This window comes from Peribacillus sp. YIM B13482 (assembly GCF_042787975.1).
GTDB lineage: Bacteria > Bacillota > Bacilli > Bacillales > DSM-1321 > Peribacillus > Peribacillus simplex_A.
In genome coordinates, this window is record NZ_JBHZPF010000004.1 from 1 (window position 1) to 57,671 (window position 57,671).

At 39.8% G+C, this 57,671-nt stretch carries 57 protein-coding genes and 4 pseudogenes (1 of these 61 running past the window's edge); 40 read left to right on the forward strand and 21 right to left on the reverse strand.

Going from position 1 to position 57,671, the window contains the following annotated elements; genetic code table 11:
* From ACFX4L_RS03800 to ACFX4L_RS03825, 6 genes and pseudogenes are all read left to right on the forward strand, one after another.
* Nucleotides 1–332 (forward strand): AMP-binding enzyme (locus ACFX4L_RS03800; RefSeq protein WP_483878229.1); only part of this gene is annotated, 332 nt, incomplete at its 5' end.
* 99 nt (nucleotides 333–431) lie between these two features.
* Nucleotides 432–1,223, forward strand: coding sequence for an enoyl-CoA hydratase (locus tag ACFX4L_RS03805; protein ID WP_375166309.1), 792 nt, complete (start codon nucleotides 432–434; stop codon nucleotides 1,221–1,223).
* A gap of 659 nt (nucleotides 1,224–1,882) precedes the next feature.
* Nucleotides 1,883–2,298, forward strand: a pseudogene (locus tag ACFX4L_RS03810) (transposase); the annotation flags it as partial.
* 172 nt (nucleotides 2,299–2,470) lie between these two features.
* Nucleotides 2,471–2,605 (forward strand): annotated as a pseudogene (locus ACFX4L_RS03815) (transposase); the annotation flags it as partial.
* Nucleotides 2,606–2,781: 176 nt separating this feature from the next.
* A complete protein-coding gene (locus ACFX4L_RS03820; protein ID WP_081108718.1) occupies nucleotides 2,782–2,940 on the forward strand; it encodes a YjcZ family sporulation protein in 159 nt (52 codons plus the stop codon).
* Between the two features lie 92 nt (nucleotides 2,941–3,032).
* Nucleotides 3,033–3,404, forward strand: a pseudogene (locus ACFX4L_RS03825) (transposase); the annotation flags it as partial.
* 153 nt (nucleotides 3,405–3,557) lie between these two features.
* Here ACFX4L_RS03825 and ACFX4L_RS03830 read toward each other — a convergent pair.
* Nucleotides 3,558–3,746 carry a YhzD family protein gene (locus ACFX4L_RS03830; RefSeq protein WP_089364654.1) on the reverse strand — a complete coding sequence of 63 codons (189 nt, stop codon included), beginning with the start codon at nucleotides 3,744–3,746 and terminating at the stop codon, nucleotides 3,558–3,560.
* A 332-nt stretch (nucleotides 3,747–4,078) separates the two neighbouring features.
* On the opposite strand from ACFX4L_RS03830, the gene cysK reads away from it, so the two are divergent.
* The 8 genes from cysK (at nucleotide 4,079) to ACFX4L_RS03870 (ending at nucleotide 13,109) form a co-directional block, all read left to right on the forward strand.
* Nucleotides 4,079–5,002, forward strand: a complete 924-nt coding sequence (gene cysK, locus ACFX4L_RS03835) for a cysteine synthase A (protein ID WP_089364653.1) — start codon at nucleotides 4,079–4,081, stop codon at nucleotides 5,000–5,002.
* A 189-nt stretch (nucleotides 5,003–5,191) separates the two neighbouring features.
* Nucleotides 5,192–6,394, forward strand: coding sequence for a metallophosphoesterase family protein (locus tag ACFX4L_RS03840; protein ID WP_284472110.1), 1,203 nt, complete (start codon nucleotides 5,192–5,194; stop codon nucleotides 6,392–6,394).
* A gap of 21 nt (nucleotides 6,395–6,415) precedes the next feature.
* A complete protein-coding gene (locus ACFX4L_RS03845; protein WP_377403960.1) occupies nucleotides 6,416–9,436 on the forward strand; it encodes an ATP-binding protein in 3,021 nt (1,006 codons plus the stop codon).
* Between the two features lie 40 nt (nucleotides 9,437–9,476).
* Nucleotides 9,477–9,884, forward strand: coding sequence for a hypothetical protein (locus ACFX4L_RS03850; protein ID WP_250211764.1), 408 nt, complete (start codon nucleotides 9,477–9,479; stop codon nucleotides 9,882–9,884).
* A gap of 314 nt (nucleotides 9,885–10,198) precedes the next feature.
* Nucleotides 10,199–11,023, forward strand: a complete 825-nt coding sequence (locus ACFX4L_RS03855) for an ABC transporter ATP-binding protein (RefSeq protein WP_284471506.1) — start codon at nucleotides 10,199–10,201, stop codon at nucleotides 11,021–11,023.
* A complete protein-coding gene (locus tag ACFX4L_RS03860) occupies nucleotides 11,016–11,714 on the forward strand; it encodes a (2Fe-2S)-binding protein (RefSeq protein WP_377385211.1) in 699 nt (232 codons plus the stop codon). The genes ACFX4L_RS03855 and ACFX4L_RS03860 overlap by 8 nt, the downstream gene beginning before the upstream one ends.
* A 175-nt stretch (nucleotides 11,715–11,889) precedes the next feature.
* Nucleotides 11,890–12,828, forward strand: coding sequence for a 3'-5' exoribonuclease YhaM (yhaM, locus tag ACFX4L_RS03865; protein ID WP_061462013.1), 939 nt, complete (start codon nucleotides 11,890–11,892; stop codon nucleotides 12,826–12,828).
* Nucleotides 12,829–12,926: 98 nt separating this feature from the next.
* The gene (locus ACFX4L_RS03870; RefSeq protein ID WP_053344914.1) at nucleotides 12,927–13,109 is read left to right on the forward strand and encodes a sporulation YhaL family protein; all 183 of its coding nucleotides are present in this window, start codon (nucleotides 12,927–12,929) and stop codon (nucleotides 13,107–13,109) included.
* Between the two features lie 57 nt (nucleotides 13,110–13,166).
* On the opposite strand, the gene ACFX4L_RS03875 is transcribed toward ACFX4L_RS03870, so the two are convergent.
* A complete protein-coding gene (locus ACFX4L_RS03875; RefSeq protein WP_284471504.1) occupies nucleotides 13,167–14,033 on the reverse strand; it encodes a peptidylprolyl isomerase in 867 nt (288 codons plus the stop codon).
* 199 nt (nucleotides 14,034–14,232) lie between these two features.
* Between ACFX4L_RS03875 and ACFX4L_RS03880 the strand changes: the two genes are divergently transcribed.
* Entirely contained in the window at nucleotides 14,233–14,316 is an 84-nt protein-coding gene (locus ACFX4L_RS03880) for a YjcZ family sporulation protein (RefSeq protein WP_061462015.1), read from the forward strand.
* Nucleotides 14,317–14,499: 183 nt separating this feature from the next.
* Nucleotides 14,500–14,583, forward strand: a complete 84-nt coding sequence (locus ACFX4L_RS03885) for a YjcZ family sporulation protein (RefSeq protein WP_061462016.1) — start codon at nucleotides 14,500–14,502, stop codon at nucleotides 14,581–14,583.
* A gap of 112 nt (nucleotides 14,584–14,695) precedes the next feature.
* On the opposite strand, the gene ACFX4L_RS03890 is transcribed toward ACFX4L_RS03885, so the two are convergent.
* Together ACFX4L_RS03890 and ACFX4L_RS03895 are read right to left on the reverse strand one after the other, a co-directional pair.
* On the reverse strand, nucleotides 14,696–14,878 hold the full coding sequence (locus ACFX4L_RS03890) for a hypothetical protein (RefSeq protein ID WP_061462017.1): 183 nt from the start codon (nucleotides 14,876–14,878) through the stop codon (nucleotides 14,696–14,698).
* Between the two features lie 108 nt (nucleotides 14,879–14,986).
* Nucleotides 14,987–15,526 carry a DUF3267 domain-containing protein gene (locus ACFX4L_RS03895; protein WP_061462018.1) on the reverse strand — a complete coding sequence of 180 codons (540 nt, stop codon included), beginning with the start codon at nucleotides 15,524–15,526 and terminating at the stop codon, nucleotides 14,987–14,989.
* 243 nt (nucleotides 15,527–15,769) lie between these two features.
* Between ACFX4L_RS03895 and ACFX4L_RS03900 the strand changes: the two genes are divergently transcribed.
* Entirely contained in the window at nucleotides 15,770–16,096 is a 327-nt protein-coding gene (locus ACFX4L_RS03900; RefSeq protein WP_284471503.1) for a DUF1878 family protein, read from the forward strand.
* Nucleotides 16,097–16,098: 2 nt separating this feature from the next.
* Here ACFX4L_RS03900 and ACFX4L_RS03905 read toward each other — a convergent pair whose 3' ends face one another.
* Together ACFX4L_RS03905 and ACFX4L_RS03910 are read right to left on the reverse strand one after the other, a co-directional pair.
* Entirely contained in the window at nucleotides 16,099–16,677 is a 579-nt protein-coding gene (locus ACFX4L_RS03905; RefSeq protein WP_061462020.1) for an HTH-type transcriptional regulator Hpr, read from the reverse strand.
* 179 nt (nucleotides 16,678–16,856) lie between these two features.
* Nucleotides 16,857–17,219: a YtxH domain-containing protein gene (locus ACFX4L_RS03910; RefSeq protein WP_377403964.1), complete on the reverse strand. Its 363-nt coding sequence runs from the start codon at nucleotides 17,217–17,219 to the stop codon at nucleotides 16,857–16,859.
* A 318-nt stretch (nucleotides 17,220–17,537) separates the two neighbouring features.
* Between ACFX4L_RS03910 and yhzF the strand changes: the two genes are divergently transcribed.
* Nucleotides 17,538–17,717 carry a membrane protein YhzF gene (gene yhzF / locus ACFX4L_RS25395; RefSeq protein ID WP_061462022.1) on the forward strand — a complete coding sequence of 60 codons (180 nt, stop codon included), beginning with the start codon at nucleotides 17,538–17,540 and terminating at the stop codon, nucleotides 17,715–17,717.
* A gap of 98 nt (nucleotides 17,718–17,815) precedes the next feature.
* Here yhzF and ACFX4L_RS03915 read toward each other — a convergent pair whose 3' ends face one another.
* The 3 genes from ACFX4L_RS03915 to ACFX4L_RS03925 form a co-directional block, all read right to left on the reverse strand.
* Entirely contained in the window at nucleotides 17,816–18,334 is a 519-nt protein-coding gene (locus ACFX4L_RS03915) for a tryptophan transporter (protein ID WP_061462023.1), read from the reverse strand.
* 126 nt (nucleotides 18,335–18,460) lie between these two features.
* A complete protein-coding gene (gene serC / locus ACFX4L_RS03920; protein WP_089364648.1) occupies nucleotides 18,461–19,564 on the reverse strand; it encodes a 3-phosphoserine/phosphohydroxythreonine transaminase in 1,104 nt (367 codons plus the stop codon).
* 289 nt (nucleotides 19,565–19,853) lie between these two features.
* Nucleotides 19,854–20,276, reverse strand: a complete 423-nt coding sequence (locus ACFX4L_RS03925) for an HIT family protein (RefSeq protein WP_089364647.1) — start codon at nucleotides 20,274–20,276, stop codon at nucleotides 19,854–19,856.
* 662 nt (nucleotides 20,277–20,938) lie between these two features.
* Between ACFX4L_RS03925 and ACFX4L_RS03930 the strand changes: the two genes are divergently transcribed.
* The 3 genes from ACFX4L_RS03930 to ACFX4L_RS03940 all read left to right on the forward strand — a co-directional run bounded on the left by ACFX4L_RS03930 (nucleotide 20,939) and on the right by ACFX4L_RS03940 (nucleotide 23,692).
* On the forward strand, nucleotides 20,939–21,682 hold the full coding sequence (locus tag ACFX4L_RS03930) for an ABC transporter ATP-binding protein (RefSeq protein WP_061462026.1): 744 nt from the start codon (nucleotides 20,939–20,941) through the stop codon (nucleotides 21,680–21,682).
* A complete protein-coding gene (locus ACFX4L_RS03935; RefSeq protein ID WP_377385207.1) occupies nucleotides 21,675–22,883 on the forward strand; it encodes an ABC transporter permease in 1,209 nt (402 codons plus the stop codon). Before ACFX4L_RS03930 ends, ACFX4L_RS03935 begins: the two co-directional genes overlap by 8 nt.
* Nucleotides 22,884–22,987: 104 nt before the next feature.
* On the forward strand, nucleotides 22,988–23,692 hold the full coding sequence (locus ACFX4L_RS03940) for an EcsC family protein (RefSeq protein WP_377385205.1): 705 nt from the start codon (nucleotides 22,988–22,990) through the stop codon (nucleotides 23,690–23,692).
* 26 nt (nucleotides 23,693–23,718) lie between these two features.
* Here the strand turns inward: ACFX4L_RS03940 and ACFX4L_RS03945 are convergent, their stop codons facing one another.
* Nucleotides 23,719–24,930 carry a M20 family metallopeptidase gene (locus ACFX4L_RS03945; protein ID WP_284471499.1) on the reverse strand — a complete coding sequence of 404 codons (1,212 nt, stop codon included), beginning with the start codon at nucleotides 24,928–24,930 and terminating at the stop codon, nucleotides 23,719–23,721.
* 93 nt (nucleotides 24,931–25,023) lie between these two features.
* On the opposite strand from ACFX4L_RS03945, the gene ACFX4L_RS03950 reads away from it, so the two are divergent.
* Nucleotides 25,024–25,698, forward strand: coding sequence for a phosphatase PAP2 family protein (locus ACFX4L_RS03950; protein ID WP_377403967.1), 675 nt, complete (start codon nucleotides 25,024–25,026; stop codon nucleotides 25,696–25,698).
* Between the two features lie 128 nt (nucleotides 25,699–25,826).
* On the opposite strand, the gene ACFX4L_RS03955 is transcribed toward ACFX4L_RS03950, so the two are convergent.
* Nucleotides 25,827–26,342 (reverse strand): antibiotic biosynthesis monooxygenase family protein, encoded by a 516-nt coding sequence (locus ACFX4L_RS03955; RefSeq protein WP_284471497.1) that lies wholly within the window; start codon nucleotides 26,340–26,342, stop codon nucleotides 25,827–25,829.
* A 271-nt stretch (nucleotides 26,343–26,613) separates the two neighbouring features.
* Between ACFX4L_RS03955 and hemE the strand changes: the two genes are divergently transcribed.
* From hemE to ACFX4L_RS03970, 3 genes are all read left to right on the forward strand, one after another.
* Nucleotides 26,614–27,657, forward strand: a complete 1,044-nt coding sequence (gene hemE, locus ACFX4L_RS03960; RefSeq protein ID WP_061462032.1) for a uroporphyrinogen decarboxylase — start codon at nucleotides 26,614–26,616, stop codon at nucleotides 27,655–27,657.
* Nucleotides 27,658–27,735: 78 nt separating this feature from the next.
* The gene (hemH, locus tag ACFX4L_RS03965; protein WP_284471496.1) at nucleotides 27,736–28,671 is read left to right on the forward strand and encodes a ferrochelatase; all 936 of its coding nucleotides are present in this window, start codon (nucleotides 27,736–27,738) and stop codon (nucleotides 28,669–28,671) included.
* Nucleotides 28,672–28,939: 268 nt separating this feature from the next.
* A complete protein-coding gene (locus tag ACFX4L_RS03970; RefSeq protein WP_317778478.1) occupies nucleotides 28,940–29,515 on the forward strand; it encodes a TetR/AcrR family transcriptional regulator in 576 nt (191 codons plus the stop codon).
* Between the two features lie 158 nt (nucleotides 29,516–29,673).
* Here the strand turns inward: ACFX4L_RS03970 and yhfH are convergent, their stop codons facing one another.
* Nucleotides 29,674–29,802, reverse strand: coding sequence for a protein YhfH (gene yhfH / locus ACFX4L_RS03975; RefSeq protein WP_081108720.1), 129 nt, complete (start codon nucleotides 29,800–29,802; stop codon nucleotides 29,674–29,676).
* A 169-nt stretch (nucleotides 29,803–29,971) separates the two neighbouring features.
* Between yhfH and ACFX4L_RS03980 the strand changes: the two genes are divergently transcribed.
* The 6 genes from ACFX4L_RS03980 to ACFX4L_RS04005 all read left to right on the forward strand — a co-directional run bounded on the left by ACFX4L_RS03980 (nucleotide 29,972) and on the right by ACFX4L_RS04005 (nucleotide 37,125).
* Nucleotides 29,972–30,706 carry an MBL fold metallo-hydrolase gene (locus tag ACFX4L_RS03980; protein WP_377385200.1) on the forward strand — a complete coding sequence of 245 codons (735 nt, stop codon included), beginning with the start codon at nucleotides 29,972–29,974 and terminating at the stop codon, nucleotides 30,704–30,706.
* A gap of 41 nt (nucleotides 30,707–30,747) precedes the next feature.
* A complete protein-coding gene (lplA, locus tag ACFX4L_RS03985) occupies nucleotides 30,748–31,737 on the forward strand; it encodes a lipoate--protein ligase (protein ID WP_284471493.1) in 990 nt (329 codons plus the stop codon).
* A 159-nt stretch (nucleotides 31,738–31,896) separates the two neighbouring features.
* Nucleotides 31,897–33,441, forward strand: a complete 1,545-nt coding sequence (locus ACFX4L_RS03990) for a fatty acid--CoA ligase family protein (protein WP_377404020.1) — start codon at nucleotides 31,897–31,899, stop codon at nucleotides 33,439–33,441.
* A gap of 174 nt (nucleotides 33,442–33,615) precedes the next feature.
* Complete coding sequence (locus ACFX4L_RS03995; RefSeq protein ID WP_061462037.1) at nucleotides 33,616–34,143, forward strand: HD domain-containing protein; 528 nt, start codon at nucleotides 33,616–33,618, stop codon at nucleotides 34,141–34,143.
* 754 nt (nucleotides 34,144–34,897) lie between these two features.
* Nucleotides 34,898–36,163, forward strand: a complete 1,266-nt coding sequence (locus ACFX4L_RS04000) for a M48 family metallopeptidase (RefSeq protein ID WP_377385197.1) — start codon at nucleotides 34,898–34,900, stop codon at nucleotides 36,161–36,163.
* 152 nt (nucleotides 36,164–36,315) lie between these two features.
* Nucleotides 36,316–37,125 (forward strand): YitT family protein, encoded by an 810-nt coding sequence (locus tag ACFX4L_RS04005; protein WP_061462040.1) that lies wholly within the window; start codon nucleotides 36,316–36,318, stop codon nucleotides 37,123–37,125.
* 71 nt (nucleotides 37,126–37,196) lie between these two features.
* Here ACFX4L_RS04005 and ACFX4L_RS04010 read toward each other — a convergent pair whose 3' ends face one another.
* Nucleotides 37,197–37,433, reverse strand: a complete 237-nt coding sequence (locus tag ACFX4L_RS04010) for an IDEAL domain-containing protein (RefSeq protein ID WP_061462041.1) — start codon at nucleotides 37,431–37,433, stop codon at nucleotides 37,197–37,199.
* A gap of 334 nt (nucleotides 37,434–37,767) precedes the next feature.
* Between ACFX4L_RS04010 and ACFX4L_RS04015 the strand changes: the two genes are divergently transcribed.
* Nucleotides 37,768–38,334: a competence protein ComK gene (locus tag ACFX4L_RS04015; RefSeq protein ID WP_061462042.1), complete on the forward strand. Its 567-nt coding sequence runs from the start codon at nucleotides 37,768–37,770 to the stop codon at nucleotides 38,332–38,334.
* A gap of 899 nt (nucleotides 38,335–39,233) precedes the next feature.
* Here ACFX4L_RS04015 and ACFX4L_RS04020 read toward each other — a convergent pair.
* The gene (locus ACFX4L_RS04020; protein ID WP_061462043.1) at nucleotides 39,234–39,608 is read right to left on the reverse strand and encodes a YhjD family protein; all 375 of its coding nucleotides are present in this window, start codon (nucleotides 39,606–39,608) and stop codon (nucleotides 39,234–39,236) included.
* Nucleotides 39,609–39,900: 292 nt separating this feature from the next.
* Between ACFX4L_RS04020 and ACFX4L_RS04025 the strand changes: the two genes are divergently transcribed.
* The 4 genes from ACFX4L_RS04025 to addA all read left to right on the forward strand — a co-directional run bounded on the left by ACFX4L_RS04025 (nucleotide 39,901) and on the right by addA (nucleotide 48,527).
* Complete coding sequence (locus ACFX4L_RS04025) at nucleotides 39,901–40,515, forward strand: TVP38/TMEM64 family protein (RefSeq protein WP_289320835.1); 615 nt, start codon at nucleotides 39,901–39,903, stop codon at nucleotides 40,513–40,515.
* 33 nt (nucleotides 40,516–40,548) lie between these two features.
* Nucleotides 40,549–41,112, forward strand: coding sequence for a signal peptidase I (gene lepB, locus ACFX4L_RS04030; RefSeq protein ID WP_284471490.1), 564 nt, complete (start codon nucleotides 40,549–40,551; stop codon nucleotides 41,110–41,112).
* A gap of 190 nt (nucleotides 41,113–41,302) precedes the next feature.
* Nucleotides 41,303–44,800 (forward strand): helicase-exonuclease AddAB subunit AddB, encoded by a 3,498-nt coding sequence (gene addB / locus ACFX4L_RS04035; protein ID WP_377403970.1) that lies wholly within the window; start codon nucleotides 41,303–41,305, stop codon nucleotides 44,798–44,800.
* On the forward strand, nucleotides 44,793–48,527 hold the full coding sequence (gene addA / locus ACFX4L_RS04040) for a helicase-exonuclease AddAB subunit AddA (protein WP_377403973.1): 3,735 nt from the start codon (nucleotides 44,793–44,795) through the stop codon (nucleotides 48,525–48,527). The genes addB and addA overlap by 8 nt, the downstream gene beginning before the upstream one ends.
* Before the next feature lie 143 nt (nucleotides 48,528–48,670).
* Here addA and ACFX4L_RS04045 read toward each other — a convergent pair.
* Nucleotides 48,671–49,548: pseudogene (locus ACFX4L_RS04045) on the reverse strand (transposase); the annotation flags it as partial.
* Between the two features lie 334 nt (nucleotides 49,549–49,882).
* Here ACFX4L_RS04045 and trpB point away from each other — a divergent pair.
* A complete protein-coding gene (trpB, locus tag ACFX4L_RS04050; RefSeq protein WP_377403976.1) occupies nucleotides 49,883–51,046 on the forward strand; it encodes a tryptophan synthase subunit beta in 1,164 nt (387 codons plus the stop codon).
* A 44-nt stretch (nucleotides 51,047–51,090) separates the two neighbouring features.
* On the opposite strand, the gene ACFX4L_RS04055 is transcribed toward trpB, so the two are convergent.
* The 6 genes from ACFX4L_RS04055 to ACFX4L_RS04080 form a co-directional block, all read right to left on the reverse strand.
* The gene (locus ACFX4L_RS04055) at nucleotides 51,091–51,309 is read right to left on the reverse strand and encodes a spore germination protein (protein ID WP_061462050.1); all 219 of its coding nucleotides are present in this window, start codon (nucleotides 51,307–51,309) and stop codon (nucleotides 51,091–51,093) included.
* 21 nt (nucleotides 51,310–51,330) lie between these two features.
* Nucleotides 51,331–51,738 (reverse strand): spore germination protein GerPE, encoded by a 408-nt coding sequence (locus ACFX4L_RS04060; RefSeq protein ID WP_377383429.1) that lies wholly within the window; start codon nucleotides 51,736–51,738, stop codon nucleotides 51,331–51,333.
* A 5-nt stretch (nucleotides 51,739–51,743) separates the two neighbouring features.
* On the reverse strand, nucleotides 51,744–51,923 hold the full coding sequence (locus ACFX4L_RS04065; protein ID WP_061462052.1) for a hypothetical protein: 180 nt from the start codon (nucleotides 51,921–51,923) through the stop codon (nucleotides 51,744–51,746).
* Nucleotides 51,913–52,524, reverse strand: coding sequence for a spore germination protein GerPC (gene gerPC / locus ACFX4L_RS04070; protein ID WP_377403979.1), 612 nt, complete (start codon nucleotides 52,522–52,524; stop codon nucleotides 51,913–51,915). Before gerPC ends, ACFX4L_RS04065 begins: the two co-directional genes overlap by 11 nt.
* Nucleotides 52,525–52,600: 76 nt before the next feature.
* A complete protein-coding gene (locus ACFX4L_RS04075; RefSeq protein ID WP_377383433.1) occupies nucleotides 52,601–52,813 on the reverse strand; it encodes a spore germination protein GerPB in 213 nt (70 codons plus the stop codon).
* Nucleotides 52,814–52,835: 22 nt separating this feature from the next.
* Nucleotides 52,836–53,057: a spore germination protein gene (locus ACFX4L_RS04080; protein WP_377383435.1), complete on the reverse strand. Its 222-nt coding sequence runs from the start codon at nucleotides 53,055–53,057 to the stop codon at nucleotides 52,836–52,838.
* Between the two features lie 223 nt (nucleotides 53,058–53,280).
* Between ACFX4L_RS04080 and ACFX4L_RS04085 the strand changes: the two genes are divergently transcribed.
* From ACFX4L_RS04085 to ACFX4L_RS04095, 3 genes are all read left to right on the forward strand, one after another.
* Complete coding sequence (locus tag ACFX4L_RS04085; protein WP_284471483.1) at nucleotides 53,281–54,873, forward strand: long-chain-fatty-acid--CoA ligase; 1,593 nt, start codon at nucleotides 53,281–53,283, stop codon at nucleotides 54,871–54,873.
* 314 nt (nucleotides 54,874–55,187) lie between these two features.
* Nucleotides 55,188–56,462 (forward strand): MFS transporter, encoded by a 1,275-nt coding sequence (locus ACFX4L_RS04090; protein WP_377403982.1) that lies wholly within the window; start codon nucleotides 55,188–55,190, stop codon nucleotides 56,460–56,462.
* Nucleotides 56,463–56,502: 40 nt separating this feature from the next.
* Nucleotides 56,503–57,671 carry the 5' portion of a DUF418 domain-containing protein gene (locus tag ACFX4L_RS04095; protein WP_377383440.1) on the forward strand. 13 nt of this gene lie beyond the right edge of the window, so 1,169 of the gene's 1,182 nt are visible here — the first part of the coding sequence; its start codon is at nucleotides 56,503–56,505; its stop codon lies beyond the right edge, outside the window.

Sequence of the window (57,671 nt, forward strand, 5' to 3'; positions counted from 1 at the left end):
CTAAAGACTTGATTAAAAGCGGCGGTGAGTGGATTTCTTCCGTTGATATAGAGAATGCATTAATGGCCAATGAAGGAGTCTTTGAGGCGGCGGTGATTGCAGTGCCTCACGAAAAATGGCAGGAACGACCGATTGCTTGTGTTGTTTTGAAAGACGAATACAAGGGGCAGGTGTCCCAAGAAGACATCATCGAATTTTTAAAGCCGCAATTTGCAAAATGGTGGCTGCCGGATGAAGTGGTCTTTTTGGAAGATATTCCGAAAACGGGTGTTGGGAAGTTCTTGAAAAGGGCTTTGCGAGATCAGCTTCAGGATAAATATATCAAGAAGTGATAATATGTTTGTTTAATTGAAACTTTTCGCTCTATTCTGACAACTCATCAAAACTATATAATAGATTCATAGAACAAAAGAGGAGGAAATAAATTGAGTATTGAATCGACATTACCTGCAGGCACTGTTTTAGTCACATATTCGGACCGGACCGCTACTGTTGCAATGAACCGTCCAGAGGCCATGAATTCTTTAAATCCGGTAATGCTGCATGATTTCATTAATGCCCTTAAGGAAGTAAGTGAGAATGATAAAGTGGACGTCGTCATTATAAAAGGGAATGGGAAAGCATTTTCCGCAGGTGGTGACATTAAGATGATGCTCGCGCCTGGAAAAGAAAACGCTTTCGATGAACTGATGGATGGAATCAGTGAATTGGTGACCACTCTATACTTCATGCCTAAATTGACCATCAGTGCCATTCATGGTGCAGCTGCAGGGCTTGGGTTGAGTATAGCTCTTGCAACCGATCACCTTATTGCCGATTCGGACAGTAAGGTTGCGATGAATTTTATCGGGATTGGATTAATCCCTGATGGCGGCGGACACTTTTTCCTTGAACGCCGTCTTGGTGAAGTAGGTGCGAAAGAATTGATCTGGGAAGGTAAAGTGCTTACAGCGCTTGAAGCAAAAGCAAAGGGCCTCATTCATGAAGTGGCAGACGGAACCTTGGAACATGCGGTAGAGAAGAAGGTGCAATCATGGCTGCAAAGCCCGGTTCAGGCCATGATTAAAACGAAAAAGATTCTTAGTGAAAAAAATCGCCCGCTATTAATTAAGATCCTTGAGATTGAAAAAGCTGCTCAAATGAAAATGCGTCAAACAGCGGACCACCAAGAAGGAATAAAAGCTTTCGTCGAAAAAAGAAAACCGAACTTCATCGGAAAATGACTGTATGTCACTTTATGAGTTATTTTCATCTATTTTAAGCGTTATTTTGCACTATAAGTAAATATAAAAAAGTCCAATTTCTCAGCATTTAAATTGAGAAATTGGACTTTTTTCGTTACTCCGGAAAGCGCCCTTTTCTGGAATAAGCATATAAGTTTTATAATCTGGTGTACTCGAATACTATTTAACTCGATATTCGTAGTGAGTATTTAAAAATTCTCTAATTTCATTGTTAATTTCTATTGATTGTTCTTCAGAAGGAAAATGTCCCATATCCAATGTTTTGAATGCTATTAAATTTGATAGATTTCTCTCGCTACTTTGTTTAATCGATTGGCTGGGAAAAAGATATCTTTTTCTCCTGCGATAATCAAAGTTGGACAGCTGGAATGCATTAATTCCTTCTTCTCCATTAATTTAGGCATTTCTTGTTCAAGTTAAATAAATTTAAATATATCTCCAATAATGGGTTTATCAATTTCTTTCATACTATTAGTTGACATAATGTTTAATTTTATTGAAATATTTTTCAGATGAAGTAGTATTGAACAGGATTAAAGGAAGATAAATATTCTTAATCATTTCAAATTTAGACCCTGACCGTATTCTTGCTGGAGAGACTAATATAGAACAATCAATCTTATTCGGCATTAAATTGGGAATTCCTTCAAGAAGAAGAGGAAAAAGTAGTGGTCAGCGATTTAACATATGTCAAAGTCAAAAATAAATGGCATTACATTTGTGACTTTGTCGATCTCTTTAATCGTGAAATCATTGGATTAACACAGGACCTATCAAGGACGTGAAGCTTGTGGCAAGAGCGTTTGCATCTATAAAAGGGAACCTCCGTGATATTCAGCTCTTCCACACAGATCGAGGAAATGAATTTAAAAACAAGCTGATTGACGAAACGTTAACCATATTTGAGATTGGTCGTTCACTAAGTATGAAAGGTTGCCCCTATGATAACGCTGTCGCGGAAGCGACCTTTAAAATCATTAAGACTGAGTTCGCCACTCTTGGCTACTTAAGTCCTCTAGAATATAAAAAATTATCCCTTAAAAAAGTTGTTTGATTTAGTTTGACAATCCAAACGTATGATTCCTTTGTGAGAGCATCGGTGTTGTGCATTCTTTTTTAAAAAGGGGAGAGGTTGGAGTTAGTATAGTTTCATGGACGTATTTTAGTTAAGTCCTTACAATGATTTTTGAGAGGACGTGTTCGTATTGGAACGTTAGAATACAGGGAAGAAATATAATAATGAATTCAAGAAGAACATTGTAGATCTTTATCACTCGGGTAATTCAGTAAGAGAATTAAGGGGCGGATATGGTGTATCAGACGTAACAATTTATAAATGGGTTAAAGAATTTACCCCTATCTGTCAGTTCCTTTAATTTTAATTTTTCTTTTTATTTCTTTAACCTTTTTTTCTCTAATTTAAATGTAAAGAATCGCACATTTAAAAGGCTTGCCAATCAGTAACTTTTTCCAGATTAGGGCATAAGATTATATAACCCATTTGAGTTCTTCCTTAACAAAAAGGAGATGTTTAGATATGTCAGGTTGTGGCAATAGTTGTGGCGGTGGCGGTATTGGATTTGGTGGAGGTTTCGCCTTTATAGTCGTATTGTTTATACTCTTAATCATTGTTGGATGTAGTTGTGCCGGCGGGTACGGCGGCGGGTACGGCGGCGGATATGGCGGATACTGCTAAAACATTATAAAAAAAATCCGACCTCAATTGGTCGGATTTTTTTATTTAAAGTAAGCTTAATCACATTTTTAAAAAGAGATATTAGTTTGAAACGGCACGTTTATAAACTTGTTGGAGATATGTTAGATGAGGCGATTAAACACCTAAAACCAGAAGATACAGTCATCCTCCAATCTGATCAAGGGTGGCATTATCAAATGAAGAAGTATCAAAAAACGTTAAAAGATTCCCACATTATACAAAGCATGTCCCGTAAGGGAAATTGTTTAGATAACGCAGTCATGGAAAACTTCTTTGGCTTGTTAAAATCCGAATGGCTTTATCTCCAAGAGTTTGAAAGCATGGAGCACTTTGAAAAGAAATTAGATGATTATATTCATTACTATAACCACAAACGAATGAAGGTAAAATTAAAAGACCTGAGTCCGATAGAATACCGAACTCAGGTTTTAGAACCTGCTTAAACTATTTGTCTAACTTTATTGGGTCAGATCAAGTTTGTCTACAGTCTGAGCACTTAAAATAAGTGCCTAAAGTGACGGCCTTTCTCTATATAGTTTAAAAGGAGGATGTGAAAAACTGGATCACGCACTAAATGATGGCGCTTCCAGTTTCAATCAGCGATGAAACAGCAATAGCGCGCCTGAAGGTGATGTACAGCGATGTGTATGATCTTGATAATTTTTTTCATTCAATAGATTTTGTCCCAATTCTTTTGCTTGTTCATCATCCTCGGCTGTAAATGATTCATCCAATAGTTTTTCCCCTGATGGTTCAAAAACGGTTAATTTGTATATTTTGCTCATTTTCAAAAACTCCCTTTTCAAATATAATTCTGTCTATTTTCTAAAGATAGGTACTGTTATAAAAATCTTATCATTATCTGTCAATTTTGACTATTGTTATGTGGGGAATGTATTAAGACAGGGAATATTGATAAGTAGCAAAATATCTTGGAGAATGATGGGAAATAACTATATCGAACTAATTTAATGGTTTCTTCCTTTAAGTTTGGAAAGAATGAAAACAAAACCTATTTATACTAGAGGAATTCTCTCCTTAAAATGAAAAATCATAAATGATATAATAAACCTGAGTAAAAGGTAGGAAGTGTATGGATCGAAGGGGGATTTTTTGAATGACGGTAAAAATCGTTAATAATATCACTGAATTGATAGGAGATACACCTGTTGTAAGGATTAATCATTTAACAGCGGAGGGTGACGCTGAAGTATTTGTGAAACTTGAATATTTCAATCCGAGCCGCAGCGTAAAAGATCGGGCTGCCTTCAACTTAATTAGGCAGGCTGAATTGGATGGTATCATTCAATCCGGGGCCACGATCATTGAACCAACATCAGGGAATACAGGAATTGGACTTGCTATGAATGCCGCTGCAAAGGGGTATCGTGCCATTATGGTCATGCCGGATAATATGTCGAAAGAAAGAATCAATATCTTAAAGGCATACGGAGCGGAAGTTGTCCTCACCCCTGCATCCGAGAGGATGCCTGGAGCCATTCGTAAAGCTGAGGAACTTGCAGCAGAGATTCCTAATAGCTTTATTCCGCAGCAATTCGAAAACCAAGCCAATCCTGATATTCACAGAGTGACGACAGCAGTCGAGATTTTGGATCAGATGGATGGAAACCTGGATGTGTTTGTCGCTACTGCTGGAACGGGAGGAACGATAACCGGTACAGGTGAAGCCTTAAAAGAGCATCTGCCGGAGTTAAAGGTTGTCGTTGTCGAGCCTAAGGGTTCCCCAGTTCTTTCCGGCGGAAAGCCTGGTCCTCATAAGTTAGTGGGTACGAGCCCTGGTTTTATCCCCAATATTTTAAATACAGAGGTATTTGATGAAATCGTTCAAGCGGCAGATGAAGATGCGATTTCCACCATGAAGGATTTGGCTTCAAAGGAAGGTATATTGATTGGACCTTCAGGAGGTGCTTCTGTTTGGACTGCCCTGCAGGAAGCCCGTCGTCTTGGAAGTGGCAAACGAGTATTATGCATTGCACCGGATAATGGTGAACGATATTTAAGTATGGATATTTTTAAATAAAGAAAAGACCGAATGCCGTGCATGAAACAATGTTCACGCCATTCGGTCTTTTTCCTAATGAATTTGCCCATACTGGAATAACCAGGTACCAAATGCCGGATTAAAATAATAATGTATGGGAAAGTATGTTCTGTGCGTGTTAAAATTAAATGTATGTTTAAAGAAATCGAGGTGATAACTTTGAGCGGTGTGAAGTTCATTCATGCGGCAGATCTCCATTTGGATAGTCCCTTTTCAGGGTTGAAGGATATGCCGACATCTATATTAAAGGGATTAAGGGACAGTCCGTTTAAAGCTTTTAAAACTATCATTAATGAAGCAATTTCCCATCAGGTTGACTTTATCGTGTTATCGGGGGATCTATTTGATGGGGAAAATCGGAGTCTCCGGACACAGGTCCGGTTTCGAGCTGAAATGGAAAAACTCCAGCAGCATCAGATCCCTGCTTATATCATTCATGGTAACCATGATCATCTCAGCGGCTCATGGACTACTGTGGAGCTGCCGGATAATGTCCACGTATTTTCAGGGAAAACGGAAGTGAAACGGTTTGAAAAAATCGATGGGACGACTGTCCACCTTTATGGATTCAGTTATCCACGCCGTCACGTAAGGGAGAGAATGATTGAAACCTACATAAAAGCTGAAGGGGCCGATTATCATATAGGTCTGCTTCATGGGAATTTGGAAGGCAATTCCGAACATAGCCCATACGCCCCTTTTTCATTGAAGGAACTAGCTGCTAAAGATTTCGATTACTGGGCATTAGGCCATATTCATAAACATCAGGTAGTATCAGAAGATCCGCTGGTGATTTACCCAGGGAATATTCAAGGCAGGAATCGAAAGGAATCTGGCGTTAAAGGGTGCCTTCTCGTCGAATTTGACGGAGACACGAAGCGCCGTTCCTTTATTGAGACCTCTGAGGTGATATGGGAAAGCGAAACAATTGAAATATCCGCGGAAGGTGGATTTGATGCCCTGCTCAAACAATGCAAGGAAGTAGTTGAACAGAAGGGTTTCGATGGGAGAAGCTTTCTTTTGGAATTGAAGCTGGATGCAGGTGACGCAGCAGGCCCTTCCGGGGAATATCTTGAGGAATTAAACCAGATTTTGCAGGATGAGGAGCAAGGAGAATCGTTTATCTGGGTGTATAAAATCAAAGTCATCCATTCCATGCCGATGATTAGGTCAAATGAAAGAATATCGCCCTTTATGGCTGAGGTATCGATGCTTGCATCTGAATTTGATGATACGGATGCTGCTCTGGCCCCGCTTTATATTCATCCGGGTGCAAGAAGGTTTCTTGATTCAATAGAGCCGGAAGAGCAGAGGGAGCTTTTGGATGAAGCGGAAAGATGGCTTTTGCAAGTTTTTGAAGCGAATAAATGAATGTAGGGAGGAGGAACGGATTTGATTATTAAAGACCTCCATGTTTATGGTTACGGCAAACTGGAAAATCAGCGTTTTCCTGAATTGGGACAGCTGCAGGTTTTCTTTGGGGAAAATGAATCGGGCAAGTCAACGATCATGTCCTTCATTCATAGTATGCTGTTTGGTTTTCCGACAAAGGTTCAAAACGAACCGCGTTACGAGCCCAAAATGCATGCCAAATATGGGGGAAGGCTCAGTCTCATAACAAAAAATGATGGGGAAATCGTCATTGAGCGTGTGAAGGGAAAAGCTACTGGTGATGTGAAATTGACCTTCGAAGATGGAAGGGTTGGCGGCGAGGAAGAATTGAATGAAATTCTCCATGGCGTTGATAAAAACTATTACCAAGCCATTTTTTCTTTCGACCTTCAAGGTCTGCAGGGATTACATACACTAAGTGAAGGGACCATGAGTAAATATCTGCTTTCAGCTGGGCTTATTGGGAATGATAAACTTCTTGAAGCCGAAACGAAATTGCAAAAGGAGCTTGATTTAAGGTTCAAGCCATCAGGCCAAAAGCCTTTACTGAATGTGAGGTTGAAAGAACTTAAGGAATTGCAGAAAAAGGTAAAAGCATCAGAAGAAGAACAGCAGTCATATACGGCATTACTTCAGGAAGAAGCAAAACTTAAGGAGGAGCTCTCTAAAGTCACGATAGATATTCAAGAGATTGAAGAAAACCTTGTTAACGTGAGTACTTTTCTGCGAATTAAGCCCTTGGTTGAAGAACAGGAGGACCTTGAAACCGAAATAAGTAAAATCAAGGATGTAAGTTTTCCTGTCGATGGTTTAAAAAGACTTGAACAGTTTCAGGCAGTTGGAATGCCCATGAAAGCCCAACTGGCCGCATTGACGGATAAGATGGCCAAACTTGAAGGGAATCTCACGGAAATCGAAATCAATCCTTTCATCAAGGAACATAAAGATCAGATTGAGCATGCTATCGATCAAGGAACATTGCTGGAGAAGCTTGAGCTGGATATAAGAAGAGCGGAACATGATAGGCTGATGGAAGAAAAGAATATCGAAAAGGTGAAGCAGCAATTATTCTTGGATGTTTCTGATGATGAAATAAGAAAACTTGATATCAGTAGTTTTATGAAGGAAAAGGTCAAAAGGACGGAGAGGGAAAAGCATCAACTTCAAAATGATAAAAAACAGCTTGATGAGAAATATGGACAGCAAAAGGGAAGTCTGGAAGCTACAGAATCCCGCTTGAAGGAGATAAAGGCCCAGTTACTGCCAGATGAAAAAAGAATCGAGCTGGAGTCCTTATACAACAAGCAGAATAACACCGAATTTGAAGCAGCACAATCCCTTATTCTTGATGAACAAATACTCGAGCTTGAAAAGCAATTGGCTTTACAGAGAAAGAAGGAAGCGCATAACCGTAAACGTTCACTTATCATGAATGGCAGTTTAATAGTACTTCTTTGTTTAGGTGCGATTGGAAGTTATTTCAGTGAACAGATTTTGTTGGGGATTATACTTCTAGCCATGGCTGTTCTGTTTGCGGTTTCCAGGTCCCTCTTCAAAGGTGATGATATATTGTCAGGGTATATCCGGCAATTGGATGTGATGAAAAGGAAAAGGGCTGCAATTGGAAGTGAAACCAATCGAGTGAATGAAGAGGAGTCGATAGGACAGTTGCTTGAACTGGACCGACGTCTCCAAAGGCGGCTTGAAAGTGAAAGGTTCAAGTATGAAGAAAGAGAGGAAGCGTTTGAATCGACGATTCAGGAATATACCGCTTGGGAAGCTGGCAGGGACCGATTGGAAAAAGAGGTGAGAAGCATTCTAAGCGGTTGGGGCATGTCTTATCCCGGAATGGAATACAATCTTGAATCTGTATTTGAACTGCTTGAGAAATGGAAGGAAGCCGTTGACAGAAAATATGAAACAATCAAGCGGTTCCAATTTCTACATACAGAGTATGAAGGTAAATCGAAGGCTTTATTTCATTTTGCATACAGCCTTGATTTCGAACCTGCCACATGGCGGGAAGCCATTAGCCTTTTGAAACGGGAAATGAATAAAACGGTTGAATTCTCCGTTCAATTAACGCAATGGATGCAGGAACGGAGTCGTTTGGCGAACGAAATCGAGCAGTTGACGATGGAAAAAGACTATCTCGATGCGGAAATGGAACAGCTTTTTGAGATAGCGAATGTAAAGGGTGAGGAAGAGTTCAGACATGACGCCGCCTTGTCCGAAAAGAAAATCACTTTCCAAAAACAACTTGATTTGATTACCATTCAAATTGGACAATCGAGAATGCTGCCTGATCAAATCCAAACTTACCTAAAACAGGGGATCACCACATATACATTTGAAAACTTGGAACGGAAACGGAAGGATTCTGTAAAGGTGAAATCACTTTTATTAGAGAAACAGTCGGATGCGAAGCATAGGATAAAACAGCTTGAAGCTTCAGGGATTCATGATGACCTACTTCATCGTTTTTATGAAGACAGGGCTGCGTTTAACGAAGAAGCAAAGGAATGGGCGAAATTGGCAATAGCCAAAAGCTTATTGAATAAAACCTTGGACCGATATAAAAGGGAACGCCTTCCGAAGGTCATCGCCGATGCAGAGCGGCATTTGGCCTTTTTAACGAATGGAAGCTATCGAAAAATCATCCTTGACCAGTCGGGAGAAGGAATTTGGGTACAGCGAAGTGATGGCTTGAGTTTCAGGGTTGAAGAGGTCAGCCGCGGGACAGCAGAGCAAATATATGTTTCCCTAAGGCTCGCACTTGCTGATCATACTTTTGAAAATGATTCATTCCCTCTCATCATTGATGATAGTTTCGTCAATTTTGATGAGGAAAGGACAAAACGGACGCTTGAGTTATTGAAAAAGGTATCGGAAAAGCGGCAAATTTTCTTTTTTACGTGTCATCGACATGTAGTGGAACACTTTACTGAAAATCAAGTAATTCATCTATCCAGTCCCGTATTGCGCCAAAATAGGAATGATTTGATCATCCCCAAAATATAATGGGATTTAAACTATAAAAAAGAGAGTGAAGTCATTGAATATGAATGAGTTTATAGGCCACCATGATTCTTCCCTAGAGTTAATCATCGAAAAGGAGTTTCCTGATAGACGATGTGTTGGGGGAAAATATTCTGCCGAAGGGCATACGATCACTTTGTATAGGAGAGATATCGAAATTCAGTGTGAACGCTCCCTAGGCTCGCTTCAGAGGCTCGAGGAATATACATGGGTGATTCTCACACATGAGATGGGACACGCGTTAGACCCCGACCTTGCTTTGCTGAGTGAGGAGCTATACAATACAGGAAAATCAGAAATCCTTTATCAAATAGAGGTCAATGCCTGGAACATCGCAGAAGGATTAGTCCCTTTTATCGATCAGGCTTTATTTACCTTCATTAGAGATGAATCCCTGGCACATTGTACTAACCGCCTGCTGGTCGGTTAAAAAGCTCTCCAAATGGAGGGTTTTTTTTATCTAAATGGAGTTTGAAAGTTCAAACAGGTGATTGCCCTAAAGGGTGAACATGTACTAATGAATCGTTTGTGCGGAAGCTAAAGGCAAGTGGTAATGATAGGGTAATGGACTGGATTTTTTTACATTAATGTTTCCAAAGAAAGCTATATCTTTAATTGAGTGACACCTTATGATTCATTTGAGAGGAATGGGACACGAAATTTTGGATATATTCTTTTTTAAGATTGACAGTGAGAATCATTTTCATTAAACTAGTATTATTAGACTAAAAGGGGAGTATTTTAATGCGACCAGCTATTAACACACAGTCTCTATCGCTCGGTTATGGTGATAAATTAATTATAAATGATATGAATATAAAAATACCCGATGGGGAGATCACCGTGTTCATCGGTGCTAATGGATGTGGAAAATCAACACTGCTAAGGTCGGTTGCCCGCTTGTTAAAACCTCAATCCGGCTCAGTTTTACTTGAAGGCAAAGCGATTTCAACCATGTCATCGAAGGATGTAGCAAGAAAGATGGCGATCCTTCCGCAGTCGCCTGTTGCTCCTGAAGGACTCACAGTCTATCAACTTGTTAAACAAGGAAGATATCCTTATCAAAGTTGGTTAAAACAGTGGAGCTCCATGGATGAAGAAAAAGTTCAAAAGGCAATTGAAGCAACGAACCTGACTGAAATGAAAGATCGTGCAGTCGATGAATTATCGGGAGGTCAGAAGCAACGCGCATGGATAGCGATGACTCTGGCTCAGGATACGGACATCATTTTGTTGGATGAACCGACTACATATCTTGATATGACCCACCAAATCGAGATTTTGGACTTATTGTTCGAGTTGAATGAGTTTGAGAACAGAACGATCGTGATGGTGCTTCATGATTTGAATTTAGCTTGCCGTTATGCGGATAACCTGGTGGCACTTAAAGACGGAGCGATACATGCTCAAGGTCGGCCAGAGGATATCATCACGCCTGACTTGGTGCAGCATGTATTCGGCATGGAGTGTCAAATTTCTTTTGATCCAATTTTCGGCAGTCCCATGTGCATCCCGTTTGGTAAAGGCCGTTACGCTCGAAGTCAGGTGAAAGCGCTAGCCAATGCATAACCTCTCACCATCTATTGAAAAAGAGCTTCAAGGATATCGCATATCGTTTCGAGATGATGCCAAGGTTTCCAAGACTTTCAATCATGTTGATGAGCTGATTGAGTATGCACAAGCCCGGTCTGGGGCGGAAACGTCAAGAATAGCAATTTCAATGTGGTTCAGACGTTATGCTTTTTTTGTCACGGCACAATTTTACATGTTCAGCAAACATCGGCTTATCTGGGAAGGCACACTTCAGGACATTGGCGTTTTGGATGATCCAGAAGATGAACATTGGCTTCCAGATTTTTTGCTGAAAATTAACAGGTGGAGCAATGTTCCGGAAAAGGAAAGCTCTTCTGCCCTACATTCCATATTAAGCAGCTTTGGAGCGGATGCCATTCGCACATTTTCCGGAACTACTAAAATATCGAGACTTGTACTTTGGGAAAATATTTGGAGCTACACGGTCTGGATGTATAGCGAGTTACTGAAGCAGACAGATATAAAGACGCGGGTTGGAAGGGACATTGAAAGGCTGCTTGAAGATGAAACATGGGTGAATATTGAAACACGTTCACCTTTTAAAAGATTCATTGGGGAAAAAAATGTTCCGGAGTCCATGAATCCTTATAAACGGGTGACATGCTGTTTATATTTCCGAATTGAGGGCCAGGATAAGTGTGCGTATTGTCCGAACAAGAACTGTTGAAATAGATCTGAATGGAAAACCAGGCTTGATTTCAAGCCTGGTTTTCCTGTGGGGTGAAAGTGACGGCAGCTTAGTCTTTTCCTTTCAATTGTCTGTCACTTATTAACGAAAACTAAACGCACTAACTAGATTGATATGTTATAATGTTGATATTTAATTGAACGGGGGCAGTCGCATGGGAAATGGGATCATACACTACGGAATTGGTGAAGTAGTAGATATATATATGTATATTAAAACGAGTACAAAAGCGGTTGCAAGTAATGGAAAGCCGTTTTTAACATTGATTTTGTGTGATAAAACCGGGGAAATCGAAGCAAAGCTATGGGATGTTTCCGAGGCTGATGAGAAAACATACAGTGCGGAAGCTACGGTGAAAGTCCAGGGGGAAGTCCAGAATTATCGGGGACGCAGCCAATTGAAAATCCGTAATATTAGACTTACATCAGATGCCGATGGCGTCACGAAAGCCGATTTAATTCAAACGGCGCCTTTAAGTCAAGAAGAAATGATGGAAACCATCACTCAATTCATTTTTGAAATGAGGAATCCGAATATCCAAAGGGTGACTAGGCACCTCATTAAAAAATACCAGAATGAATTCCTGACGTTTCCTGCTGCCACCAAGAACCATCATGAGTATATGTCGGGACTTGCCTATCACGTGGTATCGATGTTAGGGCTGGCTAAGGCCATTTCAACACTATATCCCTCGCTCAACAGGGATCTTTTGTATGCAGGAGTCATCCTGCATGATCTTGGAAAGGTACATGAGCTATCTGGGCCTGTGTCGACTGTTTATACTGTCGAAGGGAACTTGTTGGGGCATATCACCATCATGGTAAATGAAGTCGGTAAAGCTGCAGAGGAATTAGGCATTGAAGCAGAAGAAATCATGATTCTAAAGCACTTGATATTAAGCCATCATGGTAAAGCGGAATGGGGCAGCCCCAAACCGCCAATGGTGAGGGAAGCGGAAGTGTTACATTATATTGATAATATGGATGCCAAGATAAATATGATGGACCGCGCCTTGGAAAAAGTGAAACCGGGTGAATTTACGGAAAGAGTCTTTGCGCTCGATAATCGTTCATTCTATAAACCAACATTTTAATGAATATGCTTCTTTCTCGATGGAGAAAGAAGCATATTTTTTTTGTTCACGCATATCCTCTATTAAATGTATAGTAGATTTTTTGGGAGGGAATGGACATGCCAATTTGGATCTGGTTCGTGTTTATTGGAATAATCGTCAGTGCAGTCATGTCAATTTGGACCGCTAGGCAGGAACGCCTCATAGATGATGCATGGATTGAGAAGGAAGGTCAGAAGTACATTGAACGTATGGAAGAAGAGCGTGAAAGGCGTAAAAAGGATATAAATCAGGGAGCATAGCTTGAATGATGAGAAAAAAAGCGACAGGCCAATGGCCTGTCGCTTTTTACTATCCAATTATTTTTCAGCTTTAGTTGCGTCACCAGAAGTGATGGCATCTTTTAGATCTTTATCTTTAATCTTCACGTCAGCTTTTTTGACTTCTGAATTCAAAATATCTTGAACTTTAGCTTGGTCAATTTGAGCGACTTTCAACTTATACTCAAGATCTTTTTTCATATCTTTATATGGTTTCTTTTCTTTTGTATCAAGAAGTTGGATGATGTGGTAGCCATAATCGGATTTAATCGGTTTGCTGATTTCATTTTTCTTCATTTTGTAAGCTTGTTCTTCAAATGCAGGAACCATTTCACCTTGACCGAACCAGCCTAGCTCCCCGCCTTTTTGAGCTGTGCCTGTGTCTGTTGAATATTCTTTTGCAAGTTTAGCGAAGTCTTCGCCTTTGGCCAATTTAGCTTCAACTTCGTCAGCGGTTTTTTTGTCTTTTACAAGAATATGTCTCGCTTTGATTTGTGGTTTATAGTCTTCATAAGCTTTTTTTACGTCAGCTTCTTTTACTTTAATATCAGCAACGGCTGCTTTTTCTTGAAGCATGCCGATTTTAAGTGCACGTTTAAGATCATCTTCGCTCTTATATCCGGAAGAGGCCAGGGCAGTTTGGAAATTTTCACCCATTTGTTTTTTAAGCTCGTCCGTTTTAGCTTTTACTTCCTTATCCGTTACTGTATATTTCTCGGAAAGAACTTTTTCATAAATAAGTTCTTGAAGGACGGCATCACCATAACGGTCTTTCATTACATTGTAAAGTTCTTCTTTAGATATATCTCCCGCTTTAGTTTCCACGACTGCTTCCTTGTCGCTGTTGCATGCTGTAAGTCCGATCAGCCCTGCAGTAACAGCAATCGATAATGCCCATTTCTTCATAAAAACAACTCCTAGTTTTAAGTTTCTGGTTTGCTATTCTTCGTATTTCCACAAAATTAACTATAACATATTCTGGTTAGTTTACAAAAAATAATATATTGGTGTTTGAATAAGAATTTTTGGAAAATGGGTGAACGCCTACCCAGATAAAGAACCATTACATATGATAAATCGAGGACATCCAAAAGGAGGTAGCATAATGAGTAATGGATTTAACGGAGGTTTCGCTTTGTTAGTGGTGTTATTCATTTTATTAATAATTGTAGGAGCATCCTTTTGCTAATAGTTCGCAATATTAATAATGGAAAGAGCCCACTCCTTTTGCCGTGGAGTTGAATAGGATAGGGTAGCCGCTACAAAAAAGATTGAATTGATTATCAAGCTATGAAAGGAATGGATTCCTTTTGGCGGATATAAGAGTGTGCATGAAAATGCTATTACTTAAGAATGGAAGGGAGGAAGATCAATGTCTGGAGGAATAGGTGGAGGCTTTGCTCTAATTGTCGTTCTTTTCATCCTGTTAATCATCATTGGAGCTTCTTGGTTATAAACTCATAAACAAAAGGCGAAGCTGACCGCTTCGCCCTTTTTCTTTATGTGGATAATGCGCCGGGTATCACCAATGTATGTAACAAATGATGGCCATCATTTGTTGCTTATCTCTACGTATACAAAATTTCAATATAGGAGGATAATAACATAATAGTAATTAAAACATTAATGATCCTGAATACTTTAGGCTGCCGGTCTTCAGCAATTTCTTTTTGAATGCATAAAGAGTTTGTCATTCTATTAATATTATAAAGAATCAAAATAGCAAAAATAATAAACCAGAACGAGATCAAAACCTAAAATCCCTCCTTGCAAAACATCATGTATAAATACGATACCAAATTATAATGAAAAAAGATACCTAAAAATCTTATCAGGCATCTTTATGAATAGATAAGGAATCACTTTTGAATAAGTATATCGTACCCTTCTAGATGTTCTTCGATAAATGAATGTCCTGGGGAACCAACCAGGTTTTTTATATAAATAAAATCCGACACGCATAATCCAGTGTGCAGGGATAATAAAATAGTGAAATAATGGATGTAATGTGGAAAACTAAGGGCACAACCAATCAATATGACAGACATAATGAAGAAAGGTAACACAAGGGTCAAGAGATAGAGGTGCTTTCGAATCGGATAATGCACATTGACCCTGCATGTAAGCACAAGTTTCCACTTCAAGGACCAAGAAGTTTTTACTTTTTTACATAAAAATCGTAAAGGTAAATAGTGTAATAGTTTGTGAACAGGATATAATAAGAGCAATAGGCTAAAAAATACCATTGTTTGATCGTCATACAAAACAACATGGGATGAAAAGACACTTAATAATGTATAGATCAGAACAAAAGACATCAATATAGTAAAAACTGAAAATAAGATCAGACGGCAATTCCCATATTGTTTTGCCACGTCAATTGTTTTCCACGAATTCATTTAGAATCAGCCCTCCAAAGACCGTTGAATTTACCTACATACATTACGATGAATGGGTGGAAAAAGCAATAGAATTCTTGGATTAAGTTTTATGATAATAATCACTTTAGAGTGGATGAATATTAAAGACGTTTAAGGCCGGGTTTTGGACATGGATTTGGCTGATTTTTTTGAACGTGAAAATCTGATTGGTTTTAAGTCTTTTATGATAAAATTGAATGATTGATTGGGGATTAATGATGTATGAATAATATAAATGAAGAAATAGAAATACTCCGTTTTCATCAAAGGCTTTTATTAAACATGATACGTAATCCGGAGGCCAAGTTGGACTTTCTTTTTGTGGAAAAAAATTTCACGAAGAAGGAAGCGGAAGAGTTATTAGAAACATGTGATATCTTGAGCAAGCGCTACGAAATAGAAAAAGCGGAAGGTTACATGAACTTTCGACCGCTTTTTAATCAATTTGAAAGAAAGGTTAATCCAAGAATAACCATAAAGGAATGCATTGATGCATGCCTCTCACAAGGTTTATATGTATCATTCATGAAGGAAATGGATAGAGTGTGAGATTAAACTGGTTCAGTTTCTTTCTCTATCTTTTTTTTTGTGATTTTACCCTCCACGTCAGTAAATTCCTGATCAATGTTATCGAAGGATCGTTCAAAGATTTGCATGAAATCTTCACCGTATATATTACGTATGACAGCCATCATTTCAATCATATCCGGAAACTTCCCATAAAGCTCACGAAGTGGAAGTGCACCTGAGAAAGCAGAGTTCTTACTTGGGTCATATGTCTCCATTAAATCAAGTAGAAGCTTTTCACCTTCTGGGGTGATCTCTATATACGTATTCCTTTTGTCATTTTCTTTCTTTGAAAAAGTTAAAAACCCGCGTTCTTCTAATTTTTTTGAAAAATTAAATGCCGTAGAAACATGCATGACCCCAAATTTTGCAACATCTGAAATGGAAGAGCCATTAAGATGGTAGGCAATCCAAAGAATATGGTGCTCATTGATATTTAAATCATAGGGCTTAATCCATTGCTGCCAATCTTTTTCAATCGATTTCCATAATGCTTTGCTTAATTGTGCAATTCGTTGACTAAAAATCATTGCTTCTTTCATAGAATAATTTTTATTCTGCATATTATGGGCTCACCTACTTATAAGATTCTGTATATTTATTATGACAATAAAATAAAAATTAATAAAGAAAATATTTGCGAAATTTTTAGAAAATTTTATTTTTTTTAATTGAATTCTCCATTTCACTCCAATAAACCATGTGATTTATTGGTAAAAATGGAGAACCAAGCTTGTGTGTATTAATTTTTGGAAGCAGGGATTACCCTTTCCAATTCTTTTAAAGAATTTTCAATTTCTTGAACGTTCTTCAATAATTCATTCTTATTGGGTTCGATTTCCTGCTTCCAGTTCTCGATGACGACCTGAACATCCGAAATGAAGGCTTTTACCGTTTCTTTGCTGATTTGTGTAGCTTCTATCGTGTCATCTTTAATATTTAGCATTTTCACCTTTAACTCATCAATTGTATTCTTAATTTCTTCCGTATTCGTTTTGATGCGGGTCCGTAAGTCTTTACCTGAACTTGGAGTAGAAAGTAAGGTTGCTGCACCCGCTACGACCGTTCCGGTTAAAAAGCCAATTAGTAATGATTTTGCTTTCATTAGGATCACCTCATTTTATAATATTGTTTTCGCTTTACATGGTCTAAATCCCTGCTGAAAAAAGCATCAATTGGAAATTATGATAAATAGGGATAGAAATACTATTGATATCAAAATACCATAATTTTCATTCCTATGGAAGAGTATAGACCATTTTATCTTTATATCACAAAAATATTTTTTTAAACTTAGATAGTAAATATATAATATTTAAAAATAACTTGAAGCTTTATTAAAAATGCTTCATATAAAGGAAAGAACAGCATATAGATAGTAAAAACAAGCTGTCGGAACATGGATGGCACTGGTGGGTTAATAATGAAAATCATTTTTTTATTAGGCCTGATATGCTTGTGTGGAATGGGGTATTTTCTACGAAAAGCAAAAACTCCTGGCATCTATCCGCCTAAGAGGGTGCTCCAGGCTAGAGCCTTCGCTATGGGTCTTCCCGGAGGGTTACTGCTTTTGATTTGGTTTATGTGGATATTGATTCATTGATCCTTGGAGGATGATTCTGATTAGACTCCAGATTCATAAGAGTGGAAAAAAAAGCACCGGACATTCCGGTGCTTTTTTAAATATGATGATCCTGCTGCTTAAGCATTAATGGGTATATTAGATTTTCTTACGATGCCGTTCACAATTGGATAAATGATGACCATCGCAACTGTATTTAGCAGTACGGCAGGAAGCACAACAGCGCCGAAAAGTGCAACGAAAGGCCCTGGAAGGGAAACGATATAATAAGCCGAACCAAGGAAGACAGCACCGGAAATTATTGTTCCTACGGCAGTCAAGACACTAACCGTGACAACGGACGTTGAAAATTTCTTAAGACTGATGAATAAAAGGTAAAACAGAAAGGCTGTTGCCAATTTGTCTATGATATTTGGAATCTGTCCACCAGGAAATGTAGTTGTCATGGCAGAGATGGCTCCAGCAGCCAAGGCGACAATGAATACATTCTTCTTCGCGGGAAACAGCGTGATCGCCAAAAACATCATCAACAGCATCATATCCGGTTTCATTCCAAGGAAGAATCCAGGAATGATAAAATGCAGGGCAGCCCCAATCCCGATTAATAGGGACAGTGACACAAGGGTTTTCGTTTTCATTTACTCATCTCTCCTATTCTCATCTCAACTAACATCTTTTCTTCAACAATGCACTATTGCCTGTTGCAAGAAGTTTAAAATAGTATATCATAAGACCTATTTTTTTAGAAGGTATATTTGTTTGAATTAAAGAGTTTGAGCTTCCTTAGCTTTATACGATTCCTGGAATTTCTTCATGAAATCCGCAAGCTCCTGACAATGGGATAAAGGGACAGCATTATAGATGGATGCTCTGCAGCCACCGATAGAACGGTGACCGTTCAGTCCTACGAATCCGGCTTGCTTCACTTCTTTAAGGAATTGAACTTCAGCTTCTTCAGACGGAAGCGTGAAGGTTACATTCATGAATGAACGGCTGTCTGATAGGGCATGGCCTTTATAAAAGCCATTACTGCCGTCGATGGCATCGTAAATGACTTTTGCTTTTTCTTCATTGATTTCAGCAATCTTTTCCACGCCACCCTGTTCTTTTGCCCAATCTAACACAAGGGACAATAAGTAAATTGCCAATGTCGGAGGAGTGTTATATAACGAATCATTTTTCGAATGGATAGAATAGTTCATCATGGATGGGATTTTTTCATTATCCGTTATTAAATCCTTACGGATGATAACGACTGTGATTCCCGACGGACCTAAATTCTTTTGTGCACCTGCATATATGATTCCGAATTTACTAACATCAATTTTTTTGCTGAGAATATCACTTGACATATCAGCTACTAAAGGAATGTTTCCAGTTTCTGGGAATTCTTTCCATTGTGTTCCGTAAATCGTATTATTGCTTGTGATATGAAGATATGCAGCATCATCATTCAATTCGATGTCTGCAACTTTAGGGATGAATGTATATTTTTCATCTTTGGATGAAGCTACTACTGCCGTTTTACCAACCTTTTTTGCTTCTTTTAATGCTTTTTCCGACCAAGAACCAGTAAGGACATAATCTGCCCTTTTTCCATCATTCAAAATGTTCATGGGAATCATGGAAAATTGTAGACTTGCTCCTCCTTGCAGTAGAAGGACTTCATAATTTTCAGGAATTTCCATAAGGTCTTTTAATGATTGAATGGCATGGTTATGAATTTTTTCGAATTCCGAACTTCTATGGCTTAGTTCCATGACGGACATTCCGGAATCCTCAATATTCAGCCATTCGTTTTGGGCTCTTTGTAAAACTTCTAAGGGAAGGGCAGCTGGCCCAGCGTTAAAATTGCGTGCACGTTTCAAATTTTTTCCTCCTAATACGTCTATGTGTTAAAGTGTTTAAATCTATTTATATCCTACCAGAAAACTAATTTCAATAGGAGAAAAATTTAGAATTTTAGGTAGATAAAAAAATGAAATAGGAAGTAATGGAAGAGGAGGAAATAAATAGGTCCCTCACTTTAAGTGAGGACCTATTTAGGGTGTTTTTTGTCACGTATAACTGAGCTATTTTAGAGAAATCGTTGAACGTAAGTTGTAATATTCCAATAGTTAGGAGGTGGATAATAACCCTTTACAGGTAGCGTAAATTTCACTTAATATGCTGTGCGATGGAGTCAGCGATTTGTTTCAGGTCATCGGGTGTATAGTCGCGTGTATTCGTTTTCCAAACAGCCCCAAAGCCGTCACCTTCCCCATGCCGAGGAATTAAATGCATATGAAAATGGAAAACGGACTGTCCTGCGGCTTCCCCGTTATTATTTAAAAGATTCAGGCCTACAGGTTGGAATTCCTGTTTCATAGCACGGGCAATTTCAGGTACCACCTCAAAAAGATTCTTGGCAATTTCAGGTGTCAACTCATATAGATTTTCCTTATGTACTTTAGGTATTACCAGGGTATGGCCTTTTGTTACTTGACTGATATCTAGAAAGGCCAGTACATGTTCATTTTCGAAGACTTTGGTACTTGGTATTTCTCCATCGATTATTTTGCAGAAAATGCAATCACTCATTAAAAAACGCTCCTTTAGAAGTTAATGTATTTGGTTAATCGTACCATAGCATGAATCCTTGGGAAAAGGAAAAATCATAAAAACAGGATGCAACATTAAGTTGCACCCTGCTTGTTTGAAAAAGGGGGGGGGGCTTCAAAATTCGCATTAGCATAAATTCTCTGCGACAAACACCTCATCTACATTTTAGTAAAATACGGTTATTATCTGATTAGAGATTTTCCATTCAAAGCAACCATCTCCTATATCTTTAAAGTTTCATCAACTTACAAAGCATAATTGATAATTATTGAATGATTTTTCTGCTTTTACGTGCAAGAGAACCATCTCCTTGCTCGAAACGATTTTTTTAAATGAAGCTTCTGGTTTAATTCAGTTTTACGTCTTTAACTGACACCTCATTTACAATATGATGTGAATCATTTGTAATAAAACATTTGGGTATTTCAGTGTAATACGTCTTTAACTGACACCTCATTTACAATATGATGTGAATCACACGTAATGACTAACCCCTTCTTCCTTATTTATGATGACCACCAAGCAGGAAAAATATAATTAGTTATTTATGGAAATTTTGTTCCGGGAACACTCGACTATATAAAAGCAGGATAATTTGATAAAATGGAAATAAGAACCTCTATATAGAAAGGATCGTTTATATGTCCTTATTGGAAATCAAGCAATTAGTTGGCGGTTACACGAAAACGCCCGTTCTAAAGGGAATTAGCTTTGACATTCAACCAAATGAGTTAGTAGGGTTAATCGGGCTCAACGGGGCTGGGAAAAGTACGACGATTAAACATATCATCGGACTCATGGAGCCGAAAGGCGGAAGTGTTTCGATTCATGGCAAAACACTTGCCCAGGACCCGGATACATATCGTAAGCAATTCACTTATGTTCCAGAAACTCCAATCTTGTATGATGAGCTTACACTTGAGGAGCATTTAAAGCTGACGGCCATGGCGCATGGTTTGGAGGAATCCACATATAAAGAAAGGATGGACGTTCTGTTAAAGGAATTTCATATGGAGAAAAGACTTAAATGGTTTCCGGCGCATTTTTCAAAAGGAATGAAGCAAAAGGTCATGATAATGTGCGCCTTTTTAGTACAGCCGTCTTTATATATCGTCGACGAACCCTTCGTAGGTCTTGATCCATTAGGCATTCAATCCCTGCTTGATTTGATGAGGAAAATGAAAGAGAGCGGAGCGGGAATTTTAATGTCAACACACATACTGGCTACAGCCGAGCGGTATTGTGATTCTTTCATCATCCTGCATAATGGGGAGATTCGGGCAAAAGGCAATCTTGAACAGCTTCGTGAACAATTTTCCATGCCGGGGGCAACTCTTGACGATTTATATGTTCAATTGACGAAAGAAGAAATCGGTCATGAATAGTCAAAATCTCTGGAAGGAAAGATATTTAGGCTATATAAATGAAACGCAAAAATATCTTCGTTACATTTTTAACGGCCATCTGGTTTTTGTCATGGTATTGGTTCTTGGTGGTTTAGCTTATTATTACAGCGATTGGGTGAAGACGTTAAAAAGTGATTTCCCGGCTGAAATGATCATGGCCTTTGTTTTATCGTTGATTATAACCAGAAGCCCGATAAATACTTTTTTGAAAGAACCTGATACGGTATTCTTACTTCCGCTTGAAACGAAGTTGAAAAGCTATTTCAAGAATTCTCTGGTATTAAGTTGGGTCATGCAGGGCTTTATCCTTCTGGTTGTCCTAATTGCATTTATTCCAATGTATACGAAGGTTACGGGTGCAGGAGGTACAGACTTTGGAATCATCCTGGTTGTATTGCTTATTTTGAAGTTTTTGAATTTAACCATGCGTTGGCAAGTATTGAAATATCAAGATACATCAGTGAGCAAGTGGGACTCCTTAATCCGCTTTTTACTTAATGGTGTGATGCTCTATTTCATCTGTTCAAGGGCAAATATACTGTTTGCACTTATAACCATTTTATTATTGTTAGGGCTTTACATGTATTACCGGAGCGCAACTAAAGATTTTGTGTTGAAGTGGGAGCGGCTGGTGGAACTGGAAAATAAGCGGATGAATTCTTTTTATCGAATAGCGAACATGTTTACTGATGTTCCCCATTTGAAAGGGAAGGTAGCAAGAAGGAAATGGATGGACTGGCTTTTATCATTCATTCCATATGGTGAAAAATCAACGTATACCTATCTTTACGCCCGTACTTTGTTGCGATCCAATGATTATGTGGGACTTTGTTTTCGTTTAACTATCATTGGCTCCGTTATTTTAAGTGTATTCACTAACATATGGGCACATTTAATTGTAACTTTTATGTTCCTGTTTATGACAGCCCTGCAATTGTTACCGGTTTGGAAGGCTCATGAATGGAAAGTGTGGGTCTCACTTTATCCATTGCCAGCAAAAATGAGAGAATCTGCAGTCATAAAGCTAATTTCCTTTTTCCTATTATTTGAGGACCTGGTCTTCTGCTTGGTCCTGCTAGTGAAAGGGGAATGGATGTCCGCCTTAGCCGCACTGGCAATGGGACTTGTATTCTTATTCGGTTTTAAAAATTATGCAACAAAGAAAATTAAAAACTTTTAATCAGAAGCTGATTTTTCATAAAATCAGCTTTTTCTTTTAAGAAATGAAAATTGAAACTAAAAGCCTCGTAGGGGGTATATACATATTTAATGGAGGTGTTATTGATGGATGAATATGGACAAAAGGCATTATCGGAACTAGTATCATGGAAAAAGAAAGTAGCCAAGAAATCCGGCAGGCTTGAGCGGATGTCCAAAAAGGCGCAAATCAAAATGAATAGTTATATTCCGGAACGAGTGCACAAAATGATTACTGATAGTATTAAAGGGATGATTGAGGCCGTATTATCAGGTTCGAAATATATGTCTAAAGAAAAAAATGTAGCGTTTCTATCCTTGCAGCAAAAAGAAGAATGGGTTGCGGAAACTGTAACGGCCTATCGGAAAACAGCCGTTATAGAAGGTGTGGGAACCGGAGCGGCAGGGCTTTTAATTGGATTGGCTGATTTCCCATTACTGCTTAGCATCAAGATGAAGTTATTATTCGAAATATCCCGTATATATGGTTTTGATCCAAATAAATATGAGGAACGCCTGTTCATACTCCATATCTTTCAGATGGCATTTTCGAGCGAGGGAAAAAAACTGGAAACATTACGGGTAATAGAAGAATGGGATTCAGGGAAATGGCCGGAAATAGACTGGCAAGAATTTCAGCAGGAATATCGCGATCACATCGATGTCATTAAAATGTTCCAGCTAGTCCCAGGGTTTGGGGCAGCTGTCGGTGCATATGCCAACCATCATTTGTTGGAACAACTTGGGGAGACGGCTGTCAATTGTTACCGAATCAGACTTCTAAAAGAGTAAGGGACAGGAAACCCGTCCCTTTATCATTACCGCAATAAAGATTCATTCACCTTTGGGGATGATTGTTCCTTATTATGATAGGTTACAGCAGCAGTGCCTAATATTTTGGCTGCAATGAGCATCGCTTTTTCATCGAAATCGAACAAAGGATGATGATGCGGGTATGTATGTTCATTTTTTGGCCTGGCTCCTGTAAAGAAGAATGTACCTTTCACATTTTGTAAATAATAAGAAAAATCTTCACCTGTCATATCCGGGTCAATTTCCTCTGTAACCAAAACTTCCTTGATGGACTCAGTGCTTTCAATCATGAATTTAGTTTCCTCATCGTGTGGGATGACAGCCGGATAGCCTTGAACGTATCGATATTCATAGGTGCAGTCCGCAGCTAGGCAGGTTCCTTTAACAATCCGCTCTATTTCTTCCCTTATAAATGAACGGACATCTTCCTTGAAAGTACGGACGGTCCCGATAATTTTTGCCTTATCTGCAATGACGTTAAAGGCATTATCGGCTACAAAGGAACCAACGGTAATGACTGCAGAATCTATTGGATTAAGGCGGCGGCTTACGATTTGCTGTAGGGCCATGACTAGCTGAGAGCCGACTACGATTGCATCGCGGGTTTTATGAGGCTGTGCTCCATGTCCACCCTGCCCTTGAATGATGATCTCAAATCGGTCAGCAGCAGCCATTAGAGGTCCATAAGCGTATTGGACTGTTCCAGTAGGGACCGTAGCCCATAAATGGGTGCCGAAAATTACATCCACTCCATCAAGGCAACCCGCATCAATCATCGGTTTGGCGCCCCCTGGAGCATATTCTTCAGCATGCTGGTGGATAAATATATATTGGCCTTCGAGCTCATCCTTCAGGGCATTCAGATTTTTTGCAAGAACCAGGAGAGTCGCTGTATGGCCATCATGTCCGCACGCATGCATGACCCCGGATACGGTTGATTTATAGGCAACTTCTTTTTCATCTTGAATCGGTAAGGCGTCGAAATCAGCGCGCATTGCTACCGTTTTACCAGGCTTACTGCCAGTAATCTTAGCAATAACACCATTACCGCCTACATTTTTCTGATGTTCGATTCCAAGTTTTTCATAATATTCAGCGATGAAGGCAGCCGTTTGGGTCTCTTGAAAAGAAAGCTCAGGATGTTGGTGAAGATAACGCCTGATTGAAACCATTTCTTCATAAGAACCATCTATAAGATCGTGTAATCGCTGTATCATTTTGCACCTCCCAATGATTGGTTTAATTGTAAATAGTATATCATATTCTGAATAATCCAAAGTGAATTAAATACCTTGAGGAGAGTTGTATGAATGATTAAATATTCTTGGATGGCTGTGGTTTTACTTTGCCTGTTGCTATTCTTTTTTTTGATGCATGAAGTCCAGAGTGAGAAAACGCTAGCGTTCGATACGTATATTGCAGAACTTTTTGCCGTGGGTGAGAATACTATTCCGTTCACTTTCTTCAAGTCTATTACCTATCTTGGTAAATCCAAGGTCATTGGAATTGTAAGCCTACTATGTGTCCTGTATTTATGGATAATAAAGAAGAATTATTTGCCCATGGCCGTCTTTTCTATCGGAATGGCTGGCGGCGATGTTTTAAACGAGTGGATAAAAAATCATACTCAAAGGGTGCGTCCTGAGAACCATTTGCTGGAGACAGGTGGCTACAGTTTTCCAAGTGGCCACGCAATGTTAGGACTTATTTTCTTCAGTATGGTTGCTTATTTCATTCTAAAAGAAGTTAAAGGTAACTCATTGAAATGGGTAATGGGAATCGGTTTCGTTTGTCTGGTTCTGCTAATCGGGATAAGCCGGATCGCCATGAACGTTCATTTTCCAACTGATATTTTGGCAGGTTATGCATTAGGAGCTGCATACAGTTTAACCTTGATTAATTTGTATAAGTTCGTAAGACGGAGGAGCATTTATAAAAAAAACATGAGATCTTTGTATATATCTGTTACATTTCCCCGGAAATAAAGAAGGAATTTGTCGGATTGTTTATTGGCTTAATACATTCTTTTCATAATTTGGACGTCCAAAATAACGCTCTGAAACCGAAAAGTCCCATCCTTGAGAGGATGGGACTCTTATTGATCAGGAAAAGATTATTCTTGGGGATCTTTCACCAATGTATACTGCGTTACATAGGCTTCACCAGAAAACATCTTCTGACTGGAATTCGTAATAGTAGCTTTTGTGTCGCTGTTATGGGCCTCCTGATAGGAACTGGATTTCTGCCAGCTCATAAAGTCAGCTTGTTTCTCCCAAATCGTTAAGATTACATAAGTTTCAGAGTTGATTGGCCTCAGGATACGGAGGGCGACGAAACCTGGTTCATTTTCAATGAAACCGGCCCTTTTTTTAAAACGATGTTCGAATACCGGCCGTCCTTCTTCACTGACAGGGATATTGTTCATGACTACATATCCATGATCTTGAAGGTGTCCTTTCCCATCCACTACTTCATATTTACGTGGCGAGCTGAAGATCGTTTTACCTGATGTTTCATGCAAAAGGACTGTAGTGCCAGAATTCTGCATAAGTAATATTTTTTCATTCGGGTGCTTATCTTTTTTGATTTTCAAAAAATCGTAGGTGCCTGTAGTGATGAATACATTCATAAATTCCCCTCCAATTTCTATATAGTAACTGTATACCCATTTTACCCAATGAATAATGCTTTTACCATTTCCAATCAAACCAAAAGGCTTGGAAATCGGTGAGATTTTTATAAAAACGTCGATTTCCTGACAAATAAATATGTTGGCTATACTTCTATTATAGAAAAAGCTATAGTTTAAGGAGATTCGATTTGAAATTCAACATCCTTCTGATATTCTATGTAAGTAATGAATAAAAATAGAAACGTGATTGCTTGAAAGGTGGATATTAATGTCTAAGGAAATTACGAATGATACATTTTTAAAAGCTGCGAGAGGAGAGAAAACGGATCATGTGCCTGTTTGGTATATGCGCCAGGCTGGCCGTTCACAGCCGGAATACCGTAAATTGAAAGAGAAGTACTCCCTTTTTGAGATTACTCATCAGCCGGAATTATGCGCTTATGTGACTAGATTGCCAGTTGAGCAATATGATGTAGACGCTGCAATTTTATATAAAGATATTATGACACCGCTACCAGCCATTGGTGTGGATGTTGAGATACAGTCGGGAATCGGTCCAGTCATATCCAATCCGATCCAATCGTTGACAGATGTTGAAAAGTTAGGTGAATTGGACCCAGAGAAAGACATCCCATATGTGTTGGACACGATTAAATTGTTGACCACTGAACAATTGTCGGTACCTTTGATTGGTTTTTCCGGTGCACCATTCACCATTGCTTCATACATGATTGAAGGCGGACCTTCCAAAAACTACAATAAGACGAAAGCTTTCATGTATTCCGAGCCAGTGGCGTGGTTTGCTTTAATGGATAAGTTAGCCGATATGATCATCATCTATGTCAAGTCACAAATTAAAGCTGGCGTTAAAGCCATCCAAATCTTTGATTCATGGGTGGGTGCATTGAACGTTGAAGATTACCGCGTATTCATCAAGCCAATCATGAATCGTATTTTTTCTTCATTACGGGAAGAAAATGTACCGCTAATCATGTTCGGGGTCGGTGCGAGTCACTTGGCACTCGAGTGGAATGATCTTCCAATTGATGTGGTCGGGCTTGATTGGAGACTTCCAATTACAGAAGCAAGACAAATGGGAATACAGAAAACGGTTCAAGGTAACCTTGATCCTGCCCTGCTATTATCATCGTGGGATGTTATAGAAGATCGGACGAAAAGGATCCTGGATCAGGGCATGGAACAGGATGGCTACATCTTTAATCTTGGACATGGGGTCTTCCCTTCCGTAAACCCTGAAACACTGAAAAGGCTGACCGCCTTCATTCATGAATATTCATCAAAAATGAAGTAAGGTGAGCGAACCATTTGCTAAGAATCCTTAAATGGATGCACAATAAAAGAACGAAATCTTTAAAAGAGGTGTAATTTGATGTCAAGAAAAAAAATGGGCCTTCTAGTCATGGCTTATGGTACTCCGTACACTGAAGAGGATATTGAAAGATATTATACACATATTCGTCATGGGAGACGACCAAGCGATGAATTGATTGCTGATCTAAAAGGCAGATATGAAGCGATCGGTGGATTATCACCGCTTGCAAAAATAACTGCAGCACAAGCTGAAACCCTTGAAAAGCAATTGAATTCCGTTCAGGAAGAAATTGAATTCAAGGCATATTTAGGACTGAAACATATTGAACCTTTTGTTGAAGACGCAGTGAAACAAATGCATGATGATGGTATCAAAGAAGCGGTAAGTATTGTATTGGCACCGCACTTTTCAACATTCAGCGTGAAGTCTTATAATGGACGTGCTCAGGATGAAGCCGCTAAATTGGGTGACCTGACCATCACTTCTGTTGAAAGCTGGTATGATGAGCCGAAATTCATTCAATATTGGGTAGACCAATTAAAAGAAGTAATCGGGAAAATGACCTCGGAAGAGCGCGATAATTACGCTTTGATTGTGTCTGCGCATAGCCTCCCAGAAAAGATATTGCAATTAGGAGATCCATATCCAAATCAACTGAAAGAAACTGCAGACATGATTGCAAAAGGCGCAGGGGTTACCAATTACGCAGTTGGCTGGCAAAGCGCTGGACAAACACCTGAACCATGGTTAGGACCGGATGTACAGGACTTAACCAGAGATCTTCATCAAGCAAAAGGTTATAAAGCTTTCATTTATATACCTGTTGGTTTTGTTGCTGAGCATCTTGAAGTCCTTTATGATAACGATTATGAATGTAAGGTTGTAACGGAAGATATTGGTGCAGGTTACTACCGGCCGGATATGCCCAATGTTAAACCTGAATTCATCGATGCATTGGCCACAATCATTTTAAACAGATTACAGGAAAAATGATTTGTTAATAAGGGATATGCATTTCATCCATGATTGCGATGACCTTACATATTTTTTAAATGAAGTTGAAAGATAAGCTACATCTGGAAAAGCGTATCCTGGTGATGAAATTTTATAACCTGTTTTAGGAAAGTGGCTGTCCAGTAATGAGGATGGCCATTATTTCCCTAGAAAATTGAAAGTTTTATTGAAAAGACTGAAAATTTTTGGTATGATATTGTTGAACTTAATGACCGTTTTGTCCGTTTGGTCAGAAATGAGGTGGGAAATGTCTGTTGATCGTAAAAAATTAATTCTAGAAGCTGCGACCAAGTCGTTTTCACTTTTTGGATATAAGGCAACGACGATGGATCAAGTCGCTAAAATTGCCAATGTGGGGAAAGGTACAATTTATACCTTTTATAAAAATAAAGAAGAGCTGTTTAAAGAAATCGTTCAGCGGATGATAGAGGAAATGAAATATGAGGCGGAACAATCTTTGGATGAACAACTATCCTTTTTTGAAAATCTGCATCGGGCTGTTTATCGAATCCTGGAGTTCAGGCAGGAACATCAATTATCTTTAAAACTTCTTCAGGAAGAGCGGGAAATTGGTACTCCGGCCGTTCAGGAAATGATAAATGAAATGGAAGAAGCCATTGTATCTTACATTAAGGAAAAACTTAAAATTGCGATTGATAAGGGCTATATACAGCCTTGTGATCCAGAGATAACAGCTTTCCTGATGCTAAAGATGTACCTTGCCCTTATTTTTGATTGGGAAAGGAATCATGCCCCATTAGGAAAAGAGGAAATTGCTGAACTATTTAAAATATATTTATTCAAAGGATTATCCACTCCGTGATAATTCTATTTTTTTGGCTTAAAATGCAATGAATCGAAATAAAGAAGAGAAACCGATCATCGGTTTCTCTTCTTTATATTTGGGATGGTTTTCAGCTGCGAGACTGAATTTATATGAGATCATCCTGCTAATTGGGAAGCGGATGGTGAAACAAAACACTACTCTCCAGAAAGGCAATGATCACAGTGGTTTCCATAACATTCGTGCTGTTCTTCGATTTTTTTTCCGCATTCCATGCATTGTTTCGGAGGCAGGTTTTTAAAGAACTCAATGCTACTTTGAATCATGAACATCATCTCCTGTATTTTTATTATTCGCTTTTCTATGATTACATTGTATTATAACAGAGTAGATGTGTCAATGTTTGTTTTATAACATAAGTGAAAAAGGTGAAATAAGGGTAAGAATAGTTTATATTAATGGGGAAGTCATTGAGAAAAAAAGGAGTGCCTAAGTATGAAAATCACCGTAATTGGCTGCTGGGGCGGATATCCAGCTAAAAATGAGGCAAGTTCCGGCTATTTGCTTGAATATGAAGATTTTCGCATTCTGCTTGATTGTGGCAGCGGTGTTCTATCACAGTTGCAAAATCATATGAAGCCGGAGGATCTTGGTGCAGTTGTATTATCTCACTATCATCCGGATCATATAGCGGATGTTGGTGTCCTGCAACACGCCGCGCTCATACAGCAGATATTGGGCAGCGAGAAAAGGTCCATTCCTATTTATGGCCATGATTTAGACGAAGCCGAATTTGGAAAGTTAACTTATAAAGACGTGACAAAGGGAATAGTCTACTCTGCTGATGAACCCTTAACAATAGGACCGTGTACATTCACGTTCATGAAAACGAAACATCCAGTACCATGTTTTGCTATGAGGATTGAAGCTGAAAATCATTCGATTGTTTACACAGGTGACAGTTCATATATGGATGAGCTTGCAGATTTCGCTAAAAACGCAAATGTTTTATTATGTGAAAGTAACTTTTACAGCGATATGGATGGTTCAAAGGCAGGGCATATGACGGCTAGAGAAGCTGGCATGCTAGCAGCCAAGGCCGACGTACAGCTTTTGCTGTTAACTCATCTCCCTCATTATGGGGATCTTAATCAACTTAAAAAAGAAGCATCCGAGGTATTCAAAAGGGAAATAGCTGTAGCTAAAACCAATCTCGAATTCCAACTATGAAATATTAATGGTATGAATGAAGTCTACAAGGAGGAACAACTGTGCTTTTTATTGATAATAATGGAATTACGGATCCAAGAATTAATCTGGCCATCGAAGAATATGCGCTTAAACATTTAAATATAGATGAGACCTATCTTCTATTCTATATTAATCGTCCTTCAATCATCATAGGAAGGAATCAAAATACGATTGAAGAAATCAATGCCGATTATGTAGATGGAAATGGCATTACCGTTGTTCGCCGCCTTTCAGGGGGTGGAGCGGTTTATCATGATTTAGGGAATCTCAATTTCAGTTTCATTACGAGAGATGATGGGGATAGCTTCCATAATTTTAAGAAATTCACCCAGCCTGTCGTGGAAACGCTCGAAAAACTAGGAATACAAGCTGAATTAAGCGGACGTAACGATATCCTGGCTGAAGGAAAGAAAATTTCCGGAAACGCGATGTTTTCAACGAAGGGCAGAATGTTCAGTCATGGGACATTGTTGTTTCAATCAGAAATGGATCACATTGTATCCGCTTTAAAAGTGAAAAAAGATAAAATCGAGTCTAAAGGGATTAAATCGATAAGAAGCCGCGTCGGTAATATCGCTGATTTTTTAAAAGAACCGATGTCTGTTGAAGAATTCCGCTCATTCCTACTGCAAAATATTTTTAAGGAAAGCGGTGAGGTCACTGAGTATGTTTTAACGGAGGCGGATTGGGAGAAAATTCACAAAATCTCGGAAGAAAGGTATCAAAACTGGGAGTGGAACTACGGAAAATCGCCTAAATTCAACTTACAAAACTCGCATAGATTCTCGGTGGGATCTGTTGATATCCGTCTTGAAGTTAACAGGGGAATCATTGAGCATTGTAAAATCTACGGTGACTTCTTCGGGGTCGGAGAGGTTGCGGATATTGAACAGAAGCTTACTGGATCACGCTATGAAAAGAAAGCTATCAGCAATGTACTAGATGAGATAGATGTTCGGCATTATTTTGGCAATGTAACGAAAGAAGAAATATTGGCCCTAATATATTAAGCCTGAAATGCCGTCCTGACTAAGTAGGACGGTTTTTGTGTCTAATTATGACAGTAATTGCTTGAATTTGGATAAAATTGTTGCTGTAATCATTTTCTTTTAATATAATAAAAATGAATGATTACTCATTCATTATATTTGCAGGGGGGAGGGAGAATGATGAATTTATCTGAACAGCTTCATCAAACTGCTTTAAGAAAGGCGGACAAGCCAGCTTTTTATTTTATGGATCAATCCACCTCATATGGGGAATTGGATAAAGCCGTTTCGAAGTTTGCAGACGAATTACATAGGCTGGGTGTTTCAAAAGGTGATAATGTTGCGCTGGTTTTAGGCAATTCTCCACATTTCATTATTTCGTTGTATGGAGTTTTACGTACAGGGGCGACCGTAATTCCCGTAAATCCAATCTACACACCTGACGAGATTGGATACATCCTGAATAACGGCGATGTAAAGGTCGTTGTGGCATTAGATAAGCTTTTACCCTTATTCGAGAAAATGAACTCGATCCTCTCAAGTGTAGATATGTATGTAATTTGTGAAACACAGCCGGAAAATGGGGAAACTAGCAAATTGAACATCTACCCAAAAATGAAATCGTTTACAAAAATGGTCGAGAAAGGGGATGAAGGATATAAAGGACCAGAACTGGATCCTGAAGATACGGCAATCATACTCTATACTTCCGGGACAACGGGAAAACCAAAGGGGGCCATGCTCACACATACCAATATATTCTCCAATGCACATGATGTTGGTGAATATTTAAAAATCACGGAAAATGACCGTGTCATTACGACATTGCCAATGTTCCATGTTTTCAGTTTAACGGTAGTTGTAAATGCCCCATTATTGAGTGGAGGTACGCTTTTAATTGTCCCGCAATTCAGTCCAAAGGAAATATTCAGTCAAATCAAAAAATATAATGCAACCGTTTTCGCTGGAGTGCCTACGATGTATAATTTTCTTTTCCAATATCCAGATGTAAAAGAAGACGCTTTGAAGTCATTGCGGATATGCATATCAGGTGGATCCGCCATGCCAGTTTCACTGCTTGAATCATTCGAGCGGAAATTTAATGTCAGGGTTTCAGAAGGGTATGGCTTATCAGAAGCATCTCCTGTTACCTGTTTCAATCCTTTGGATCGTCCAAGGAAGGCAGGATCCATCGGAACCTCCATCCTCAGAGTGGAAAACAAAGTCGTTAATGAGCTTGGGGAAGAAGTGCCGATCAATGGTGTAGGGGAATTGATTGTCAAAGGTCCGAATGTAATGAAGGGGTATTATAAAATGCCTGAAGAATCGGCGGCGGTCTTGAAAGATGGCTGGTTATATACAGGCGATTTAGCCAGGATGGATGATGAAGGGTATCTTTTCATTGTAGACCGTAAGAAGGAACTCATCATCGTCGGTGGCTATAATGTCTATCCACGTGAAGTGGAAGAGATTCTGTATGGCCATCCTGAAGTAGTTGAGGCAGCGGCTATAGGCGTGCCGGATCCCAATCAGGGAGAAATTGTTCACTGCTTCGTGGTAAAGAAAAACAGTGCATTGACCGAGGAAGAACTACTTGCCTATTGCATGGAACACTTGGCTAAATATAAGGTTCCGGCAAAAATTGAGTTTTTGGATGAATTGCCAAAAAACACAACCGGTAAAATTTTACGGCGTTCCTTAAAAACCCATGTAATACAAAACTGAATTTGGTTAATCAAAAGGATCATTGCCTATAACTTGCAATGGTCCTTTTTTTGTACAACCAATGTGCATCTCGCTGCATAAAATATATCGGGGTAGCTTAAAGCCTTGATTCTTGTTTCGAAAAGAGTTATGATTGTCATTAAAAATTTCCACATAATTGTAAGGAGGGTTTAGATGAGAGATGTAAAGCTTTTAGATGTTTTTACACATCCCATTGCTCAAAAATACTTGAACCGTTCAGGTCTGGCACATGCGATTGCGGTAGCCTATCATTCGTTTCACCTAGCAAACGAATATAAGATAGACCCTGATATTGCGGCTAAAGCAGGACTTCTGCATGATATGGGCCATTTCACCTGGTATCGCAATGGTAAGTGGGATTATGATCTGTACAAACAAAATGATATCCATCCTATTAAAGGCGCAGAACGAGCACATAAACTGTTAATCCGTTTGGGAGAGAACCCGATAAAGGCAAAGACCATTTCCCTCGCCATTTTATTTCACACCGATTCGTTTTTACCTTCAAATGATATTATTCGAACACCGCTTCAGCAGGTCGTCAAATGGGCCGACGAAAAAGATGAAGAAGAAGGTGGAAAACACCATTACCGTAAGATTGATTTTCTCCGGGCAAAGGAAAGCATCATGAGACTTGATACACTCATTGATGAGGAACAAAAAAGAAGGCTATCATCCTGAAGGCAAACGGGTGATGGCCTTTTACAGTTTGAATTTTGATTTTATCTTTATTTCATTTAAACCTTTTCTATTGAAGAAGCTGCAGCAGATGGTGAAAAATCACCAATATCTTCGGGCAAGGAAATAGAAAAATTAGGGGTCTTTTTCCAAACGCGAGCATGAACTGCTTATTCTACTCACTGAATGCCAAACGAATTAGCAAATTTCAAAAAACTTTTTCTATCCATCGGCACGGTGCAGGGTATACAGAAAACTGAATCGCCCGAAGCTTATGGCACTTTTGTATAGTTTTAAAAATAGCATCATGAAGGGATGACCACTAAAGCCCTCCGCTCCGTTAATCGGCTTGTTTCAAAATGGCCTACCCTGATTCTTTATCGGATTCATATTCACCGCAAGGACTTTGATGAGATGAGTTTCATCTTAAATCAAATATGGGTGGCGGCAGTATGGACAAATTAGGCGGTGCCTTAATCCCGAAAAAGAAAATCGAACGGGTCTGCGATCCTTTTTATTTCTTCACCTATACCTTGTAATGCCTCCCATCCTCCGCTTCATTTATCTTAAATGTCTCTGGTACAAGCTATATGTTCCGCCTCCTTGTATTTCCAGACCATATCATCGTGACGTGCATTTAATGATCAAGATTGTTTGAACATTTATGGAATAAATAATTATAGAAGGAAAATGGGGTTCTAACCTGTCCATTTTGGATTAAACTAATAAGAGGGAGATTCGTTTAAGGAGGGGCATCATGGTTAGAAAATGGGCAGGAAGAGCGATTCTATTATTTATCTTTTATGCAGCAGTGATGTATTGGTATATTTTTTACGGGGCGGATACTTCCATTCCCGAAGCATTGCGTGGTACTGCAGCAGACCCTGCAACATTTTTGAATGCTAGGGAACTAAAGCTTAGCGAAGAATATTCAGGCCTGCGAAATTTTATTTTTTTCGTTTCTACGCCATATGAATGGCTGCTGTATTTCTTCATTTTATTATTTGGCTTTTCAAAAGTTTTTGAAAGGTCATCTTTGGCGGTTTCGAAACGGAAAGTGATCCAAACGGGCATCTACTTATTCTGGCTTTCTGTGATTTCTTACCTGGCACTATTTCCAATCCGCTTCATTGGTTATCGGATAAGTAAAAGTTACCATATCAGTACACAAAGTTTCACCTCGTGGATGAAGGATGGAGTCATCGAATTCTGGGTGAATTTTGGGATGATGTTTATCATCGTTTCCGTCTTATATTGGTTAATGAAGAAAAGTGTGAAGAGGTGGTGGCTTTATGCTTGGATGTTGTCCATTCCATTTACCTTGTTCTTGATGTTTGTTCAGCCTGTATTGATTGATCCGCTGTATAATGAATTCTATCCGCTCAAAAATAAAGAGCTGGAAACGGAAATATTGGCACTTGCCTCACAGGCTGAAATTCCGGCTGAACACGTATTTGAAGTAAATATGGCGGAAAAGACAAATGCCTTGAACGCATACGTGAACGGTATAGGTTCCAACTCTAGGATAGTCCTTTGGGATACGACCCTGAACAAGCTAAAGGAAGATGAAATCCTTTTCATCATGGCACATGAAATGGCCCATTATGTCGAAAAGCATATTTATATAGGGATTGCAGGTTATATAGGAATGACTTTAATCGGTCTATGGCTGACATCGAAAATCATGAATTATATCATAAGGCGCTGGGGCCACCTGTTGAAGGTACGTACGGTTGATAACATTTCTTCTCTTCCATTATTTCTTTTAATAACGTCTGTTCTGCTGTTTGCTGCCAGTCCGCTGTCCAATTATGTTTCCAGATATCAAGAAACGAGGGCTGACCGTTATGCCATTGAAATGACCGGGGATAAAGAATCAGCAATCACTACCTTCCAGGAACTCACGAGGTCGGGTTTGAGCCAGGTCAATCCGCCATTCCTGGTAAAGTGGCTGCGGTATTCCCATCCAACCATGCTCGAGCGGATTTCCACGGTTGAAAATGCAGATACAAAGGGTGATTGAAAGCCAGCTGAAAATCAGCTGGCTTTTTTTCTTCCTAATACCAGGAAAGTGGAAGTTTAAATGTCGTTTTCAGAAAAAACTATTATTTTTAAAAATCTTAGGTTCTCTAATATAATAAATTAAATTCCCAGTTCGTTTTAAGGAGATCAGATATGTATAATGTACTTTGCATCACTATAGGCTCAGTGCTTGTTGCAGTAGCCTACAACTTATTTTTGATACCTCATTTAATTTTAAGCAGCGGACTTAGTGGACTTGCGATTATGTTCGGAATCATTACTCCAGTCAACACAGGGATATTGAATTTTCTATTGAACCTGCCATTGTTAATTCTTGGATACCTGAAATTAGGAAGACGCTTTATCACCTATACGATATTTTCAGTTGTCGTGATATCAGTCAGTTTATATCTCATTCCGGTACATGGAATATCCACTGAACCGATTTTGTCTTCTTTATTTGGCGGAATCATATCGGGATTCGGTATAGGCATCATCTTTCGCGCTTCAGGATCTTCCGGCGGTTTTGATATCATTGCCATGCTTTTGGCTAAGAAGAGCGACTTTCCACTTGGTACATTGCTTTCGGTGATGAATGCAGTAGTGGTGGTTATCTCAGGCTTCATCTTTGGTTGGGATGCCGCATTATATACGCTGATTTCCATATATGCAGCAGGAAAGGTGATTGATACGATTCATTCCAATCACATTAAATTAACATTAATGATCGTTACGAAAAAGAGTGACGAAATGAAAACGAAGCTCCTGACCAACCTATATCGAGGAATTACAGTCATGGATGGTGAAGGTGCATACTCTGGAGAAAAGAGTAAAGTAATGATGACAGTCATTACCCGTTATCAATTAACCGATGTAAAAGCGATGATAAAAGAAGTGGATCCCAATGCTTTTGTCAATATAACGGAAACAGCCGAGGTCATGGGGATGTTTCATAAAGAGTGATAATAAATAGAAAAGCCTCCCACTTTATGGGAGGCTGTTTTGATTATCAGGCTGTTTTTTAGTCATTCATTTTAATTTCCAAACTGTTTCAGTAAAACGTTCATTTCAGAACTTAGTTTTAGGAATAAAGGTTTGTTTTTCATATCCAGGGCTTCATCAATCTGTTTCGCAAGGATATTCTTTTTGGTAGTAAGGACGGATTCCAGAATAATCATATCAATTAACATTTCCTGAACCACAGCATCGTTTTTCATTTCGCTCATTGATAAGGACTTCACTGACTCTGAATAAGATTTTTCATTTTTCAAAGTTACCACCCCTGACCCTTTTTATTAGTATATGGATTTGAATGGATAAAATCAACTGAAAATTCAAAAAAATTTAAACTTAATAGAGAATGTGTCGTTTAGATGACGAAATGACCACTTTTTAAAAGAATTTTTAATTTTTTGTGAACTTGCTTTTTATCTTTACAGGTTGTGCTATTATAGTGAGGAATTTAGCATATATTTACTATCTCCCTTCACCTTTTTGTACAATGGGGAATGGAAGGGTACAAGCGATTAAGAGTATAAGGTTTGGTAAAGTAAATGGTGTTTATAGTTTTACTTTTTAATGCAATGAGGAAGAGGTGGATTGAAAATGAAGGAAAACAGTCAGGGAATCATCGAGGAATATGAAATCACGCCCTATACACTAATGGTTTCACCAATTAATTATGGAAGTAAAATATATGCCCGTATCGTTGAAATGGAGGACGAGTTCATCTCCCCGTTTAAACCTTTGGAAATAGTAAAGAAAAGCTGTGAGTTTTTCGGATCAAGTTATGAAGGACGCAAACAAGGCACGAAACAGCTCATAAACATCACACATAAAGCACCGATTGCAATTGATCCGACCAGTTCGATCTTCTTCTTTCCAACTACATCTCCGTTGCGTCCTCAATGCATCTGGTTATCACATGAGCATGTGGTATCCTATGATCGCCTGGATTCCAAACATACAACCATCACATTCAGGAATAGACAAACCATCGATATAGAAGTATCATGCAGTTCTTTTGAAAACCAGCTGCACCGGACATCTTTTTTAAAAACGAAACTGATCCAGAGGATTGAGGAAACAAAGAGGAAATCGTTCTATCTGTTCTCCGAGGCAAATGGAGTCAAGGCTTCAGAGGTAATGTCAAAGTATATACCAAGCAATTGAAGGAAGGCGGATCCAGGCTGTGAAAATCGTAACAGTGCTGACTGGAATGTAAAGGATGCAAACGGCATTTAGTCAAAATTAAAGCAAGCCCTTCTCATAAGAGAAGGGCTCTATTATTAATCTTCAAATAACACTTCCATAAATCGTCGATTTCTTTTTAAATTTTTTCAGTCCTTTCTTTAGTAAATGTGATGTTTCCCTCCTACCATGTTCCCTCTTCAAATAATATTATTACCGTTAGTACTTTTATAAAAATAATTAATTCCAGCCCACAATATAGATTACTCCTAAGTTTTCTAAATTGAGGGAGGGTTATTTTAACATCAAATGATTTTACGATTAAACAAAGGAGTATAAGTTTGTGAGTTATTCACTTCACAATATAATAGATAACCTCTATGTTTCACAAAGGTCTTTTTATACATAATGATAGAGATTATATTGATTTGCCGTTTTATTCATCTGCCGTGACCAAAGTAAGGTAAAGGATAACGTTTTCATTTGTCTCTAATATAGACTTATAACAATCTTTTGCAAAAACGTTTTGCTGACTCTAAAATGATAGTGTTGGGGAATAGTTTTATTAAATGTACAGAATAAGATGTGAGTAAAATACCGATTAAATATGAGCATACGAGCCCGGCCTATTATTCGTTAAGACTGTGTCCTCGAAAATGTTTGTCATAATCAGTAAGCAGCTAAATGTGCAAACGGTTTATGACAATAGTTGAGGGTAGTGAGCCTTATCGATCTTGGTCATGATAAATTGACTCACTCATCTATAAGAAGCAGGAAAGAAGAGATGCGTTTTTTAATGGTCATACTTTCCCTACACCCCAATGCATCTATATCATTAACAGATAATCATACATGGAGGATGGCAGCATAGGGATAAGCCGCTAAATATCCCTAGCATGGTGACTTTTTTCGAAAAAGTAATAACATAACAAGTCTTCCGTTTTATTCCGAAGGCGGGGATTGAAATAATTATGATGTTCTTCATATCCTTTATATAAAAAACAATACATCGTGAAGGATTCATCACGTTTGATTTCACTTACTTTAATATTCTCCTTGCGCAAATAGCGCCGTACCTCGGCAAGATCGTCCTGAACGACTTTTAATATATGCTCGACTAGTTCCGAATAGGGCCTTTTTAATTTAAACGGACTAATTTCGATGACCTTGAGATCCCGGTTTAAGACTGTAATAACCATAGGGAGGTAGATGGCTTTTTCAATCATATTTCGGTCATCTTCTGGAATGCGGGTCATCATGACCGCTCCTTTCTAAAAAAGCACGTTTTTAATATTAATATGTATATCTTGTGAAAAATAGAACGTTTGTTCCCGTTTGTTTATCCTAATGTATTTTCAGTTTATATGCAAGAAGTTTTGAGAAATGATGAAATTTTTGTTAACAAGATTATGTTTTCCTGAGATAGGGAAAGTATGAAGATATATGGATAATAATTCTTGCAATTTCAGGGGAAAGTGATATATCTAAAGTAAACGGTTTTTAATAAGTTTATGCTGCTTTGATAGTAGCATGTCGAGGGAGATAATTATGGATTTGGATACTATACGTGAGTGGTTTACACTTGATAATATATCGGCGCTCATTCAGCAATATCGCTCATTCGGTCCAATTCCCGGAATCTTACTGCCGATGTTGGAAGCTTTTTTGCCCTTTTTACCCTTAGTGGTGTTCGTGCTTGCAAATGCAACGGCTTTTGGTCTCTGGTGGGGATTTTTATTTTCTTGGATTGGTGCAGTAGCGGGGTCTTTTTTGATCTTTTTAGTTATTAGAAGATATGGTCAAATGAGGTTTTTTCGATTTTTGCAAAAACATAAGCAGGTGCAGAGGTTGATGGTTTGGGTGGAAAGCCATGGATTCGGTCCTTTGTTCATACTGCTCTGCTTCCCTTTTACACCGTCGGCCATCGTGAATATCGTGGCAGGACTTTCAAAGGTAAGTCCCTTGCAATATGGACTTGCAGTCGTTGGAGGGAAAGCGGTGATGATTTTTACGATCAGCTTCGTAGGTTACGATTTGGTATCCTTAATACATAAGCCTGTACGTACGATCATTATTGGGATTGTCATCTTTATCCTATGGTATGTGGGAAAAAGACTGGAAGTCCGATTAAATAAAAGCATGAAGAGAGAAGAAGGACAATAAATTAGTATATAAATGTAGTAGGGGTTGAACCAGATGGAAAAAACAAACAAGAATTCTTTGTCCGATTGGATAAAAGCAGCCATGATAGCTTTTGTTATTTACATCTTAATCCGTACATTTTTCTTTTCAAGCTATGATGTTGAAGGGGATTCGATGCAGCCGACTCTTGAAGACGGTAATAAACTTGTCGTGAATAAAATCCATTATCAGATTCAAGATATCAACCGTTTTGACATTATAGTTTTTCATGCGAATGCACAGGAAGATTATGTTAAGCGAGTTATAGGGATTGCAGGTGACCGCATTCGTTATAAAGATGATTGGCTTTACGTAAATGGTGAGAAAGTGGATGAGCCTTATCTTGAGAAATACAAGGAAGGTTTCCCGGGACAGGATTTTACGGGCGATTTTACATTAAAGGAATTGACGGGCATGACAACAGTCCCGGAGGGCAAGCTTTTTGTCATGGGTGACAATCGCCTTGAAAGTGCGGACAGCCGTCACTTTGGTTACATACCAGTTGAAAATGTTGTCGGTAAAGTCGATGTTCGATATTGGCCGATCAAAGAGTTCAATTATAAATTTACAGGTGAATGATTGAGGAAGCCCGAAAATTATCAGGGCTTTTTCTTTTGGAGGAAACGCGAACGTACGGTTGGTGTTTTTTAAAGGGAAACGGTAAAATAATAGAATGTAAATCTAATTGGAAACAGAAACCTAGTCAAAAAGACGAAAGTATTTCTGGTATGATGGATCTAGATATTATGTTGTATAAGGGGGAAAAGAGATGTCACTCCGTTTTTTACTGGGAAGATCGGGTGCAGGGAAAACTTCGAATATATTGGGCGAAATTCGCACCAAATTGGCAGAAAATCCCGAAGGCAATCCAATTATCTACCTCGTTCCTGATCAGATGACGTTTCTATCTGAATATAAATTAATTAAAACACCAGGCCTTGCCGGAATGATCCGTACACAGGTTTTCAGTTTTAGCAGGCTTGCTTGGCGCGTTCTTCAGGAAACTGGGGGAATGAGCCGGCTCCATTTGGACAGCGTTGGCGTTAATATGTTGATAAGGAAAATCATGGAGGATAAAAAAGAAGAGTTAAAGATGTTTCGTCGATCTGCTGATAAGCAGGGGTTCATTGCACAGATGGAGCTTATGCTGGCTGAGTTCAAGCAGTATTGCATCAAACCGGATGACATTCAAAACTATTTGACCGAAACATCACCCTCCGGCAGCGGCATACAGGATAAACTTCATGACCTTGAATTGGTCTATCAGGCGTTTGAGGATGAAATGGTTGGCAAATATTTAGATTCCGAAGACTATTTCACTTTGCTTATCGAGAAAATGTCTGAGTCTTCATATATAAGGAATGCGGATATCTATATCGATGGTTTTTATAGCTTGACGCCACAGGAATTGTTGATTGTGGAAGAAATGATGAAGCTGTGCAGGAGTGTAACGGTCTCGCTGACGTTAGATCAGCCCTACAGACAATATGCTCCGGATGATTTGCAATTGTTCAGGCAAACGGGAAATCTTTATCATAACCTTTATCAGGCTGGATTGAGGAACGGTATACCCATTTCAGAAGATCGAATCTTAAAAGGGTCGGAAAGGTTTGGAAAGAGTCCCGGCCTGAATCATCTGGAAACTTACTTTGCCATTCGTCCTGCACGGACGTTTGGGCAGTCACCTGATGTAACGATTGCCCAGGCAGTTAACCGCAGAGCTGAGATTGAAGGAGTTGCCCGGGACATCTTGACGCTTGTCAGACAGAAACAGCACCGTTTCCGTGATATTGCGATTTTAGTCCGAAATGGAGAGGCATACGCAGATATTTTACAAACCGTTTTTCGGGATTATCAAATCCCCTTGTTCGTCGATTCCAAACGGACCATGCTGAATCATCCTCTGATTGAACTGATTCGTTCGACTTTGGAGATCATCAATGGATACTGGCGTTATGAGCCGGTATTTCGTGCAATCAAGACGGAGCTTCTATTTCCGCTGCAAAAAAATCACGATAGGATGCGCGAACAGGTTGATAAGCTGGAAAACTATGTGCTGGCCCGTGGAATTAAAGGAAGCAGGTGGACGTCCAAAGAGCGTTGGACCTACCGGCGTTTCCGCGGACTGGAACTAGAGGACCGAAACCAGACGGATAAAGAAATGAAGCTTGAGCAAGAGCTGAATGAGATGAAGCAATTATTTACCGAGCCCATCTTGAAGCTATCAAAACGTGTTAAAAAGGCAGTTAATGGCAGGGAATTGTGTGAGGCCCTTTATCTATATCTTGAGGAATTGCATGTACCGGAAAAATTGGAAAAACTGAAACAGGAGGCAGAAGAAGCGGGTGATTTGGTATCGGCTAGAGAGCATGAGCAAACGTGGAATGCGGTTGTCGACTTACTAGACCAATTCGTTGAACTGCTGAGCGGGGAAGAGCTTTCCATGAAACAGTTTGCGGTAGTCATTGAAGCTGGTCTGGAGTCACTTGAATATTCTTTGGTACCGCCGGCAATTGACCAAGTCCTAGTAGCTAATCTCGATTTATCCCGCCTGGATGATGTGAGGGCAGCTTTTGTCATCGGCTTGAATGAAGGGGTTTTGCCAGGAAAGGCTTTATCTGACGGAATATTTTCAGATAGTGATCGTGAGGTGCTGCTGGCTGGTGGACTTGATGTTGCTCCAAATTCAAAGGTGCGCCTCCTTGATGAGGAGTTTACTGCGTATAAAGCTTTTACTACACCTGCTGAGGCCCTTTATTTATCATATCCGCTTGCCGATGAGGAAGGAAAGGCACTTTTACCCTCATCCTATTTGAAAAGGGTAAGGGACGTATTGCTTAACGTTTCCGATGTGTATTATATGAACGATCCATCCGATCTGACTGCTGAGGAACAGGTGAAATATGCGGCGAATTATGATGTGGCACTATCGTACCTTGCTGCCCAATTGCAGCTGAAAAAAAGGAACTATCCAATCCATTCACTTTGGTGGGATGTATATAATTCCATTTTGGAGGATGAAAAGGCCGGTCCTTCAGCAACCAAGGTTTTATCGAGCCTTTTTTATCAAAATGGAACAAAGAAATTATCAGAGGAAACAAGCAAGCAATTATATGGTGAGAGCATTCTTACGAGTGTATCCCGGATGGAAATGTTCAATAGCTGCCCGTTTTCCCATTATGCCGCTCATGGCTTGAAATTGAGGGAAAGGCAAATTTTCCGTTTGGATGCACCGGATATTGGTGAGATGTTCCACGGAGCGTTGAAAATGATTTCGGATTACTTAAAGGAACATGATATTCCTTGGTCTGCTTTGACGAAGGAACAATGTTTGGAGTTGGCTAGAATTGCTGTGGAGAAACTTGCTCCTAAACTTCAAAATCAGATTTTGTTAAGTACGAACCGCCATCACTATTTACGCAGGAAACTGGAACACGTGATTGGACGAGCCTCAATCGTATTAAGTGAACATGCAAAGATGAGCGGTTTTGCTCCAATTGGATTAGAACTCGGATTCGGAAAAAATGGAGAGCTGCCGCCACTTTCTTTCACATTGAAAAACGGTACGAAGATGGAATTGATCGGGCGGATTGACCGTGTGGATAAAGCGGAAGAAGGTGAGGGTGTCTATTTGCGTGTGCTCGATTATAAGTCGAGTGAAAAGGAACTGAACATGAGTGAAGTATATTATGGACTTGCGCTGCAAATGTTGACATACCTTGATATCGTCGTCACCCATTCGAAGTCGCTAATTGGAAAGGAAGCTATTCCAGCCGGCGTTTTGTATTTTCATGTGCATAATCCTGTTGTCAAATCAAAGGGAATGCTCAGTTTGGATAAAATTGAAGAAGAAATTTATAAAAGTTTTAAAATGAATGGACTTGTACTGGATCATTCAAATGTCATTCAGATGATGGATACTTCGCTTGATATTGAAAATTCAGGTAAGTCGGATATTATTCCAGCTGGATTTAAAAAGGATGGTTCGCTCCTGGCGGCTTCCAAAGTAGCCAGCAGGGAAGAGTTTTCGCTTCTGAATCATCATGTGCGCCGCGTTTATCAGGAGGCTGGTGATCGAATGGTCGATGGTGATGTGGATATAACGCCATATAAATTAAAGGAAAAAACGCCGTGCACCTTCTGTTCCTTTAAATCGGTATGCCAATTCGACCAGTCACTCGAGGAGAATCAATTTAGGAATTTAGCACAGAAGAAACAAAATGATGTTCTTGAGCTATTAAGAGGGGAGGGGGAGAGCGATGAGTAAAACGAAAATCCCTGCTCTGCCAGGAGACGTGACCTGGACGGAAGATCAGTGGAAGGCGATATGGGCTAAAGATCAGGACATACTGGTTGCGGCGGCTGCAGGTTCAGGGAAAACTGCGGTCCTGGTCAATCGGATCATCCAAAAAGTCATTTCAGAAGAAGATCCAATCGATGTTGATGAACTGCTCGTCGTTACATTCACCAATGCTTCGGCTGCCGAGATGCGCCATAGGGTAAGCGAGGCATTAGAAAAAGCGATCAATGAAAATCCGCATTCACAGCATTTGCGGAAGCAGTTGAGCTTGATTAATCGCGCTTCAATTTCCACACTTCATTCCTTTTGTTTAGAGGTGATCCGGAAGTATTATTACCTGACGGAAATCGACCCAGGCTTCCGGATTGCAGACTCTACAGAGATCCAGCTACTCCGTGATGAAGTGATGGAAGAACTTTTCGAGGAACAGTATGGCCAAAATGATAATGATGAGTTCTTTAATTTGGTTGATGCTTTTACGAGCGATCGAAATGATGATGCACTTCAGAATATAGTTCGATCGCTGTATGATTTTTCGCAATCAAATCCTGATCCGGACAGATGGCTCAATGGTGCAGCAAGCATGTATGAGTTGGCTGATGATGATGGGATTGATGACCTTTCGTTTATCGATTCATTGAAATTCGATATTGGTTTACAACTGGACACTGCCAGGGATTTATTGGAACGGTCGCTTGCGTTGACAAAAGTCCCTGGGGGGCCGGCACCAAGGGCTGAGAACTATTTAGCCGATTTGACCCTGGTTGCTAAACTTTCGGAAGTGAAAGACCAATCCTGGAATTCTCTTTATGAAGAAATCCAAAACGTGAAATTTGGAACGGCAAAACGGCTTACTGGTGAAGATTTTATCAAGGAAGTATCGGATGAGGCTACCAAGTATCGCGATAAGGCGAAGAAGATCATCAAATCGTTACAGGAAGAGTTATTTTCCCGAAAACCGGAAAGCTATCTGCGCGATATAAGGGAGCTCAAGGGTTATGTCGATACACTTGTAATGCTTGTTAAACAGTTTGACGATCGATTCTTTGCTGCAAAAGCAGAAAAGAACTTAGTGGACTTTGCTGATTTGGAACATTATTGTCTTCGGATTTTGACAGGGGAGATTGTGGATGGCGAACGAAAACCTTCAGCGGCAGCTATCGAATACAGGAATCAGTTCAAGGAGGTTCTCGTAGATGAGTATCAGGATACGAACCTTGTTCAGGAATCCATTTTAAAACTGGTGACGGCTGACGGCGAATATAATGGGAATCTGTTTATGGTAGGCGATGTCAAGCAGTCCATTTACCGCTTTAGGCTTGCGGAACCGAATCTCTTCCTTGGAAAATACACACGTTTTACCCATGATGGTGTTGAGTCCGGACTTAAAATAGATTTAAACCGCAATTTCAGGAGCCGAAAGGAAGTTCTCGATGGGACGAACTTCTTGTTTCAACAGTTGATGGGCATTACAGTCGGTGAGATTGATTATGATGAAGATGCCCAATTGAAGAAAGGTGCCCCATATCCCGAAGACGATCCAAACCCAATTGAACTCCATTTAATTGATGGAACAGCCGATTCGGGAGCCCTTTCGGACATGGAAGGATCGGATGGCGGGTTTGAGGCTGAGGAACTTGAAAAAGCGCAGCTTGAAGCAAGGCAAATGGCTAAGCTCATTAAAAAGGCTATAGGCGAAAAGCATCGGATATATGATACGAAAACCAAAAAGTACAGATCTGCCACATATCGTGACATGGTCATTCTTCTTCGCTCGATGCCGTGGGCACCGCAAATCATGGAGGAATTTAAAAAGCAGGGGATTCCAGTCTATGCCAATTTGTCGACAGGGTATTTTGAAGCGACCGAAGTGGCCATCATGATTTCCTTATTGAAGGTGATTGATAATCCGCAGCAGGATATCCCATTGGCTTCCGTTCTCCGTTCACCTATAGTCGGGCTGGATGAAGAAGAAATGTCACAGGTGCGTTTATTCCATACAGGGAGCTATTACGAAGCATTAGCTGATTTTTACAGAAAGAGTGACCCGGAAGAACATCCCGGGCTATATGAAAAAGCCTCAACTTTTTATAAAAAGCTAGTAAAGTGGAGGAAGCTTGCCAGGCAGGAAGCATTATCAGATTTGATCTGGCTTCTATATCGCGAAACGCAGTTTTATGATTTTGCAGGAGGGATGCCAGGTGGTAAACAGCGCCAGGCCAATTTAAGAGCTTTGTATGACAGGGCAAGGCAATATGAAGAAAGTTCATTCCGCGGTCTGTTCCGTTTCTTGCGTTTCATAGAAAGGATGCAAGAACGTGGAAATGATCTAGGGGCAGCCCGGGCTTTAGGGGAACAGGAAGATGTAGTCCGCCTGATGACGATTCACTCGTCAAAGGGTCTTGAGTTCCCTATCGTGTTTCTTGCCGGTCTTTCCAAGCAATTCAATATGATGGATATACGCAAGCCGTATTTACTGGATAAGGATTATGGCTTTGCGGCTAAGTATGTGAATTCCGAATTACGGATAACTTATCCATCCCTCCCTCAATTGGCTTTTAAGAAAAAAAAGCAGCTTGAATTAATTGCCGAGGAGATGCGTGTCCTCTACGTGGCACTTACTAGAGCTAAAGAAAAGCTTTATTTAATTGCCAGCATCAATGATGCAGAAAAAACGCAGCAGAACTGGGAAAGTAATGCGGCACATGGAGATTGGCTTTTAAAGGACTATGTACGGGCAGGTGCAAAAAGCTATCTTGATTGGATTGGTCCATCCCTTGTCCGGCATCGGGATTCCCTTGGTGCTGCAGGCCTTGGCTTGGAAATGGAGTCGCATCCATCGAATTGGTCCATTTCCGTCATTCCGAGTGAAGAACTTGCTGTCCTGGATGAGGAAGAGGCGCTGGTACAGGAGCAAATACTCGATCATGTCCAAAAATCAGAGAAGGTCGCGATGGTTTCCGAATTTTATGATGATATCAAAAAACAGCTCGAATGGGAGTACCCCGAGCATGAGGCGACGGTGTATCGTTCCAAACAATCCGTTTCTGAACTAAAACGTCAATATGAATTGAAGGACGAGCAAAGCTCCACGGAGTTGTTACGTAAATTTAAACGTCCCATCACGAAGCGTCCGACTTTCATGCAAGAAAAGTCACTGACACCTGCTGAAAGGGGTACGATTACACATTTAGTCATGCAGCATATTGATCTATCTAAAGAGATTACCATTCAATCGATTCTGGAACTGATGGTAGACTTGATTCAACGAGAGTTGTTGACGGAGGAACAGAAAGAAGCTGTGGATCCGGAAACGATTGTCGATTTCTTTGACAGTGAAATCGGCCAAAGAATGCAGAGGGCCGGGAGCATTCGCCGTGAAGTGCCATTTACGATGTCGGTGCCTGCAAAAGAGGCTTACAGCGATTGGGCAACTGGCGAAGAGGAGATCCTTATCCAAGGTGTGATTGATTGTATCTTTGAGGATGAACAAGGTCTTGTGCTACTCGATTATAAAACGGATACAATCACTGGCCGTTTTGCTAGCGGGTATGAAGGGGCTAAAGAAATCCTTGCCGATCGATACCGGATGCAGCTTCAGCTATATACGAGGGCTGTTGAAGGGATATTGAATAAGAAAGTAACCAGCCGTTACTTGTTTTTCTTTGACGGATCGCATTTATTGGAATTATAAGAGAGACAGAGTGTCCCATTTATGTGGGACACTCTGTCTGTAGACAAAAGGGGTTCGGAATTAAAACATTCCGAACCCCCTTTTGAAATTCCCTTTGAATTTTGCTCAATATTAAGGAATTGGATCTCTACGAGCCTACTATGTTAGGCGATTTTTGGACATAGCCATGTCCAATTGGCCATCTTCTTTTTATTCATGGCAGCGAAAGTGAGCATCGCCTGCATCGACAATTTTTTAAGTCCCCTTAAAGTAGTCCAACGCATGCCATGGTTTTCTTTTGCATCTGCGAAAACACGCTCAATCGTTTCATTACGTTTCGCATAGATAGGTTTTACATCTTGATGATGACGCAGATGATCTGCTTCTTCCATATAATCTTGCCAAATATGACGTGTCACTACTTTTTGATGGTCTTTACTTTGGGTACACTTTGATAAAAATGGGTTTTGGTGATTTGTACTCACGATAGCCCTCTTTATTCGTTGTTGAGTACTTTAATAGCTCTCCCGAAGGGCAAAGGTAACAATCAAAATGTTCATCGTAAACATAGTTATATTTGCAGAAGAATCCTTCTTTTGTTCGAGGACGTGTATACGGTAAAGCCGGTGTTATTTTATTACCAAATAGATAGCTTGTAATCGCCGGTGTTTTATAAGCTGCATCTGCGGCAAAAGCTTTTGGTTTTCCAGCTTTTTCAATTACTTGTCCAACAAGTGGCTCTAAGATGTGACTATCATGTCCAGGTGTTACAATTGTCCCCAGTACAAAACCGTTGCGGTCGGTAGCCACAAATGAATAGGCAAACTGTTTTGTTCGTTCATCTTTGACATAGTAACCACTCTCACGGTCAGTTGTACTTTGTTTAATTTCTTTGGTTTCTTCCTTATTAAGTTTATCCGGTGGAAAAGGTTTTTATTATGGTTTTCACGGTTTGATATATTTCTTCTTGAAGTCGTCCTTGATACGCACGTGTTTCCTTGCGAACGATTTTTTTTTCAAATTTCCGCTTATTCGCACTTGCGCATTTCAAATCGATCTCGCTGAATAAAATCATGTTTAGAAAGCATCCTCATCACCTTAAGTTTTAATACTCAAAGTTGATTGGAGCGGAAGGTACGAGACTCCTGCGGGAAAAGCGCGTCTAGGGGAGACCCACACAGGCGCAAGCCGAGGAGGCTCACTGACCGCCCGCGGAAAGCGAGTGCCTGGATTGGAAATCAACGTTCAAATTGTACAAGCAAAAAAAACTGTAGACAAACTCGATTTTCACCAAATAAACAGAATAGTTTGAAAAAATATAAAAAATTACTATATACTAGAGGAGAAAAATACCTTTTAAAGGAGTAGAGAAGAGTATGACGAGTGAGATCAAGAGCAGGGGATACTTTGGTGAGTTCGGTGGGAGCTTTGTACCGGGTGAACTACAGGAAGTTATGGATATTTTAGAAACGGAGTTCCTGAAATATAAGGATGACCCGGAATTCATTGAGGAGTTTCAATATTATCTGAAAGAATATGTCGGACGCGAAAACCCGTTGACCCTTGCACAGACTTTAACGAAAAAGATTGGCGGGGCAAAAATATATTTGAAGCGTGAAGATTTGAATCATACAGGTGCTCACAAAATTAATAATGCGATTGGACAGATCCTGCTCGCTAAACGGATGGGTGCTAATCGCATCATCGCAGAAACTGGCGCTGGACAGCATGGTGTAGCGACTGCAACAGCATGTGCGATGTTCGGCTTAGAGTGTGTAATCTATATGGGTAAGCTGGATACGGAGAGGCAGGCATTGAATGTCTTTCGGATGGAATTGTTGGGTGCAAAAGTTGTAGCGGTCGAAAAGGGACAGGGGCGATTAAAGGATGCCGTTGATGAGGCATTAAATGATTTGGTGCAAAACTATGAAAATACTTTTTACTTGCTTGGTTCAGCAGTGGGCCCGCATCCCTATCCAACGATCGTTAAGCATTTTCAAGCAATCATAAGTGAAGAATCAAAACGCCAGATCGTTAAAAAGGAAGGAAAGCTCCCAACTGCCATCATTGCTTGCGCAGGAGGGGGAAGCAATGCGATTGGTGCTTTTGCACATTATATCAAAGAAGAAAATGTCCGTTTAATTGGTGTAGAACCAATTGAAGCCCCTAGTATTTCGCAAGGTGTCCCGGCAGTATTGCACGGATTCAAAAGTTTGACGTTAGTGGATGAGCATGGGCAGCCAAAACCGACATTTTCCATAGCGGCCGGCTTGGATTACCCAAGTGTTGGACCCGAGCATAGTTTTTTGAAAGATAGCGGACGAGCGGAGTATGTGACGGTAAAAGGGGAAGAAGCTCTTGAGGCTTTTCAGGTGTTATCCAAAACAGAGGGGATCATCCCAGCTCTCGAAAGCTCGCATGCTCTAGCTTACGCCATGAAGTTAGCAAAAGAGTTAACAAGAGATGATATCCTGATCGTTAATTTATCAGGACGGGGTGATAAAGATGTGGAGCAAGTATTTAACATGTTAGAAAAATAGGCCAAATTTAAAAGCCTCCCGGATATGGGAGACTTTTTCTTTGACTAATTATTCCCTGCAATGGGTTGGTCGACCCCATTGACATCAAGGACATTGCTTCCATTCAGCCCATTGGCCGTAAAGACGATCGCACCAGTGTTAGATGAACCGGATCCGGTGACAGTTTTGTTGGAAGACTTCGGCGAAATGACGGCTGCATCCCCGAATAACAGGTTTCCATCCGCGACATTGAATATTTGGACTGGACCGACAATAGCTGGCATATAAATTCCTCCTTTTAACATTTAAGGGGTGTGGGTTGAATCCTCAATTGGTGTCTTTTCGGTTTTTTTAGGAATCTCCCGAATGTGTTTCACTCTGGATTCCATACGTATATGACCGACATTCCCCACACCGACAACAGCTGAAGATGATACCCCGATTACGTCGATGTTGCCAACATGAATAAAAGGATTCGGATTTGAAAATCTTGATATGACGGGTTCATTCAATCTAGGGATATAAAATGGTTTCTTAAAAATGTCATAGTCTTCGAAATGAACATCCACTGAATCGAAAGTGTCGCTTTTCTTCTGGAGTGCCAAGGCAAATGAGTTTCCGTCAATATAAGAACAGTCTCCAATCTGCATGGTGGAGCTAAAAAGGATTGTCTTGGCAGATAAAGACTTTACTTTTGATGTTCTTGAAAACATCTCTTTTATCCTTTTGGAGCAAATGGGACGGTTGGTCCGATGATAAGGGATTCCGGAGGTGTATCGAATGCGGAAGATAGTTGGACCGTTTGCACATCCCCTATTAGAAATAAAGCAGAGCTTGATACACCGATAATTTTGATATCACCTACGCAAAGCTGGTGATTGATTACATTAAACTCCATTTGGATTTCCTCCTGTCTCGGTTTGTGAATGGGTAATGAATTGAAATAATGCAGCTTGAATATCGGATTTCACCTTTTCCCTGACTTTTTCCTTGATATTATCCCGTTGCTCTGGTGCACGTTCCGCATAATTAAGATTATCGAAATACATATTGATTCGTTGATGAAGCTGGCGTTCGACGTCCTGCTTAATGAAGTCATGATAAGAGGGTTCCAATGATACTTTTAACTGGGTTTCCGCATCGTGGATCATATTTTCCAAGTCTGAAAGTATATCGTTGAAAATTTCCTGGACAACGATTTCTCTGCCTGGAAATAGGTTCGGTGCAGGTGGAACGGGTTGGTTGTTGACGGCAAATTCATCAATGTTGTTTAGATCATTAGGGTTTAAGCCGATATTCAACGTTCCATCTAAAGATTCGACTTTTAATTGATCGAATTTATATTCAATTTTATCTACATGGATTGGCGGTTTGCTTTTCAGTTGGGCAAGTTCATCTGTCAGGCGTTTGAGTTCGCGTTCAAGTTTCATGATCCGTTTATCCTGGGCTTCAAGATAACACTGCATTTGGATGGAGTACGAATATAGATCCTGATTCACGATTCAACACCTCACCTTCACAATATGATAAATTCATTTATGACAGTATATGAAAAATATGGAAATGGGTGAATGCCTATGAATTAGGACGATTAAATGGGACGAAACTGGTTAATGGGGTTACATCAGCTTCAATTCCGGGAGCAGGCTCAGTGAATCCACCGGTATTGGCTAATGTGGAATATGGTTTAATCACCCCGGCACTTCCTATTTGAAAAACGGATGAATTGGCGATGCTTTGAATTTTTATCATATTGATTTGTATTGTCTGTTGAATATTGAAGATCATGCTGACTCCTTTCTTAAAAACATTAGAGATTTAAGACCAGTGGCTGATCAATACCATCTGTATCATTTGTATTTGTGGTGCTATAGGCATTATATAGTGATATGGATTCACCTGTATTGAATGAGCCAGCACCCGAAAAAGTTTTCGCAGTGGAATATGGACCAATTTTAAAGACGTCACCAACATGGACAACTCCACTGTTACTGACATTGATGACTTGAACGATTCCTACGATGGCCGGCAAGAAAAATCACCCTTTTTTATTCTGGTTTTACCCTTAAATCAAGGCGATGAGCCTACACTGAAGGGAGTATCAATGTATTGTATGTCAACTCAAGATTGATGTGATTCATCTGCCTATCAATTTGTTGTTGTATAACAGGTGAGAGTGTCATTGGATGAATGGCAACAGATATGGTAAAATGTTTATTAATTCAGAATTTTTAAATAAAATGAGGGGTGAGGAAATGAACGTACCATTAGTATTATCGCATTTCTTAGATCGAGCAGCCTTACTATATGGCGATAAGAAAGCCATCATTGGAGATGACAAGGTTTTATCCTACTTAGAGTTGAACGGCCGTGTAAACCAGCTTTCAAATGGTTTAAGGGATCTTGGAGTCAAAAAGGGTGATAGGGTGGCATATTTGGCACCTAACTCAATTGAAATGCTTGAAGGCTTTTATGGAGTATTTCAACTTGGGGCCGTAATCGTTCCATTGAATATCCGCTTGAAGCCTGCCGATTATTTATTCATTTTGAACCATAGTGAGTCCAAGGTTCTTTTCGTAGATCAGGAATTGTATCAACTAATTTATCCTGTCAAGGATGAACTTGAATCGGTGGAACACATAATTGTACATTATAAAGGTGAAGAGATAAATGAAATCGATTACAACTATTGGCTGGAAAGTTATGATAACAGGAGTTTTAATCGGGAGTCAGTGGATGAAAATGATGTTTCGAGCCTTCTTTATACAAGCGGGACCACAGGAAATCCCAAAGGGGTGATGCTGACTCACCGCAACAATTACCTGCATGCCCTAGGTGCGATGCATCACTTCAGAGTCAATGACCGCGATACATATTTGCATGTACTGCCGATGTTCCACGTAAATGGTTGGGGTGCCCCATTTTATTATACGGCAAATGGTGCCACTCAAATTTGTTTGAGGAAAACCACACCCGAAACAATATTTGATGCACTTGAAAAGCATAAGGTTTCCATTATGCATATGGCACCAACGGTTCTGAATTCTTTGTTTCAATATTATGAACGGAATGTTCCGGTGATTGAGCAAGATATCCGAATCGTTGTTGCGGGTTCCGCTCCGCCCCCTGCATTCGTTACAAGGGTAGAAAAAGAGTTAGGCTGGGAATTCATTCAAATTTATGGAATGACTGAATCAACACCGGTAGCTTTGATATCGCTGATTCGTTCTGAATTCGATGATCTTTCGGAAAAGGAAAAATATAGAATGAAGGCGAAAGCCGGATATCCCATCATAGGCAGTGAGGTAAGGGTTATACATGAAAATGGTGAGGAAGTAGCCCATGATGGCGTGGATATCGGGGAGCTCATCGTCCGCAGTCATGGTGTGATGTTAGGTTATTGGAAAAATGAAGAAGCGACCAACCAGACACTGAGAAATGGATGGCTGCATACTGGGGATATGGCAACAATCGATGAAAATGGAAATGTTGATATCGTTGACCGCAAAAAGGATATAATCATAAGTGGCGGAGAAAATATCTCTTCCATAGAAGTGGAAGGAATACTCTATGAACATCCGGACATTCTTGAAGCGGCAGTCATTGCCGTTCCGCATGAAAAGTGGGGAGAGACGCCGCATGCCTTCATTGTGCTAAAAAGGGGTGTGGAATTAACAGAGGATGATATAAAGACCTTCACACGAGAAAAAATGGCCCATTTTAAATCAGTCACCAGTGTGTCGTTCGTCGATGAGCTTCCAAAAACGGCATCGGGAAAAATCCAAAAAATCCATCTTCGTAACGATTACTGGGAATCTAAGGGGAAAACAGGCAGATTCGTCAATTGAGCTCGCTAACGCTGATCAGAAATGATCAGCGTTTTTGTCCATTTGATCTGGTGTGATATGGATCCTGACGGGAAATGAAGGTGGGGGGCTCCCTTTGACCATGATGAATGCCCACTTTCGTAATCACAGCCACAGGAACTCATGCCATTGTTTGATAAAGGCCATCATAATCAAATCATTCATTTTGACTTTTTAAGATGATGAGTGGAATTTGTTTCGATAAAAAAACTTCCTGTTTAACGATAAAGTGTTACTATTATAAAATATTTCAAATTATTATGATTTTTCTTTTTTTTGGATTGTGGGGGAGAACATTGAAACGTATTCATTATAGCTGGGTGATTCTAATCATTACATTTTTCTCGATTATTGTAGCCGGAATCGTTAGATCATCATCAGGAGTATTCATCGTACCATTTGAAAATGAGTTCGGGTGGGACCGGTCCGTCATTTCTTTAGCCTTTGCTATAAGTCTTTTTCTTTATGGTTTATCGGGTCCATTCATGGCTGCTCTAATTGAAGTGCTTGGATTAAAGAAAATGATGGTGTTGGCCATGTCAACTTTATTGACAGGGATTTTCCTCACTTTTTTCATGGATTTTGAGTGGCAGCTCATTTTAATTTGGGGGATTATCATTGGCTTGGGGTCTGGAGTGTTTTTAACGGTATTGAGCCCATATGTGGCAAATCGTTGGTTCGAGAGGAGGCGGGGGCTGGCAGTCGGGATACTAACGGCAAGTACGGCCACAGGTCAGCTCATTTTACTTCCGGTTTTAGCAATTATCATTGAGAATTACTCTTTTAGATGGGCGATTAGTTTAATTTTGGTCCTTTGCTTAATCATGCTTGTAATCATCCTTTTATTCATGAAAAACGATCCGAAGGAAGCTGGGATTCTTCCATATGGATTAGTGGAGGAAATCCAAGAGGCTGTTCCAGTCGAAAAGAAGAACCCCATCGGTATGGCTTTTCAGTCGTTAATTGAAGCAGTGAGAGTAAAGGAATTCTGGTTATTGGCAGGAAGTTTTTTTATATGTGGACTTTCAACGAGCGGGCTGATCGGCACACATTTCATTTCTTACTGCATTAGTTTTGGATTACCGGTCGTTATGGCAGCGTCACTGTTATCTTTCATGGGGATCTTTGATTTGGTTGGTACGACTGTATCGGGGTGGTTATCAGATCGTTTTGATAACCGTTGGTTGTTGTTTTGGTATTACGGTCTAAGAGGTGCTTCCCTCGTTTTGCTTCCTTTTGCGCTAAAAGAAGGCTCAATCGCGCTATTGATCACCTTCTCCGTTTTTTACGGCTTGGATTGGATAGCTACAGTGCCTCCGACCATAAGCATTTCAAGGCAAGTCTTTGGATTGGAGAAAAGCGGGATTGTATACGGTTGGATATTCGCGGCGCATCAGGCGGGTGCAGCAGTGGCGGCATATGGCGGGGGGCTTCTCTTCAAAATATTCAACTCTTATACATGGGCATTCTTCCTTGCAGGAATCTTTTGCTTATTGGGTAGCTTGTTTGTCATACTAATAAAAAAGCAAAAATCGGCAACAGTGGTTAAAGATGAAACAATGAGGTTATAGAAGTGGTGTTAAATCTGTTATGGATGAGAGAGGTGAATCTATGAAGGGCACGTTTGTACCTATACAGGAAAGTAAACGGATCGTAAGCATCGATATTTTACGTGGGTTAGCCATTTTAGGTATTTTTTTAGTGAATATGCCTTCTTTCCACTCCCCGCTCTTATACATAGATGGTGCTGAACGATGGTCCGAAGGATGGGACGGGATTTTGTACAGATTCAGTGATGTAGCCGCACAAGCCAGCTTTTATCCTTTATTTGCGTTTCTGTTCGGTTTCGGGGCCGTCATACTGGCTATTAGGAGTGAAGAAAAGGGCATTTCATTTCCTATACTATTTACGAAAAGGCTAGGTTTCCTGCTGGTACTTGGGTGCATTCATGCCTTCTTCATCTGGCATGGGGACATCCTTATTAATTATGCTGTATTTGGGTTTGCATTTTTGTTTTTTTATAAGATGAAGGGCAGGACTTTAATTCTGTTAGGCTCGGTTTGTTATGTTCTTCCTTTTGCTATATTGGGTTCACTATTTCTTATAATGGGCATATTTGATAGGGAAGGAATGGAAATGACGACTGATTCAGCGATGATGAAACAGTCTTTGGAAGTTTATCAATCTGGTACATTTACGGAAATAATGACTCAAAGGGCACTAGATTGGTATATGGTGAACAACCCTTTTAATGCCATTATCCTTTTCTTATCGATTTTTCCGTTTTTTTTAATTGGAGCAGGCGTTGCAAAGCAAGGCTTTCTCCAAAATATTAATCAATATAAACGACAGTTGAAAGCGATATTGATCGTAAGCTTGCTGCTTGGTTTGTCGATTAAGATCCTGCCATATGTGACGGTATACCATTTTGGTACGATATTCGTTCAGGATTATTTTGGCGGACCGCTACTTACGATTTTTTATATCACGGCAATCGCGCTTTTGGCGGAACAGGCAGGAGATTCCCGACTGTTCCGGCCCCTTTCGTATATCGGAAGGATGTCGATGAGTAATTACTTATTCCAATCGATCGTATGTACGGCCATTTTTTATTCATATGGCCTTGGTTTATATGGATCAGTCTCATATACGACTGGATTTGTTTTCCTTTTAGCCCTGTTTTGCCTGCAAATGCTGCTTTCCTTATTGTGGATGAGTCTGTATAAATACGGACCGGTTGAATATTTATGGCGTATTGTTACATATGGTAAAAAACCGGT

Bases quoted from the DNA above. Each gene is read 5' to 3' on its own strand.
- ACFX4L_RS03980 (WP_377385200.1), top strand. From the start codon at position 29,972: ATGAAAATCACCGTAATTGGCTGCTGGGGCGGATATCCAGCTAAAAAT.
- ACFX4L_RS03880 (WP_061462015.1), top strand. From the start codon at position 14,233: ATGAGTAATGGATTTAACGGAGGTTTCGCTTTGTTAGTGGTGTTATTC.
- hemE (WP_061462032.1), top strand. From the start codon at position 26,614: ATGTCTAAGGAAATTACGAATGATACATTTTTAAAAGCTGCGAGAGGA.
- ACFX4L_RS03875 (WP_284471504.1), bottom strand. From the start codon at position 14,033: ATGAAGAAATGGGCATTATCGATTGCTGTTACTGCAGGGCTGATCGGA.
- ACFX4L_RS04020 (WP_061462043.1), bottom strand. From the start codon at position 39,608: ATGACCCGCATTCCAGAAGATGACCGAAATATGATTGAAAAAGCCATC.
- yhaM (WP_061462013.1), top strand. From the start codon at position 11,890: ATGGGAAATGGGATCATACACTACGGAATTGGTGAAGTAGTAGATATA.
- ACFX4L_RS03860 (WP_377385211.1), top strand. From the start codon at position 11,016: ATGCATAACCTCTCACCATCTATTGAAAAAGAGCTTCAAGGATATCGC.
- trpB (WP_377403976.1), top strand. From the start codon at position 49,883: ATGACGAGTGAGATCAAGAGCAGGGGATACTTTGGTGAGTTCGGTGGG.
- ACFX4L_RS03900 (WP_284471503.1), top strand. From the start codon at position 15,770: ATGAATAATATAAATGAAGAAATAGAAATACTCCGTTTTCATCAAAGG.
- ACFX4L_RS03850 (WP_250211764.1), top strand. From the start codon at position 9,477: ATGAATGAGTTTATAGGCCACCATGATTCTTCCCTAGAGTTAATCATC.
- cysK (WP_089364653.1), top strand. From the start codon at position 4,079: ATGACGGTAAAAATCGTTAATAATATCACTGAATTGATAGGAGATACA.
- ACFX4L_RS03940 (WP_377385205.1), top strand. From the start codon at position 22,988: ATGGATGAATATGGACAAAAGGCATTATCGGAACTAGTATCATGGAAA.
- ACFX4L_RS03930 (WP_061462026.1), top strand. From the start codon at position 20,939: ATGTCCTTATTGGAAATCAAGCAATTAGTTGGCGGTTACACGAAAACG.
- ACFX4L_RS03910 (WP_377403964.1), bottom strand. From the start codon at position 17,219: ATGAAAGCAAAATCATTACTAATTGGCTTTTTAACCGGAACGGTCGTA.
- ACFX4L_RS04055 (WP_061462050.1), bottom strand. From the start codon at position 51,309: ATGCCAGCTATTGTCGGTCCAGTCCAAATATTCAATGTCGCGGATGGA.
- hemH (WP_284471496.1), top strand. From the start codon at position 27,736: ATGTCAAGAAAAAAAATGGGCCTTCTAGTCATGGCTTATGGTACTCCG.
- ACFX4L_RS04015 (WP_061462042.1), top strand. From the start codon at position 37,768: ATGAAGGAAAACAGTCAGGGAATCATCGAGGAATATGAAATCACGCCC.
- lepB (WP_284471490.1), top strand. From the start codon at position 40,549: ATGGAAAAAACAAACAAGAATTCTTTGTCCGATTGGATAAAAGCAGCC.
- ACFX4L_RS03870 (WP_053344914.1), top strand. From the start codon at position 12,927: ATGCCAATTTGGATCTGGTTCGTGTTTATTGGAATAATCGTCAGTGCA.
- ACFX4L_RS03935 (WP_377385207.1), top strand. From the start codon at position 21,675: ATGAATAGTCAAAATCTCTGGAAGGAAAGATATTTAGGCTATATAAAT.
- ACFX4L_RS04085 (WP_284471483.1), top strand. From the start codon at position 53,281: ATGAACGTACCATTAGTATTATCGCATTTCTTAGATCGAGCAGCCTTA.
- ACFX4L_RS04060 (WP_377383429.1), bottom strand. From the start codon at position 51,738: ATGTTTTCAAGAACATCAAAAGTAAAGTCTTTATCTGCCAAGACAATC.
- ACFX4L_RS04005 (WP_061462040.1), top strand. From the start codon at position 36,316: ATGTATAATGTACTTTGCATCACTATAGGCTCAGTGCTTGTTGCAGTA.
- addA (WP_377403973.1), top strand. From the start codon at position 44,793: ATGAGTAAAACGAAAATCCCTGCTCTGCCAGGAGACGTGACCTGGACG.
- ACFX4L_RS03950 (WP_377403967.1), top strand. From the start codon at position 25,024: ATGATTAAATATTCTTGGATGGCTGTGGTTTTACTTTGCCTGTTGCTA.
- yhfH (WP_081108720.1), bottom strand. From the start codon at position 29,802: ATGATTCAAAGTAGCATTGAGTTCTTTAAAAACCTGCCTCCGAAACAA.
- ACFX4L_RS03990 (WP_377404020.1), top strand. From the start codon at position 31,897: ATGAATTTATCTGAACAGCTTCATCAAACTGCTTTAAGAAAGGCGGAC.
- ACFX4L_RS03830 (WP_089364654.1), bottom strand. From the start codon at position 3,746: ATGAGCAAAATATACAAATTAACCGTTTTTGAACCATCAGGGGAAAAA.
- ACFX4L_RS03905 (WP_061462020.1), bottom strand. From the start codon at position 16,677: ATGCAGAATAAAAATTATTCTATGAAAGAAGCAATGATTTTTAGTCAA.
- ACFX4L_RS03995 (WP_061462037.1), top strand. From the start codon at position 33,616: ATGAGAGATGTAAAGCTTTTAGATGTTTTTACACATCCCATTGCTCAA.
- ACFX4L_RS04025 (WP_289320835.1), top strand. From the start codon at position 39,901: ATGGATTTGGATACTATACGTGAGTGGTTTACACTTGATAATATATCG.
- yhzF (WP_061462022.1), top strand. From the start codon at position 17,538: ATGAAAATCATTTTTTTATTAGGCCTGATATGCTTGTGTGGAATGGGG.
- ACFX4L_RS03915 (WP_061462023.1), bottom strand. From the start codon at position 18,334: ATGAAAACGAAAACCCTTGTGTCACTGTCCCTATTAATCGGGATTGGG.
- ACFX4L_RS03970 (WP_317778478.1), top strand. From the start codon at position 28,940: ATGTCTGTTGATCGTAAAAAATTAATTCTAGAAGCTGCGACCAAGTCG.
- ACFX4L_RS03855 (WP_284471506.1), top strand. From the start codon at position 10,199: ATGCGACCAGCTATTAACACACAGTCTCTATCGCTCGGTTATGGTGAT.
- ACFX4L_RS04000 (WP_377385197.1), top strand. From the start codon at position 34,898: ATGGTTAGAAAATGGGCAGGAAGAGCGATTCTATTATTTATCTTTTAT.
- ACFX4L_RS03925 (WP_089364647.1), bottom strand. From the start codon at position 20,276: ATGAGTGATTGCATTTTCTGCAAAATAATCGATGGAGAAATACCAAGT.
- ACFX4L_RS03885 (WP_061462016.1), top strand. From the start codon at position 14,500: ATGTCTGGAGGAATAGGTGGAGGCTTTGCTCTAATTGTCGTTCTTTTC.
- ACFX4L_RS03895 (WP_061462018.1), bottom strand. From the start codon at position 15,526: ATGAATTCGTGGAAAACAATTGACGTGGCAAAACAATATGGGAATTGC.
- ACFX4L_RS04075 (WP_377383433.1), bottom strand. From the start codon at position 52,813: ATGATCTTCAATATTCAACAGACAATACAAATCAATATGATAAAAATT.
- ACFX4L_RS03955 (WP_284471497.1), bottom strand. From the start codon at position 26,342: ATGAATGTATTCATCACTACAGGCACCTACGATTTTTTGAAAATCAAA.
- ACFX4L_RS03945 (WP_284471499.1), bottom strand. From the start codon at position 24,930: ATGATACAGCGATTACACGATCTTATAGATGGTTCTTATGAAGAAATG.
- ACFX4L_RS03820 (WP_081108718.1), top strand. From the start codon at position 2,782: ATGTCAGGTTGTGGCAATAGTTGTGGCGGTGGCGGTATTGGATTTGGT.
- addB (WP_377403970.1), top strand. From the start codon at position 41,303: ATGTCACTCCGTTTTTTACTGGGAAGATCGGGTGCAGGGAAAACTTCG.
- ACFX4L_RS04065 (WP_061462052.1), bottom strand. From the start codon at position 51,923: ATGGAGTTTAATGTAATCAATCACCAGCTTTGCGTAGGTGATATCAAA.